We start from the raw sequence: 57,671 nt of genomic DNA on the forward strand, positions 1-57,671 counted from the left end.
ATGGTATCACCGTCCTTATTTACTATTCTAACAGTTATTATGCCCGGAAACGGTTGCAATTATTACAACTTTTTGAAAATTTTAAAGAAAAGCGCATTCATTAAAATCGGTGTGAGCAGAGCAAAGCTACACTTCATTTATCCCTGGAAAATTTTTATTCTTACTAGGACTTGTTAATTTGACTCACTAATGCGGCGCCCCGCCCCTTTTCCATAGAAAAAGACACTGGAGTAATCCAATGTCTTAGGTTACTTAAGCTTTTTTGTGTAATCCTTCATATCTTCAAGTTTCATTCCACCGATATATTTATTCTGGATAATCCCTTTACTATCAATAAAATAGGTGGTCGGAATGGAAAGTACTTGATAGGTTTCATTCACTTTATCATCGACATCTAGAGGGATTGGAAAAGTGATTTTATTTTCATCAACAAACCCTTGGACATCTAATTGTGGATCAATGTTCACCGCCAAAATAACGATATCCTTATCCATTTGTTTGGAAAATTGCTCCATAGCAGGCATTTCTGCTTTACAAGGCGGGCACCAAGTTGCCCAAAAGTTAAGCATTACTTTTTTTCCTTTTAAATTAGAAAGCTTTATTTTCTCGCCTGTTAATGTTTTGAGTTCAAAATCAGGTGCCTTTGCTCCAATAGCGAGACCATCTTGACTAGCTCTTGTTTGACTTGTAGTTTCGGGAGTTTCTGTTTTTTTATCCATTGCCTGAACAATCGCCACTGTAAGTAAGGTAACTAATACTACTGCAGCAATGACTTTTTTAATCATCCCCGAATCCTCCTTTACTCATACTTTGCTACATCGATTTTACACTATAATCCTAGGTGAAACAAAACTTGGATATGCCGAAACTGTGACAATTTAAAGAATTATTATTTTTAATGATGTTTTAACCCAATTGTTAGAAAATTTGTTAAAATAAAAACAAGACTGGAGGGGGATTCTTTTGAAGATTCTTGTTTTAGGTGGAAGCCGCTTTTTAGGGAGAACATTTGTGGAAGAGGCTTTGAAACGAAATCATGAAGTGACTATTTTTAATCGGGGAATTCAAAATCCGGGAATAAAGGACGTTGAAATCCTCACTGGAAATCGGTTTGGTAATTTGAAAGCGCTTCAAAACCGTGACTGGGATGCGGTTTTGGATACGAGTGGATTTATTCCCTACACGGTCCAGAATACAACCAACTTATTGAAGGATCAAGTAAAACATTATACATTTATCTCAAGTATTTCTGTGTACCAAGACTGGGTTCAAGAAAATTTGGATGAAAGCTACCCTGTCTTAGACATGTCAATCGAGGAAGCCAATAAACTCTCAATGGATTCGGACGGCCCTGTATATGAATATTACGGACATTTTAAAGCGCTATGTGAGCAGATTGCAGAAAAAAATATGCCTGGACGAGTGTTAAACGTGCGTGCAGGTCAGTTAATCGGCCCGAATGATTATACCGATCGTGTTCCCTATTGGATCCATAGAATCGCAAAAGGCGGTAAGGTGTTAGCCCCAGGAAACCCAAATCGTCGTGTCCAGATTATTGACAATAAAGACCTTGCGAATTGGATTCTTGATATGCAAGAAAAGGATTCCATAGGAACCTTCAATGCTACAGGTCCTAATTACCCGCTTACGATAAAAGAGTTTGTTGATTCATGTATCGATGTGACTGGATCCAATGCAGAAGTGGTTTGGGCAGATGAGAAATTCCTATTAGATAAACAAGTGGCACCGTGGACGGAAATGCCTCTCTGGGTTCCAGAGAATTATCCCCTATCCCAAGAAACGAAAGAACCTTGGAAAGGGGCTTTCTCAATCAATATTGATAAAGCAATCAATAGTGGATTGTCATTTAGACCGCTAAAGGAAAGCCTAACTGATATCCATGAATGGGAACAGACACGCCACCTGACTGATTACGATTGGAAATCCGGGATGAGGACAGAAAGAGAAAAGGAGCTGCTAACCTTATTAGGTAAAAAGTAATTAAAAAACAAAGCAAGAGAGCAGATAAACCGCTCTCTTGTGAATTTATCCAATAAGCTCTCTTTTTTGCTTAAGGAGTTCTTTAAATTCTTGGTCTAAAACACGATATTTTGGATCTTTTTGATCAATTATTGATAGTTCCCCCAATATCATGGCCATTTTGTTTTCAATTAACAGTAATGCTTCTTCATCGTTCACTTCTTTCTTTTCATCTTTATTAAAATACTCCTCGGGTTTCATTTCAAATCGTTGAATTTGCTGGTTTTCAAATACCAATAGCCGTTCACAAAGTTTATTAAGAAAATAATAGTCATGGGAAACCGTAATAATCGTACCGCTAAACTCCGAAAGCGTATTTTCAAGCTGCTCCCTGCTTGGCAAATCCAAATGGTTGGTAGGTTCGTCTAGGATAAGAACATCATATTCTTTCATTAACATGTCAACCAGCTTTACTCTTGTGCGTTCTCCCAAACTTAACGTTCCGATTGGTTTAGTGATTAATGCTTCCTTTAAGCCTAAGTTGGCTAAAAGGGTTCTCGCTTTAAGAACACTCTTTTGATCTGTGTACCCTAGTGCCTCAATGGAGGTTTTATCTGACGGTAAATCATCTACATCCTGACTTAAATAGGCAATTTTTATCGAGTCGCTCTTCCATAAGTCGCCCTCAGTATAGGATTCTTGTTCTAAAATCATTTGGATTAAAGTCGTTTTCCCACAGCCGTTTTCCCCTATGAGACCCACTCGCTCTCCGTGATTAATATAAAAGTTAGCGTTATAAAAAAGGGTCCTATCCTTATAAGATTTCTTTAGGTGCTTGGCTTCAATTATCCGTTTACCTCTCTTCCCTTGCGTGTCAAACTGAAACCTTATTTGGACTTCTTCTGCCGGTTTTTCAAGCTTATTTTTTTCAAGCTCATTTTGGAGCCGTTTCATTTTTGATTTCACTTGATTGTCTCGCTTTTTTGCCTTGGCACGGTGATATTCTTTTGGACCAAAATCCCGGCCTTGTTTTGTGGAATTCCGATGTCCCTTTTCTGACCAAGACTTTAATTGCTCCATCTGTAACTCAACCATCTCCATTTGGCGCTGCTGGACACTATATTGATGCTGCTGATTTTCCATCCGATGCTGTTTTTCTTTACGATAGTCACTATAGTTTCCATTGAAAAAGTGGAGCTTCCCATGTTCTAATTCGAACACACGTTTAACGGATTTATCTAAAAAATGCCGGTCATGTGAGATAATTAAGACAGGACCTGGGAATTTTTCTAGTTCGGTTACCAGCCACTCAATTCCTTTATAATCTAAATGATTGGTCGGTTCATCTAAAATTAATAAGTCAGGTTTTGTTGCCCAAACCATTGATAATGCGAGTTTTAACTTTTCTCCTCCACTTAAATGATTGAGACGATCTTCCTCCCAGTCAGAGACCTTATGAAGACCTAACTCACTGGCATGCTGGAATATACCTTTCGATGTACTTCCTGTTAATGACTGTTGAAAATCATTGATCTCATAATCAATCGATTGTGATAAGTAACCAATCGTTAAGTCGCTTGATTTTTCAATAACACCTTTATCGGGAGTGATTTTTCCAAACAGGATATTGGCCAGTGTTGTCTTTCCAGTGCCATTGTATCCGACAAGGCCTATTCGTTCCCCATTCTTTATCTCAAATTGGATATTGTCTAATACCTTCCTTAAATGAAAACTTTTTTCTAAGCCGATTACTTTTATGATTGTCCTTTGATTTGTATGCATAAAAAAACTCCCTTCATCTGAACCTGAAGAGAGATTTATGTCATCGTTTAGAGGTACAACAAAAAGACCTGTAAAGGTTTATTTGTGTTCGCATTTATACGATTAGGACATAAAAAGGACAGATTAATCCTATTCTTCAGGTTCAACATTTTTCGTTATTCGAATCATGTCTGAAAAAATAAGATTAAAACTTCATGCCTCTTTACCATTCCTTTTCGTTTAATAGTATTATTTTATGAGAGAATCATTTGATTTGTCAAATATTCCTCCGCTAAAAAACACCATGCCAATTGGCATGGTGTTTTTCACTATTAAGCTTTTAATTTTTCACGAAGAACCATTGGAAGAATTCCGCCGTGACGGTAGTAATCAATTTCAACTTCAGAGTCAAAACGAACAAGAACTTCAAATTCCTTCTTGTTGCCCGCTTCGTCTGTTGCCGTTACTTTTAGAAGGTCACGTGGTTTAACGTTCTCATCCACTTGAACATCGATGGTTTCTTTTCCGGTTAAACCAAGTGTTTCAGCACTTTCGCCCTCTTTAAATTGAAGTGGCAGCACACCCATTAACACAAGGTTTGAACGGTGAATACGTTCAAAGCTTTCAGCAAGAACTGTTTTAATGCCTAACAGGTTTGTTCCTTTCGCAGCCCAGTCACGTGAAGAACCCATTCCGTAATCTTTACCAGCAAGGACAATTAAGCCAGTGCCGTTTTCTTTATATTTCATGCAAGCATCGTAAATGGATGTAACTTCGCCAGTTGGCCAGTAAGTCGTTACTCCGCCTTCTGTACCTGGTGCGATTTGGTTACGAATACGAATGTTGGCAAATGTTCCACGCATCATTACTTCATGGTTACCACGACGAGATCCGTAAGAGTTAAAGTCGCGGATTGCCACACCTTTTTCTAGCAGATATTTACCAGCTGGAGTATTTTTTCCAATTGCTCCTGCAGGTGAAATATGGTCAGTTGTTACAGAATCACCGAATTTACCAACTACACGAAGTCCTGCTAATGGTTCAACTGTACCTGGTTCTGGTGATAAGCCTTCAAAGAAAGGCGGGTTTGCGATATAAGTTGAATCTTCATCAAAAGTATATAAAGGCTCATTACTTGTTTTAATTTCGTTCCAACGCTCGTTGTCACCGAAAACGTTCGCATATTCGCTGCGGAAAAGTTCAGGTGTAACCGTGCGTTTTACGACATCGTTAATTTCAGCAGTTGAAGGCCAGATATCTTGGAAGAAAACATCCTTTCCATCTTTATCTTTACCAATTGCTTCTTTAGCAAAGTCAATGTTTACAGTACCAGCAAGCGCGTAAGCGACAACTAATGGTGGTGACGCAAGGTAGTTTGCTTTTACAAGCGGGTGAATACGTCCTTCAAAGTTACGGTTACCTGAAAGGACAGATGTAACTAAAAGGTCGTTTTCAGCGATTGTTTTTTCAATTTCTTCTTTTAATGGGCCGGAGTTACCGATACATGTTGTACAGCCGTAACCAACAAGGTTGAAGCCGATTTGCTCAAGGTAAGGAAGTAACCCTGAATCTCGAAGATATCCGGTTACAACTTTAGATCCCGGTGCTAAAGAAGTTTTCACGAATTTTGGAACTTCCATTCCTAATTCAACGGCTCTCTTTGCAACAAGCCCGGCACCTACTAGTACGTAAGGGTTAGATGTATTTGTACAGCTTGTAATCGAAGCAATCGCAACTGCACCTGTTTTGATTGTTGTTTCGTCACCGTTGTTGAATTTCACTTCAGCTGACTTATCAAGTTCATCTGCTTGTAAGCCGAAGCCTTGGTTTCCTTGGGGAGCCGAAACAGCTTTCACGAATTCTTCTTTCATTTTTGAAAGTGGAATTAAATCTTGAGGACGCTTAGGACCTGATAGATTCGCTTCAATAACTGAAAGATCGATTTCAACTACATCAGTATAAACTGGCTCGATAGCTGGGTCGAAGAATAATCCGTTTGCTTTGCAGTACTGTTCAACTACATTGATATGCTCTTCCTCACGGCCTGTTAAGCGCATGTAAGCAAGTGATTCATCATCAATTGGGAAGAAACCACAAGTTGCACCGTATTCAGGTGCCATGTTTGCAATCGTTGCACGATCTGCAAGTGGTAGTACAGAAACCCCTGGTCCGAAGAACTCAACAAATTTCCCAACAACCCCATGGCTGCGAAGAACTTGAGTTACTTTTAATGCAAGGTCAGTTGCGGTTGCACCGTTTGGAAGCACACCTGTTAACTTAACACCGACAACTTCTGGTACTGGGAAGTATGAAGGCTGACCTAACATTCCTGCTTCAGCTTCAATTCCACCCACACCCCAGCCAAGAACACCAAGTCCATTGATCATAGTTGTATGTGAGTCTGTACCAACCAATGTATCAGGATATGCTTCTAATTCACCGTCAGCGTTTGGAGCAACGTGGACAACATCTGCTAAGTATTCAAGGTTTACTTGGTGTACGATACCAGTAGCAGGCGGTACAGCACGATAATTATTAAATGATTTTTGCGCCCAGCTTAGGAATTGGTAGCGCTCAGCATTACGTTCGAATTCATAATCCATGTTAATTTTTAAGGAATCAGCAGCACCATAGGCATCAACCTGTACAGAGTGGTCGATGACAAGATCCACTGTTTTTTCAGGATTGATTTTGTCAGGATCTCCGCCAAGGTCTGCCATTGCTTTTCTTAATGAAGCAAGGTCAACAACAGCTGGTACACCCGTAAAGTCTTGAAGGATTACACGAGCTGGCTTAAATGGTACGTCCACTTCTTGTAGCTCATTTGTGCCCCATTTTGCTAAGTTTTCAACATGCTCTTTTGAAATCGCGCGGCCATCTAATTGGCGTAGTACAGATTCAAGTAGGACTTTTACAGAGTAAGGCAAGTTTGAAACGTTCCCAATTCCCGCCTCTTCAAGTGCACTTAAGCGGTAATAGTTATAACTTTTACCGTTCACTTCAAAGGAAGTTCGTGCGTTAAATACATCGTTTTTTACCATGAAAAAAACCCCCTAAATTCGTCATAAATTAACGAAAAGTTGAAAAATTTGAATTTTCCCATCCTGTTTAACTTTTCTCACAATTCTAATCTTAATACAAGCGATTACATAAGTAAATAACAAGAAAGTTATTGTGATTGATAAGTTTTACTTATGCCTTTTCTGCATTTTTGTTCTGAAAATTCAAAAAACGCTAATTGTGCTTATGTAATTAAAGAAATGGGAAAACCATCTTTTTCATTGTTAATTATCTCAAAAAACCTTTTCTTTGTCATTTTTTTTGCTATGGAGGAAATAGTAAAAGTGTAGGAGGTGATTAGAATGGTGAAACGAAAATCTAATCATGTAATTCCAGGAATGAATGCAGCCAAAGGGCAAGGAAAAGGTGCAGGTTTTAATGAGGAAATGGCCAGTGAACCGGCATTAACCGCCAAAGAAAGAATGAACAACAAGAAACGTAAAAAGAATCAATAGAAAAAGCAGGCGGGCCTTCCCGCCTGCTTCTTCTATTCTGTCTGGTTTACTTCTGTCACCATGCCTTGTAAATCCTGTTGAAAACGCTCAAGTTGCGACCGTTGATGCTCCGAGGCCACTTCTAGTGCATTTTGAATCTGCTGATAAGCTTCATTGACTTCGTCTTTGAGATGTTTGAGTTGATGACCATAACCTGCACTATCACTTACAATTGTTTCATATAGTCCTTGTGCATTCTCATAGCCCTGCGTAGCTGCTTGAAACGCTTGTTGTTTATCTTTATTGTATGGGAATTTATCCATTGTTCTTCCTTCACTCCTTCATTTTGTTTACCGTTAAATTGCACAGAACAACAAAAAATATACGGTATAAAAGGACTTTATCACTGCATCCTAACATAATAGGAGGGATGAAATATGAACAAAAACGATGGCAAAGACATGCGAAAAAATGCACCAAAACAATCAGGGCAGCCTGAACCATTAAGCGGTTCTCATAAAGTTAAGAATCGCAATCATACCAGAGCCAAACATAATTCACACCATGATATGTAAAATCGCGTAAGTAACTGCCCATAAAAATGCCCTGCACTTGGTTGAAGTGCCGGGCATTTTGTCCGCTCTTATGATTCGCTAAATTTGATTAGAGCCTGAAGTAAGTACTCTTCCTCTTCGGCAGTCACCGTACGTAAATCAATGATAAATTCATCCTTTTGAATCCGTCCAACAATTGCCGGTTTCACTTCGGTTCGAAGCTTTCTTCCCAGCTGTTCTGCTGTCAGTTCACGATGTTTTAGGGTCACAACAGTAGTAGGAAGCTCTACATCCGGCATAGTCCCCCCACCCACTTGACTTGTTCCCTTTGTAATTTTTGTAACATATTTTCCGGTATTCTGTAATAAATTTGTAACAAAAGACTGCGATCGTACGTCTAATTCTTCAGAGGTAACTAATAAATCGCGGACGGTCGGAATGTTTACTAACCCATTTTCTCCGCGGGAATAATCAATTAACGTCCCCTCAAGTGCAGCCAATGTCATCTTATCAACCCGCACCACCCGTGCTAACTGGTGTTTTTTTAAACGATCAATGATTTCTTTTCTGCCGGCAATGATACCGGCCTGCGGGCCGCCTAGGAGCTTGTCACCACTAAAAGTTACAACATCTGCCCCTGTTTCCATGACCTCTTTTACGACCGGTTCTTCACCAATTCCGTGCTTCTTGAAGTTGTATAACGCACCACTTCCGAGATCTTCATAAAAGATGACACCATCCAACCGCTTAGTAAGATTAACAAGTTCATCAGTTTCAACAGATTTGGTAAATCCAATCACTTTAAAGTTGCTAGTATGGACCTTCATGATAATCGCCGTTTCTGAGCTAACGGCTTTTTCATAATCATAAAGATGTGTTTTATTCGTGGTGCCAATTTCTACAAGCTGTGCACCACTCTCTTCCATTATAGATGAGATTCGAAAAGATCCTCCGATTTCAACAAGCTGGCCTCTTGAAACAATCACTTCTTTGTCGACGGCTAGGGCTCTTAAGACCAAATATACAGCAGAAGCATTATTATTAACCACCATGGCAGCTTCTGCACCCGTGATATCCTTAATTAATTGTTCAACATGACTATGTCTTGAACCTCGCTCCCCTTCTGAAAGCTTGTACTCAAGATTTGAATAGTTCCTGGCTGTATCAATTACATGGTTGATTGCATTTTCACTTAATCTAGCTCTGCCTAGGTTGGTGTGTAAAATAGTACCTGTCGCATTAATGACTTTTTCTAATGTATAAGAATACTGTTTCTGTACTTTCGCATCAAGAATAGTAAATAACTCTTCAATAAAATGGTTGGTTCCTGGAATGGTGCCTGTCCATTGATCATTAAGGATTGCTTCCCTTATTTTATCAACGACTTCTTTAAGTTGCTTGGTAAGCTGCTCAAGATCTAGCTTACTATCCTGAAGGAGGGTCAAAAACCTCCGATGATTTTGAAGTTCATGGACTGGTGGAATTGAGCGTAGCCATTCTTTCAACATAAAAACTCCTTTAACAATTGTTTCATTTCCTATGTAATTCGCCTAATTTTAGTGCCCAATGAATGATTGGAGCTTACAAACAGGCGCTTCAACAATAGCAATTATATCACATCCGTTTCACGTTTTTTCTCCTAGTGAATAAAATGAAACGAGCAAGGGGGATTAGATATGTCAAAAAAGAAACAAATTAAAAATCAAACTTTTGATTTTGATTTAGTGGAGAAGTGGCTGGAAAACTATTTTCTGGATCCACTTACATCTTACTACGATGAAACACAATTTCCGATTGATCTCTATGAAACAGAAATGGAATGGATTATTGAGGCCAATTTAAGTGAATTTGAGGCTTCTGAAATAAAGGTATATATTGAAGGAAATAAATTAATCATTACCGCAATGGAATATCCCCCTTCCGTGAGAAAACAAAAACGGATCCGTTCCATTAATTTTCCATTCCAGGTCATTAATCAGGCAGTATACGCCAACTTTACCAATGGAATTCTAGAGGTATTTATCTCAAAAAGGGATAGAGGTTTAGGAAAAAATAGATACATTACTCTGCCTTAAGTATTCTTGTGGCTTAATTTTTTAAGCTACAGTTTACATAATAAAATTATAAAAAAACCCTCAAATCGTTTGGATTTGAGGGTTCTACTATTTATTTTTTGGATATGATTTCAATCATTTCATCGGTATCAGGGAAAATCCCTGTATCAAGCTTCGAATAAATCTTCTCACCATTCACTGTTACTTCAAATGCACCGCCAGAACTTGGAATCAGTTCTAACTTTTGAATATCTCTAAAAAAATGGTTAAATAGCTCTTCCGCGAAACTCGCGGCCTTTGGTGCGTAATTTCATTGCATACAAAATTCAACAATTACATGATAGTTCTTCATAAAAATTACCCTCCAAAAAAAGTGTTTCCTACATCATGATAGTGTTTATATTTTAACCTATTCCCTGTTTTACTGCAATTTTTTATATCCATTCGTGCGGATTTAATTTGAAAGAGTTATACTATAAAAATGGAGGTGGACATGTTGAGTGAACTAGAAAAAATTCGCCTGACTTCGATGTCAACAAAAGCCGGTTGAGGCTGCAAAATTGGTCCTGAGGACCTGGCGCAAGTCTTGCGTCAATTACCAAAACAAGAACCTGTTCCTGAATTATTAGTGGGCCTTGATACATCAGATGATGCCGGTGTTTACCAAATTACCGATTCCATCGCATTAATACAGACAGTCGACTACTTTACTCCAATCGTCGACGATCCATATATGTTTGGCCAAATCACAGCCGCAAACGCATTAAGTGATGTGTACGCGATGGGCGGGGAACCAAAAACCGTTATGAACATTGTCGGCTTCCCAATTAAAAAACTGGGTGCCGAAATGCTTGCCGATATACTTCGAGGAGCGGCAGATAAAGTTAAAGAAGCTGGCGCGATTACCGTTGGCGGCCATTCGATTGATGATCAGGAGCCTAAATTTGGACTTTCCGTAACAGGTATAGTGCATCCTGATAAAATATGGAAAAATGTCGGTGCCAAACCAGGTGATGTCCTCGTATTGACGAAGCCAATCGGTGTTGGAATCATTACAACCGGTATCAAAAGAAGTGCGGTCACACCTTTGCAGGAACAAATTGTAACAGAAACGATGGCGATGCTAAATAAAGGGGCGGCTGAAGCACTAAAAGATTTTCAACCACACGCTGTTACTGATGTGACAGGATTTGGATTACTTGGTCATGGCAGTGAAATGGCAAAAGGCAGTAATGTGAGTTTTGAAATCTCTCTATCAAAGGTGCCAGTTTTAGAGGGCGCACTTGAATTAGCAAAAAATGGTGTGGTTCCCGGAGGTTCTAAATCGAATCATAAATGGATAGCTGAAGATGTAGTTTATGAGGATATCCTTCCGGAAGAGCAGTTGGTTCTTTGTGATGCCATTACGTCCGGAGGTTTATTCGTTGCAATTAGTGAACAGGAAGCGGCTCAATATGTCGATAAACTGCATTCTAATGGACTAGGATATGCAGCGATTATTGGTCGAGTTACCGAGAAAAAAGACAAATATCTATATGTAACACGTTAACAGCGAAGCCTTAAGTGCTTCGTTGTTTTTTTACAAAAAATCCTGAGCTAACTTAGCCCAGGATTCATTTATTTTATATCTTCTGACGGAGTTTCTCCAACATGTCTTTCGTCATTTTATCCAAATCAAATGCGTATTTAAAACCCCATTCTTCTTTTGCTGCGGTAGCGTCAATGGAATTTGGCCAACTTTCCGCAATCTTTTGACGATCTGGATCAACAGCATAAGAGATTTCAAATCCAGGGACATACTTTGCAATGGAGGCAGCAATCTCTTCCGGTTCAAAGCTCATCGCAGTAACGTTAAAGGCATTGCGGTGGATTAATTTTGATGAATCGGCCTCCATTAAATCAACAATGGCATTAAGGGCATCTGGCATATACATCATATCCATATACGTACCTTTATCAATATAAGAAGTATATTTGCCAGTTTTAACCGCTTCATAGTAAATTTCAACCGCATAATCCGTGGTTCCTCCACCAGGGAGAGCAACATATGAGATTAAACCCGGGAACCTTAAGCCGCGTGTATCGACACCAAACTTTTGGAAATAGTAATCCGATAATAATTCCCCAGCCACTTTATTGACACCGTACATCGTAGTTGGGCGCATAATCGCATCTTGGGGGGTGTTGTCCTTTGGAGTAGAGGGCCCAAAAGCACCAATCGAACTTGGTGTAAAAAATTGTGCCTTTAACTCTCTTGCTGTTTCAAGCCCATTCATCAGCCCGCCCATATTTAAATTCCATGCAAATAAGGGCTTTGCTTCTGCAGTTGCCGATAAAAGGGCTGCTAGGTGCATAACGGTATCCACATTGTATTTCTTAGCTACTTCGACCATTTTGTTTAAATCCGTAACATCGACGGTCACAAAAGGCCCACTTTGGGCGGCTTCGCTGTCATTCTTTTTAATATCAGTAGCAATGACATTATCTGCACCGTAGATGTCTCTTAGCTTTAAAGTTAATTCTGATCCAATCTGCCCTAAGGCACCTGTAATTAATATCCTCTTCATGGTCTATCCGTCCTCTACACATATGTTAAAAATAGTGAATTACTTTATATTTACGTTATTCTAATCATTTGGAGTGATGATTAAATAACGCCCATTTCCTTGCCGACTTTTTCATAAGTAGCAATTGCTTGATCAAGCATTTCTTTTGTATGAGCAGCTGTTGGCATGTTACGAACACGACCGGTTCCTTGTGGAACGGTTGGGAACACAATGGCCTTGGCATAAACTCCTTCATCATTTAAACGTTTGCTAAATTGTTGGGTTAAGGCTTCGTCCCCAATGATACATGGAGTGATTGGAGTTTCGCTGTTACCAATATTAAAACCTAACTCTTTCAAGCCTTTTTTTAGATAATCTCCATTTTCCCAAAGCTTTTTGTTCAGTTCCGTGCTCTCCATTAGGATTTCAATCGATTTCTTACTCGCTGCCACATCGGCAGGAGTTAACGAGGTCGAAAATAAGAATGGGCGACTGCGGACCTTTAACCAATCAATCAGATTTTTCTTACCGGCCACATAACCGCCAACCACACCGATTGCCTTAGATAAGGTACCAATTTGGAAGTCAATTTTATCTGAAAGACCAAAATGCTTAACCGTCCCGGCTCCATCACCAAGCACGCCTGAACCATGAGCATCGTCAACATAGGTTATTAAATCAAACTCTTCCGCAATCTTGACAATTTCAGGTAGTAAGGCAATGTCTCCGTCCATTGAAAACACACCGTCGGTAATCACCATAATCTTATTGTAAAGACCTGATTCTTTTGCTGCTTTTGCCTTTGCTCGTAAATCTTCCATATCTGAATGATTAACACGGATAATTTTGGCTTTAGATAGACGGCAGCCGTCAATAATGGAAGCGTGGTTTAATTCATCTGAAAGAATCGCATCATTTTTATCCATGACAGCAGAAATCGCCGCCATGTTACAATTAAAGCCGGATTGGTATGCAATCGCCGCTTCTGTATGCTTAAATTCAGCTAACTTTTCTTCCAGTTCCACATGAAGTTTAAGTGTTCCATTAATCGTCCGAACTGCCCCTGCACCAACTCCGAATTTTTCAATCGCCTCAGTGGCAGCTTTCCTTAAGCGATCATCTGTTGCTAAACCTAAATAGTTGTTCGAAGAAAGATTCACAAGCTCCCTGCCGTTTATCGTAATTACGGGGCCATTTGGACTTTCGAGTGGGTCGATGACATTATATAGACCTTTTCCCTTTAGATCTTCAAGATTTTCATTTAAAAATTGTTCCAAAATAGTACTAGACATATTCCATTCCTCCTCTATTTGTTCGAACCTGTTTTGTCGTTTACGAAAAAACGATTGTCCGTTTCAGGCGGACATTAATAACCTTGTTTAATAGCGGTATCAAAGGATTACCAAAGTATACTTTATCATACTTTTTTAAAGTTGTTCATATCTAGTGGACAAAAAGTTAAAAATATTTTTTTATACTTTTAGAGTACCCAAATCAAAAAAAGGTTATTTCGTTCTGCTAATCAAAAGCTCTTTGATAGATTAGTTTAAAACTGGCATGGTTTTACGGTATAATAGTTTCTTAACTACTCTTTGGAAAGATTGCTCAATTGCTTGATAGAAAGGGTGTCACACTTGTCATTTATGTATTCTGTACTTTACACACTGAGTATTGGCGCGGTATTTATTTTTCTATTAATTCTCGCCTATGATTTTCTTTACGGTGAAAAATCCGAAAAGCAAACGAAGAAAATACACAAATATTTTCGAAAAGAGACCATTAAAAAAATTGACAGGATGGAACATCACCCTCGAAAATTTACGATGTACCTTGTAACAACGAATAATGGAGTGAAAAAAATTAAAATGAAACCTGGTTATAAAGTAATCAATATGGTTTCAAAGGAGAAACACAAGAAGTAACGAAGATGAATTTCAAAATATCGCCGCTTTTCCACTAAAAATAGGAACCAATTCAAGTGAATGGTTCCTTCTCTAATTTAATAATATTTCCTATGGCTCTCTTACTTTACCGACAAAGAATTCAATTTTCCTGCATATTGATTGATATTTTGTAATGCTTCTTTGTACTCCACTGCTAAACTTTCAATTATTTCACTTACAGATTCAATTTTATTGATTGCTCCAACCCCATGACCTGCGGACCATATATCCCGCCATGCTTTTGCATTGGTTTCCTTTTGCATACCATCAAAGTTAACCTGATCTTTTTTGACAAGTTTCTCTGGGTCCAATCCTGCCTTTTTAATACTAGGTACTAACATATTGCACAGGATCCCCGAGAAAGCATCCGTTAAGATAATATCCTCTTGTGTGGCTTCAACCAGCATTTCCCGATACTCATCCCTTGCCATACTTTCTGTCGCTACAATAAACCGAGTTCCCATATAAGCAAGGTCAGCACCTGCTGCTTGTGCAGCTAATATTCCCTTTCCTGTTGAAATGGAACCAGCGAGGACGATGATTCCATCCCAGAAGTTTCGCACCATATCTACGAAAGCAAAATTGTTGATTTGACCTGCGTGACCTCCTGCCCCGCTTGCGACCAATATCAGACCATCGACACCCGCTTCTGCTGCTTTTTTAGCAAATTTTAAATCACTAACATCAGAGAATACCAATCCACCGTATTCATGGACAATATCCACGACTCGTTTTGGACTGCCTAAGGAAGTAATTACCAATTGAGGCATATGCTTTTTGATCAATGAAAGTTCTTCTTCGAGGCGGCTGTAAGAACTATGTACAACCATATTCATCGCCCATGGAGCAATTTTTCGGTGAGGATCGAGCGCACGAGCCTCCTCCAACTCTTCATTTAACTGTCCCATCCATTGATCAAGCACTTCAATAGGTCTGGCGTTTGGAGCGGGAAACGAACCAATCACGCCATTTAAGCAACAATTTTTAACGAGGTCGGTGCCTGACACCAAAAACATCGGTGCCGATATAACTGGTAATTTCAGCTGGTTCCACCATGATTCAGGTATAGATTTTTTCACGATTACTCACCCTCTATTTTAGAATTTTCCGAATAAACTTTTCTCTTTTATAGTACCTGAAAATGAATGACTATTCAATCTTTGGGTGAGCCTTTTATTTATGCTATTTCAAACGCTTACAATACACGAACGATTTCATTTTAAATTTTGATATTATTCGCTTTTTTATAAAAAATGATTGATTTCATCTTTTTTTGCGCATATACTATGTATAAATTCATAAGGTTCACTCATATAATCGCGGGGATATGGCCCGCAAGTTTCTACCGGATTGCCGTTAACAATCTGACTATGAGTGGGTAATGGGAATGACGCTGTCTATTAAAGCGTACTAATTCCTTCTCTTTTTGGTCATTAAGCCCAAAGGTCATTACCTCACTCATTTTTTGATGTGAGGCAATCAATCTTTGGGCTTTTATTTTTTTATAAGGAGAAATACACATGAGATTACTTGAAGAGAAAATTAAAAATGACGGAAAGATTCTTTCTGATCAAGTGTTAAAGGTTGATTCATTTCTGAACCATCAAATTGATCCCCAATTAATGCTTGAAATTGGAAAAGAGTTTGCACGTATTTTTGAAGCTGAAGGAATTACAAAAATTGTTACGATCGAATCTTCAGGTATCGCACCTTCAGTCATGGCTGGATTACAAATGAATGTCCCTGTCATTTTTGCCCGGAAAAGAAAATCTTTGACACTAGTCGATGAGTTACTTTCCGCTACAGTCCATTCATTTACAAAAAATGAAACGAATGAAATTTCCATTTCCAAAAAATATGTAAATGAAAAGGATCGAGTGTTAATCATTGATGACTTTCTTGCTAACGGTGAGGCAGCACTTGGTTTAGTAGACATTGTTCAACAAAGTGGTGCAAAGGTTATCGGAATTGGCATTGTTATCGAGAAGTCCTTTCAACCCGGTGCACAAAGATTAATGGAACTTGGTTTGAGAGTCGAATCTTTAGCAAGGATTGCCTCGCTATCAAATGGCGAAGTGACATATATCAATTAAATGGCGGAGGAATTAATCTAATGAAACAACACCCTTTTAAAATTGCCTCATTAGGCATTCAGCATGTATTAGCTATGTATGCAGGAGCAGTCATCGTCCCATTAATCGTCGGCGGAGCACTTAAATTTTCAGGCGAACAATTAACTTACTTGGTTTCTATCGACATTTTAATGTGCGGAATTGCAACCATTTTACAAGTTTGGCAGAATCGCTTTTTCGGTATTGGCTTACCAATTGTTCTTGGCTGTACTTTTACTGCAGTGGGACCGATGATTGCCATTGGTGGACAGTTTGGTCTTTCCGCCATTTATGGTTCAATCCTTATTTCCGGTCTGGTCGTCATCGTTATTTCTCAATTCTTTGGCAAGTTAATTAAGTTCTTCCCTCCAGTTGTTACTGGCTCTGTTGTTACGATTATTGGGATTACACTCATTCCTGTCGCAATGAATAACATCGCGGGTGGTCTAGGCAGCCCTGATTATGGAAGTCTATCGAATATTAGCTTAGCTTTCGGAACCCTGCTTTTCATTATCTTGCTCTATCGTTTTACGAAAGGTTTTATTCGCTCCATCTCCATTTTACTTGGATTAATTGGCGGTACTGTGGCTGCTTCCCTGATGGGTAAAGTAAATTTCTCAGCAGTTGCGGATGCATCTTGGTTCCATATGGTAAAACCATTTTATTTCGGTACACCTACCTTTGAATGGACCCCTATTCTAACAATGACTCTAGTAGCAATTGTTAGTTTGGTAGAATCGACAGGAGTTTATTTCGCTCTAAGCGATATCACTGGTAAAAAATTATCTGAAAATGATTTAGCAAGAGGATATCGTGCAGAAGGTCTTGCAAGTATGATTGGTGCTTTGTTTAATGCTTTCCCATACACAACCTTCTCTCAAAACGTCGGACTTGTCCAACTTTCAGGTGTAAAAAGCAAAAACGTTATTTATACGATGGGCGGAATGCTAATATTTCTTGGTTTTATTCCAAAAATCGGTGCATTTACTACCGTTATTCCAACCCCTGTCCTTGGTGGCGCTATGGTAGCGATGTTCGGTATGGTCATTGCCTATGGAATTAAAATGCTGGGTAACGTCGATTTTGCATCCCAAGAAAATCTTCTAATCATTGCTTGTTCTGTTGGAATGGGAATGGGTGTAACGGCTGTACCTGATATGTTTGCTCACCTGCCTGAAGGTGTTAAAATCCTTACTAGCAGCGGCATTGTTACAGGGAGCCTTACTGCCATATTTTTAAACATTGTTTTCAATCTTACAAAGTCAACCAAGCGGATAAAGCAAGTAAATAATCAAATTGCCTCTTAACAAGTAAAAAAAAGAATAAGGTCAAAGGACGATACTTTTTCATGGTATCGTCTTTATTTTTTCTTATTCACCGCCTGAATTAATTCGATAATTTCAGTTATGTTTCTTTGTAATAAAGCACTGTTCCTGGAACTCGATCTTACTTCTGTACCTGAATTATCATTTCCGGACCCTGAGGTTGTCGTTGTTACTGATATCGGAGCAATCCAAACCGCTCCGCCAAAGTTTACAATCCCGCCAGAAATAGTTCCAATCGTAATTCCCTTTTGATTGTTTGCCAACCGATCCACACCTTCTATACTTTTTTAATATTATATGGACAAGGTTGCAAGCTTGATTAAGCATTTTAAGTAATAATTATTCCTGTGTTTTTGGAGATTTACAGGAATCCTTTTCCAGCTTGCAAATCCACTTATAAAATCCTAATAGGATAAGGAGCAAAACCGGATCAAGTATAACAGCATGCCAAAGATTCCACCAGCCATAATGAAAGAAACCCCACGGAGGTGGCAGCAAGGTGACGGCTTCGTAAATTAATAAAGCAATGGTAAAAAGAATCATAAACCCAATTTGTTTAATGACCTTTGATTTATGTGGAAACCAATTTAAAAAGATCATATTAGCAGCTGGAACTAAAAACACATGCGGCAATAATCCAGCCCAATCAATCTCTTTGTCAAAATACCAATATCCATGATATTTGAATTCAACATAGACATCAAACAAGGCTTGGAAAGCGATTGTGAAAGTCCAAATATGGACAATTAGATTAACAGTTAAAATCTTATTTTTCTTAAATGCAAGATAATTAAATGCAATAATGGCAATTAGTAATCCAATCATATCTTTTTCCTTTTTTTATATAAATTGCCCAAATTGATTGGTTAATTATACAAGGGTAAAAAAATCGTTTAATCCCATGCACAGATGAAAGGGATTTTTTTTATTTTCATTACCTAAAATTATTACCATCTAATTTATCGATTAATTTTCATTTATTTAATAGATAATTTGAATTTATTTTTACGTATACTTCACTTATAATATTTAAGGTTAAGCAATTCTAAGTTACTAAAAATATTCTATCAAGGGGTAATTATTAATGAAAAAATGGATTTCTGTCATCATACTTGCTATTCTTGTATTTTCATTAGCCGCATGCGGACAAAATGATAAAGATACGAGTGAAAGTAAGAAAGAAACGACAACAAAAGAAGTGTTTAAAATTGGGGCAATTCCTGACCAAAATGCCGCTGATTTAGATAAAGGTATGACTGCTGTTGCTAAATACCTTAGCGAAAAGACAGGTATGAAGGTTGAATTTGTACCATCTGTTGATTATGCTGCACTAGTCACTGGTTTTCAACGTGGTGAAATTCATATGGCCTGGTTTGGCGGCTTAACAAGTGTACAAGCTAGAAACCTTGTCCCTGAAGCTGAGTCCATTGTACAACGTCCTCGTGACGCTGAGTTTCATTCAGTGTTTATCACCCAATCATCAGAAAACATTACCAAGCTTGCGGATTTAAAAGGCAAATCATTTACTTTTGGCAGTGAAAGTTCTACATCCGGCCATTTAATGCCGCGTTATTATTTATCTGAGGCTGGTATTGATGCCAATAAAGACTTCGATGGCAAACCTAATTTCTCAGGCTCACATGATACGACTTACAAATTAATTGAATCTGGTGCCTTTAAAGCTGGTGCATTGAATGAAGCCGTCTGGGAAGCTGCTGTAAAAGAAGGAAAAGTGGATACGAAAAAAGTAAAAGTTTTCTATACAACTCCTGCTTATTATGACTATAACTGGACAATCAACAGCAATGTTGAAGACGTCTTTGGTAAAGGAACAAAGCAAAAGGTAAAAGACGCCCTCCTATCGATTACTGGCGAGCAAAAAGAAATTGCGAACCTATTCCAAACGGATCGTTTTGTTGAAACGAAGAATGACAATTATAAAAAGATTGAACAAGTAGCAAAGGAATTACAGATTATTAAGTAGTAGGTGTCGTAGACATGACTTCAAAAACAATGATTGATGCAAAAAATATATCGAAACACTTTGAGCGGAAGATAGCCTTATCTTCCCTTTCTTTTTCTATAAAGCAGGGTGAGATGGTTGCGTTAATTGGACCTAGTGGTGCCGGGAAAACAACGTTATTAAACTCAATTGCTGGATTGGTCCCAATCCATAGTGGCGAGCTATTAATTGATAGCAAACCGATAGCAACCTATAAAAAAGGGAAACTATTTGCCAAAAAGGTAGGTGTCATTCGTCAGCAATTTGATTTGATTGGTTCAATTGCGGTTATCCATAATGTCCTAGCCGGTCGATTAGCGGACTGGGGCCTTTTAAAATCTCTCTTCTCGCTGCTTGTTCCTCAAGAAAAAGAGTTAGCCCTAAATGCACTAAGTAGAGTGGGTCTTACGGATAAGTTGTACGAAATAACCTCCACTTTATCTGGAGGCGAACAGCAGCGTGTTGCGATGGCGAGATTAATGGTCCAAAAACCGGAAGTAATTTTGGCAGACGAACCAGTTGCCTCACTAGATCCTGCGAGAGCTGAGGATGTATTAGCCATGCTGATAAAGATCATTTCTGAAGAAAACCAAACATTGATTGCCAGCTTGCATTCGGTTGAATATGCTCGTAAATATTTTACAAGAATCATCGCTCTTAAAAATGGAGAAATCCTTTTTGATTTGCCAACCGAAAAAGTGACAGATGACAGGTTAGCCGAACTTTATCGCTTAAAGGAGCAAGGTTAAAATGTTGAAAGAAAAATCTGTATTGGTTCGGTATAATCGCCTAATTCTTTCCTTGCTATTAATTGCTGTTTTCGTATGGAGCTTGTTCTCGATTCAATGGAATTCAGACCTTTTCCATGCGGGCGGAATTCCAACGATGCTGCAAATATTGAAAGGGCTAATTCAGCCTGATTTGTCTGCAGAAGTATTAATTAAAGGGTTCGAATCTGCGTGGATTACGCTTGCTTATGCGGTTGCCGGGATGTTCCTCGCCCTTATTTATGCGTTGGTTGTTGGAACTCTTGCATCAGGCACATTAACTTCGAAGAGGATTTCCCGACTTACTTCAAAAATATTCTTTCGAGGTATTTTAGGGTTTACTCGTTCGATCCATGAGTTAATTTGGGCATGGCTTTTCGTTGCTGCAGTTGGCCTCTCCCCCTATGCAGCGATATTTGCGCTTGCGATTCCGTATGGAGGGATTCTTGGTCGTATTTTTGCTGATATGTTAAATGATGTACGCGAAGAACCGATCACTGCATTAAGAGCTGCAGGTGCCTCGCGCCTTCAAATTCTTTTTTACGGTTATCTTCCCCTGATTTGGGCGGATATGATCAGCTACACGATGTACCGTTTCGAATGTGCGATTCGCTCTTCAGCCATTATGAGCTTTATCGGACTTGGAGGTTTAGGGTATCAAATTCAATTATCTCTCGCAGATTTGAAATACGATCAAGTCTGGGCCTATGTGTTTTTTCTGATTGCTCTTGTCTTGCTTGTGGATATTTGGAGCAATTATGTAAGAAAAGGATTGACGGAGCGAAAGCGCCGGAATGGATTCAGTTCCGGATGGAGGTCTTCCCTATTCGCAATGCTACTAATCATTGGGTCCTGGGCATTTATAACCGTTGGTGAGAATGCTCAATTGTTTGAATTGTTATCGGATAAGAATATCGAATATGCAAAAAAGTTTTTTGGCAGCTTAATTGGCATAAACGATAAGCATCCTGCCTTCCTTAATAGTGGAAGTTGGGCAGCCGCACTGAAGCTCACACTAGAAACGCTGGAAATGAGTATTATGGCGATTGGATTTTCGACGGTCACCGCCTTCCTAACTGTTATTCCGGCAGCTAGAAATATTGCCGATGGAAGCTTAACTTCTTCAAAGCGATGGTATAACTGGATTCTTTACGGAATCGTCCGCATCACTTATATCTTCTCTCGTTCCGTTCCTGAGCTAGTTTGGGCGATGATGATCATTTTTATTTTTAAACCAGGTTTGCTGCCTGGGGCAATCGCGCTTGCACTCCATAACTTTGGGATTCTTGGCAAGCTTTGGGCAGAGGTGATTGAGGACATGGACCCTCGTCCGATCCGTAATTTAGCTACAGCAGGTGCATCCAAATTCCAGATCTTCTTCTATGGGATTCTGCCCTCTGTGTTACCTAGATTTCTTACCTATATCTTATATCGTTGGGAAGTCATTATGCGGACAACGATTGTTGTTGGGTTTGTCGGTGCAGGCGGCCTTGGGATGGAGTTTAAACTGGCGATGAGCTATTTTCAATATACCGAAATCACACTGTTACTTCATTGTTATATGATTCTCGTCGTCCTTGCTGACTTTGCTTCAGAAAGTACGAGAAAGGCTGTTAAATAGTTTATTATGCTAATGAAAGACAAAACTTGGTCTAGATTCAGAAGAACTGTCTTTCATAAAGCTTCATGATCACTTTTGTCCGCAATGGCTCTTATTGCGGACACTTTTTTTAACTTCCGAACTATGATTGTTATCAAGAGTATCCTATTCAGCTATTACTAGCATGTGCTAGCTACTCGCTATCACGTTTCTAAGTAAGTGATACAACCTAGGTTAGCTTGGTTTTTGCATACTATTTCCACCGAAGGAAATAATTGATGGAATAGGCTTGTTTTCAGACGTCAGTTTCCTTTATCTTATTAGTAGGAAGTAAGTTTAATCAATGACTTTAAAAGTCACCTAGGAGTGAAAATTCTTTGCAATCAAAGTCCGCTTTACCGATTTTATTTGTAGTTATGTTTTTGGTGATGGTTGGATTCGGAATTATCATCCCGGTTTTACCTTTTTATGCAGAAGAAATTGGGGCGAATCCCACAGAATTAGGTTTGTTAATGGCTGTTTATTCGCTCATGCAGCTCATTTTCGCACCGATGTGGGGTCATGTTTCCGACCGAATTGGGCGTAAACCAGTGATGATGATTGGGATTGCTGGCCTAGGTCTATCCTTTCTGATTCAAGCCATGTCAACTGAGCTTTGGATGCTATTTGCAGCAAGAATTATTGGTGGTATTCTTTCCTCCGCTAATATGCCAACCGCCATGGCTTATGTTGCAGACATCACCACGGAAGAAAATCGTGGCAAAGGAATGGGAATAATCGGTGCAGCAACGGGCTTAGGTTTTGTTTTTGGGCCTGCAATCGGTGGGATTTTCTCAAGGTTCAGTTTGAATATGCCCTTTTTTCTTGCATGTGGTTCCTCGTTCATAACCTTGATCCTTGTTTTTCTTTTGCTAAAAGAATCGAAACAGAATAAAGGAACAGTTAGCAAAGAAAAGCTCTCTTTTGGGAAGGCGTTTAGTGGTGCGGTTACTGTATTATATTTGGTGCAATTATTAATTTCCTTATCACTTTCTGGTTTGGAAGCAACCTTTGCCTACTTTGCCGCAAAAAAAGCTGGATTGGACGCCACACAACTTGGCTACATTTTTATGATCATGGGGTTTGGCAGTGCGCTTGTTCAGGGCGGCCTAGTTGGTAGAATGACTAAGAAATACGGAGAAAAAAGCGTTATTCAGGCGGGTATCATTGTTTCAGCACTTGGATTTGGTCTTATTCTATTGGTGAATAACTTTGCAACCGCAGCCCTTTTTTTAACAATTTTCGGTTTAGGAAATGGGGTGATTCGTCCAAGTGTCTCTTCTTTAATTACGAAAACCTCAAGCGCAGGTTATGGAAGTTCAACAGGTATGCTATCTTCCTTTGACTCGCTTGGCCGAATTATTGGTCCGCCACTTGGTGGGTGGCTGTTTTCACTTGCGATCGGGCTTCCTTATATTTCAGGTGCGATTATTTCAATGGCAGCATTTATTCTATTTCTACTATTTCGCCCGCACTTAGCTGAAGTAAAAACAACAACTATTCAAAACTAATCAATAGGAATATGTTTATCGGACATGCATAAAATGGGTTACGAGGATGTAAGTGAAAAAGGAGCCCATTTTATGAAATTAAAAACCTTTGTTAGTATTTGCTGCCTATTGGTCACTTTAGGTTTTGCCGCCTATCTTGATTCACCCTACTCATTTATTAATAAAAACTATGCCTATTCGACCGATCAACCAGTAATGGTGCAGCCTGTTGATGTGGAGCCTGATGTACCTGTTTTGGAGGAAAAGCTAATAAATACCGAAAAAGTGGATGGTTATATCATTGAAACTTATGAAGAATACGAGGTTTATAAAGACAAAGATGGAAATGTTGTTAAAAGTGAACCGACAGGCAAAATAGATACTCTTCAATATTGGAGTAACCAACAACAACCCTAAGGCCGTTGACATCAGCGGTCTTTTTTGATTTAAAGATAAATTTATATTCCAGATTTTTCGTTGGACGAATTAGCAGGATGAGAGTATAGTATTTTCCATGAGTCTTGAGTAATTGGAGGTATATGATGTTTGGTATATCCTTACCGCAATCTTTTTTACAGATGAATACCATTTTTATTTCGATTTTAATTGAAGCTCTGCCATTCGTTACATTAGGTGTCCTTATATCAGGGATTATTCAAATATTTGTTACCGAAGAAATGATTGCCAAAATCATGCCTAAAAATAAAATCTTAGCCGTTATCTTTGCTAGTTTCTTAGGTATTCTATTTCCTTCTTGTGAGTGTGGGATTGTTCCAATCGTTAGCAGGCTTGTTTCAAAAGGGGTCCCAATCTCAGCGGGAATTGCCTTTATGCTGACAGCTCCAATCATCAATCCTGTTGTCTTATTTGCAACGTTTATTGCTTTCGGCAGTGATTGGAAGATGCCGTTATATCGTGCAATTGGAGCCATTGTTGTCGCTATCCTAGTAGGTATTTTAATTGCTTTTCGATTTAAGGGGAGTCCTTTTAAGGAACATTTCCATCTTCACCATTCTGATGGAAAATCCACCCCATTTTTCAAAAAAATCTGGCAGACCTTGGAGCATGCGGTTGAAGAATTCTTCTCCATGGGTAAATATTTAATTATTGGATCATTAATTGCAGCAGCTGTTCAAACATATATTAAGACATCAACACTTGTTTCGATTGGTCAAGGACAAGCATCATCCTCTATCGTGATGATGACGCTCTCCTTTATTCTGTCTCTTTGCTCCGAAGCTGATGCTTTTATTGCTTCGTCTTTTAGGACAACCTTTTCAACCGGTTCGTTATTAGCGTTTCTTGTGTTTGGGCCAATGGTGGATATTAAAAATTTAATGATGATGCTTGCAACATTTAAAAAGCGGCTTGTTTTCATGATTGTTTCTTCCGTTTTTGCTGTTGTCTTTGTATACTCTTTGTTGTTTTAAGGAGTTGGAACTATGATAAGAAGCTTAATATTAATTGGTTTTACTTATTTACTCTTTCAGATGCATCTTACAGGTGATATTAATAAATATATTAACATGAAATATTCTTATCTTTCTGCCACCGCTGGTTATGCCTTGCTTGTATTAACGATTGTTCAAATCTTTATGCTAAGCAAAGGTGAACCAAAGGAAACTAGCTGTGACCATGATCATTGTGGACATAATCATGCTAAAGAGGATAAATGGTATAAAAAGGTTTTAATTTATCCGATTTTCGCTTTTCCCATCATTTCAGGATTATTTTTTCCAATTGCCACCCTTGATTCAAATATTGTAAAAGCAAAAGGTTTCCATTTTCCCATTTACGATGAAGGAAAAGGAGACTCCTTTATGCAACAGCAATTTTTGCGTCCTGATACGAGTGTGTATTATGGAAAAGAGGATTATGATGTGTTAATGAAGAAAGAAAAGAAAAAGTACGTAAACAAAGAAACGATTATATTGAATGATAAAAATTATTTAAAAGGGATGGAAACAATTTATAACTTCCCGGGAGATTTTCTTGGAAAGGAAATAGCGTTTAAGGGTTTTGTTTTCAATGATTCTGAAACCATAAATAAGAACCAAATTTTTGTGTTCCGATTTGGTGTGATCCATTGTATTGCTGATTCAGGTGTCTTTGGAATGCTGGTCGAAATGCCTGCCGGTAAGAAATTTAAAAACGATGAATGGATAAATGTAAAAGGAAAAATATCAACCATCTATTATCAGCCCTTTAAAACAAACATTCCTTACTTAAAGGTAGAAGATTGGACTACTACTTCTGCTCCAAAAGAGGAATATGTTTTTAGAGGATATTAACAAGAGCCGCCGAGATATCGGCGGCTCTTTCTTACAATAAAACAACTTACTCTAAAAAGATAATTTTAATGCCTCAAGATTTTTTTTCATAACATCAATATAATCTAATCCTTTTTCTTGTTCTTCTTTAGTTAATCCTTCTAATGGATTTAAAACTACAGTTTTAGCACCTATTTCATTTGCTAACGTTTGAGCAACTTTAGATGAAGTAAGTCCCTCAAAATAAATAACCTTTACATGTTTCTTCTTCGTTAATTCCGTTAGTTCTTTCAATTTACCTAGGGTTGGTTCCACATCTGGGGATAATCCAGCTATCGGAATTTGTGTTAACCCGTACTGTTTTGCTAAATATCCAAATGCGGCATGTTGTGTCACAAATTCTTTTTTCTCAGCCTTATTAAATGTTTCTTTGTATAGGTGATCTAAATCAGCAAGTTGGGTCTTAAAATCCTCTGCGTTTTTTTCATACTCATTTTTATGGTTTGGATCTAGCTTTTCGATAGAATTAGCAATTGTGTTGACCTCCTGCTGGGCTAACACGGGAGAAAGCCAGACATGTGGGTCTTTTGAAGATGCATGATCAGAATGATGTTCTTCCTCTGATTCTAATGCATTCATCAATTCAATCCCCTTTGAAGCTTCTACAACAGTTAAATCTGAATCATTAATACTTTTTAATACTTTTTCAGTCCAGCTTTCAAAGTATCGGCTATTGTAGATAAACATGTCTGCGTCTTGAATCTTAGCCATATCCTTTGCAGTTGGCTCCCAATCATGTGGTTCTGCACCATTCGGTATAAGTAACTCTACATTAGCTGAATTGCCAGCTACTTTTTGGGTAAAATAATACATTGGATAAAACGTGGTAACAATTTGTAGTTTTTTTGTTCCTTCATTAGCCTTTTCACCCTTCGTCTGTACAGCATTGGAACAGCCACTTACTACCATAAGAAAAATAATTATCGGACATAATAGTCTTTTCATCATCTATCTTCCTCTCCATAAAATCCCTAATTAGGAATAATTACGATTTAAAACAAATAATTATTCCGTATTATATTAGATTATTAAATTATTATATTATTAGATTATTAGATTATTAGATTAAACAAATCGTAATTGTTACGAATTGTATCTTATAACGATTTTTTAGTTATGTCAATATCAAGTTTAATGAAATAATCTCACATAAGTTTATATTAAATTGATAGGGATGAACTCCCAAACAGCCATATGTATTTGATGTTGGTGTGAAAATAGGGTAATCACACCAAACAAAAAGAGACCAGAGAGTCTCTTTTTTAAATTAATATCTATTTATTCCCTGGTGCTGGTTGGTCGACACCTCTTACTCGGTGCTTATGTCCATCGTTTTCAGTTGTATAAAAATCATAATGATGTACGTGCATGCCATTACCTACTGGAATAGCTGGACCGGAATAGGCCTTATAATGATGGGTATGCCCATTTTCGAAAACAACATATCCCTCTGTATAATGAATATGGTTCTGATACTGAGTCTGGATTGGCGGCGAAGTTACATCTAAACATTGATGAACATGCCCTGCCTCAACAGAAGTGTAATCAACCGAACCATGGTTATGATTAGGTACAAACCCTGGTACAAAATCATCCTTACTAATCTTACTCACGTTAATACCTGGTTACTAAAATCTATAAAAATCTACCCTTCGCCTCCGAACCAAGAAAAGAGAGACATACCGTGACGATTCTCACGTCATTCCATCAGGAAAGGAATTGAATCCTTGTCATGAACCTACTGTTCAAGACACCCCGCGGTGCTCTGTTAGAGCCGGCGATTTGCAACAGACCATTCCTTCCATTGGTCAGCCTGCCGCAAAGATTGGATTTTAGTACCAGGACTACACCTCCTTGAATTGTAATTCTTGGTTCTTTATTATTAATGTTTTATGGATCACGTTCCATAGCTGCCAACTATGGTTTTCTTTGAATGTTTCTATATTTCTTAACAACATCCCCATATACTTCCGCCTTTGCTTGCCGCTTTTTGACTTTTTCTCGGATTCTTCCATTGACCCAAGAATGGAAATCAGTTTTGGCTTTACTAGCGTACGTACCTGGGTTAGGATTTCTTGCGGTATTTTTTCATCAAAACCAAGACCTCTTCCCCCAATGACAAAAGCAGCCGCTTCATGAACGGATAAGCCATATTTTTGACTATATTTAAACCGTCCAATGACAGATGTGTAAGCCGGGTTAACCTTTTTTATTTTAAACCCGAATTTAATTCCTCTTGAGATGATGGCTTTTTGTATCTTTGTTTTTGCAAACGAATGGACAAGGCGATTGAATCGTTTATTTGTGTCATGATCTTGTATTAATGTGATATCTTCTAGGAACATAGCTCCCACGTTCCAAGTCAAAAGATACTGAATGATGTCTTTTGCGACTTCTCCTGAAATATTGGATCGGCGATTGCTTTTTACATATTCCATTTCATGACAATAAAAGGTTTTGGATTCTAATAAATTTCCCTGTTTTGTTAAAATGGACACCGCTATTCGATCAATGTTCACATCAATCCCCGTCACTAGATCCGACAGAATCATTTCATTCCCATTCCGTATTGAACCATGGACAACCTCATCGTAAGTGAAATGGACATAGACCTTATTCATTTTTCGTTTTAATTCAATGGAATAGGGGATATATTCCTCGAGACGTTTTTTCTTTGAGGTAACACCAACTTCATTAGGGAACACAATCTCGACAATTTCATTGAAAAGTTTGTCCGGAACGTGAAGTTTGAATCGTAGTCTTGGACTTTTTTTTCGCCCCTCAACTTGCAGTGGATTTGCCACTTCCAGATAAAATTGCTGCTCCTCGTCATCGAATACGATTCGGGTATTCAAATTCCCCTTTTTAGACTTGTCACCACGAGAATAAAGAGTATTCGAACGTAAATCCCTCCATTCATCGCTCGAAATGTTGCCTTTCAATCGCTCATAAAAATTCCTTTTTCCACCAAAGATGACGGTCGGAATCGTCTGATCATTCTGGTGTTTTAATAAAATAGATTCCTTTAATTGAAGCTTTTCTAAGCGGGCACTCAACCCTTTTAAACAGATCTCAAGTGGGACTTTTTTCGGTCTTTTCTTACCTGTCTGATAATCTTCTATTTTCCTGCTAGTTTTTTTAATTTTTCCTTGTACGCCTTCGATTCTTAAAGGTAAAAGTTCTTTTTGACTTGATATGATTGCTTGGGCTTGCATCACGGCATCTTCAGCATATCTTTTGTTCAAATGAAAGAGGGCACTTACCGATTTAATTAATCTACTTGACTGTTCACCCTCTACTAGTCGATTATAGGAATGCCGCCATGCAGCACAAAAAACAGCCATTAATCGATTTAGTTTTTCGAGCTCTACGGCATTCCCCTCATCAATAAGGCAAATTTTCGTTACCTTCATTCCATTCACCCCTCTTAAGAACAAACGTTCTATGATTATTATAGGGTTTTACTGGAAGGAAATCAAGAAATTAGTCGCTTAATCTTTGGTAGATTTTAATAATATTTTGTAGTATCTTATAGATAATTTTAAGCAGTTGTAACCTCCTTTGTTTTGAAATACTTTATTAACCATAATATTTTAATAAAACCAGATTATGTTAAGGTCAGAATTCAATTGATCAATTTTTTCCATAACCAAGTAATAAAGAGACTTTTAAGGTCTCTTTTTTGTGTTTAGAATTTAAATTTTTTGATATTTTTCTATTTATCTATTTTTTAGACTTCAGCGGAATTACGGAAAAACAGGTACAAACCTATAGCCTGTCTTAGTTGTGATACATATACATACAGTACAAAAACACAATAGGTATAGATGGAAGGGAGGGATAAATGCGGATGAAAAAGGAGGAGGTACGGTCGTATCATGATACTTCATGAATCACTAGCTTCCGAAAGGAGAAAAATGAATAATGGTTTGGTTAACAATAGTCTCTTTCTTGCTTACCTTAGGATTTATTCTTTGGAGACCCAGGGGTATTAATGAAGCAATTCCTGCAACGATTGGCGCAGCCATTGTCTTACTGAGTGGAAGTGTTACCTTTTCAGACCTTGGTATAATTGCGGAAACGATCAGCGGAGCTGCGATTACAATTATGGCAACGATTGTAATGGCAATCGTCTTAGAAAGCTTTGGGTTCTTTAACTGGGTAGCAGAAAAGCTTGCGGAAAAAGCAAAAGGTTCAGGTATCCGTTTATTCTGGTACGTCAATCTTTTATGTTTTCTCATGACACTATTTTTTAATAATGATGGAAGTATATTAATCACCACTCCGATATTAGTCATGTTGTTAAACAATATGGGCTTAAAAAACCATCAAAAAATCCCCTATTTACTGTCTGGAGCATTAATCGCTACAGCTTCAAGTGCTCCAATTGGGGTAAGCAATATTGTCAATCTAATCGCTCTAAAAATCGTTCATATGAGTTTGTATTTACACACGGCGATGATGTTTGTTCCTGCGACGTTAGGTTTGCTGCTTTTAACTTGGCTTCTGTTCCTGCGCTTCAAAAAGGTACTACCCAAAACTGTTCCTACGAAGGTAACCGGGCTGTCACTCCCTTCTTATCATCCACTTAAGCCGACTTCGATGAAACATACTTCAGAGAAGGACCGTTCAAGGTTTATGCGCAACGTCCTCCTATTTGTGTTTGCAGTCCGTGTCAGCCTCTTTGTCGCTTCGTTTCTGTCCATTCCAGTCTCGATAATGGCTGTTTTTGGATCTCTTGTCCTTTTAGGTTGGAGATGGGCTTACTTAAAAATCCCACCAACCGATATGATCAAAAAAACGCCGTGGTATATTATCATTTTCGCGTTTAGTATGTATGTAATTATCTACGGACTCAATGATATCGGTCTAACCGACTGGTTGATCCAATTTATGCGTCCAATGGTTTCTGGCAGCCTGCTCCATGCAAGTGTATTAATGGGCGTCCTGCTTTCAGTACTGTCAAACATTTTTAATAATCACCCGGCACTTATGGTCGGGACCCTCACGTTAACAAATATGAATTTAGATTTGTTATCCTTAAAAATCGCCTATCTAGCAAACGTCATAGGAAGTGACATGGGATCATTGCTACTGCCAATGGGAACACTGGCAACGTTAATGTGGATGCATATCGTAAGGAAAGGGAAAGTAATGATCAGTTGGTGGCAGTATATCAAAATAACCATGGTGGTAATCCCGCCAGCTACCCTATTTACCTTAGTTATCTTATATTATTGGGTTTCTTGGCTCTTTGCTGGAACACTGCGAGGATAATATTATGGAGCAAAGGAGAAAAACATGAATACTGACCTAATAGAATTAAGAGATAAAAATATTGAGGTTGAAATTTCCGGGGGGAATTTTCACAGAGGGATTCTAATTGATTTCGGATTAGATATCATCGTGTTATATGATGGCAGGAATAATACATTCCTCTATATCCCATTTGTCCACATTCAACAATTGAAAGAAGTCTTAATGAAGGAAGATACATTTTATGATCCTCCTACAGAGCAACCCATTAATTCCGATTCAATCTCCTATCGTAAAATTTTAATGAGTGCGAAAGGTTTGTTCGTCGAGATTTATGTGACTGGAAATAAATCCATTCATGGGTATTTAACCAGCATTATGAACGATTACTTTGTCTTTCACTCTCCGGCTTACAAAACTATGTATATATCGATGAACCACGTAAAATGGCTAATACCTTATCCGGAAAATACAACACCTTATTCCTTAATTAATCAAAATTCACCTAGCAAAACTGGAACCACTACATTATCTAGATCTTTTGAAGAACAGTTGAAAAAGTTGGAAAATCAATTAATTATCATGGATGGTGGATACCATGAGGAAAAAATCGGATTACTCCAAAAGATTCAAAATAACAAAATGACACTGATAACAGCTAAAGGGGAAAAGCTTTATCGAAACTTGGAGCATATAAAAACCATTCAATTCCCGTAATTCCAATTGTAAAACCCATTAACCATAAAAAATGAGGTGCTTTTATTGAGAAATAGAAATAAACAAAAAGAATAATCCACCCTGTTTTGGCCGACGAGGTTGGATTACTCATTTACCACCAGAATTTACTTTTTTTGACCGTGTCCATTGGCCGCGGTCTTCTTTTAGTTTACCACCTATTAATAGCATATGGATTTTGATTATTTTTGTTCAAAGGAAAAAAAATTTCGTGTAACGCTAATTATATACGATCCATTTTTAGATCTAGTACTAATCAGACATGTAAATCTATAAAATTAATAGTACAATACTTTACAAAAGGTTAACATCGACTCAACTATTTCTTAGTATTCACTGGATAAAATGTAACTATAGTAATTCCTATTCCATGGTTCTTTTTATAAGTAATTTTCTGATAGGGAGGTAGTTGCATGTCTAATTTTCTTAATTTTCTGTTCTTACTGTATATTACGGTTGCCTTTGCAACAATTTTTTATTACTCTTTCTTCAAATCAAAATCAAATAAACTTTAATCCTTTTCCTATACTAATAGGAACATTTCCTCAGCAAGCGATTTTCGAATCCCTTTATCTCTTTATTAAATTTCGCTGTAAAAAAGGGCCTTTCTGGTCTTGGACCCACAATGGACATGTCTCCTTTTAAAATATTGACCAATTGAGGAAGCTCGTCGATGCGAGTCTTTCGGATGAATGCACCCACATGAGTGATTCGAGGGTCATTTACCTCTGCCCACTTGGCCCCTTCTTTTTCAGCATCGATTGTCATCGATCGTAGCTTCACCATCTTGAATCGTTTTCCATTTTTGCCACTTCTCTCTTGCACGTAAAATGGAGAACCTGGTGTTTCCATAACAATGAGGATCGTAAATAAAAGAACAATCGGCACTGCAATGATTAACCCAACGGTTGCAAGGATTATGTCATACGACCTTTTTAAATAGAGATAATACTCGACGTTTTTTGATAATGTAAGATTGGATGATGGTACTCCCCGATAATCTTGGTAGAAATTGTAGCTTTTTTCAGTACTCACAAATTTATCACCCCAAAAGATTTAATAAAAAAGAGACTTGCTAGCCCTTACGTAAAGTATAGGTACATAACTTGAAGTTGCTGTTGAGCAAGGGTGAAGAGTTTGTAAACTATTTAGAGTATTCATTAAGTTCTTGAAGGTTTTGTAAAGATTTTTACAAAACCTAGGTAGATATATCGATAAAATGAAAAAAACTGACACAAAAAGGATTTAGACTATTCCTTTTGTGCCAGTTCGCTATTACAAAAAAACTCCCTCTTATCAAAATAAGAGGGAGTTGGTTATGCGATTGATTCTTGATTGGTAATTTTTAAAATTTCTAAGGACTTAATATGGTAACCGTCGATTTCAAGCACTTTAAATACATAATCGTCATATCTCACTTTATCGCCTTCGACGACATCCATTTTTTCTGATAATATCCAGCCGCCGATAGTATCCATATCTGAATCGTCAAGGTCTAGGCCGAATAAATCATTAATTTCATCAATTAAAACTTTACCCTCAACGATGGTTTTGTTTTCACTAATTTTATTAATTTCAGGTACTTCGTCCGCATCAAACTCGTCGCGGATCTCACCGACAATTTCCTCAAGGATATCCTCGACGGTGACTAAACCAGCCGTACCGCCGTATTCATCCATTAGGATGGCCATATGAACACGCTCTTTTTGCATTTTCAGAAGCAAATCATGGATTGGGATCGATTCAATTACCTGGATAACTGGGCGAACATACTCTTGTATAGATGTTTCAACATTCTTGCCTCTAATATATTCAGTAAAGACTTCTTTCATGTTTACCATACCAACGATGTTATCCTTTTCACCATCAATGACCGGATATCTTGTATAATTTTCTTTCGTCACGATTTGAAGACATTCGTTTAGAGATTGTGAAATATCAAAAGCAATAATCTCGGTGCGCGGCACCATAATTTCATTGGCATTCCGATCATCAAATTCAAAAATATTGTTCACGTATTTATATTCAGATTGATTAATTTCCCCGCTCTTATAACTCTCAGAAATGATTAATTGAAGTTCTTCCTCGGAATGCGCGACTTCATGTTCGGAAGCAGGTTTCAAACCGAAAATTCCAACGATAAATCGTGCCGAACCGTTTAAGGCTTTGATAAAGGGATACATTATTTTGTAAAAGAGAATCATCGGCCTTGCAAATAACAAAGTGACCTCTTCTGCCTTTTGGATAGCAAAGGTCTTTGGTGCTAATTCCCCTACAACTACATGAATAAATGTAACCGATGCAAACGCAACTATGAATGAAGTAATACTTGATACCGATTCAGGCATATTAAAGTAACTTAAAAGCGGATGAAGGATATGCTCTACTGTTGGTTCACCTAACCACCCAAGTCCTAATGCTGTAACCGTAATACCTAATTGACAGGCAGATAAATATTCATCAAGATTCGTTACAATCGTTTTTGCCGCGATCGCGTTCTTGTTCCCTTCGCTAACGAGTTGATCGATACGTGTACCGCGGACTTTAACAATAGCAAATTCATATGCTACAAAAAATGCTGTAAAGGCAATTAAAAGTGCTATTATTAGTAGATTACTAATGATCAATGGTCTCCTTACTTAATAGATATAAGTAAGGAATACACCTCCTGTTTTTTACGTGTTTATTTTAATCATTTGCTAGCTAAATAGTAATAATAATGTTTGAGCCAATGTGACCCCTTCTGATGATAATCTATTAACATACTTTTCTCTTTGTTGATCGTTTAATTTTTGCAGAATCGGTTCCATTACATGGATCTCTTCTTTTAGGTGCTGCATAATACTGGCAATTTGTTTAAAATGTTTTTCCACTTTTTGTTTATCAATCGTATTGTCTGACTTAATCAATTCAATCGAAGATTTTATTTCCTCGAGCGGCATATTCAAATTCTTATAATGTTCAATCATATTTAAAATTTGAAGACACTCATCACTATACAATCGATAATTAGAATCCGTCCGAATAGGGTTTAGCAAGCCTATTTGGGTGTAATAATCAATTGTTCGTTTGGAAATATTCTTTAATTTTGCTATTTCACCAATTCGATACAACTTCCCAAATTACTCACCCCTTTCCAGTCTAATGTTATTATAACTATACCATAATTTAAACCGTACAGTCAACGTGTTGGTTATTATGTGTGGTATTTGTCCTTTTAACAAAATAAATAGAATATAGAACCACTCCTACGGAAGGCTCTATACTCTATTCTGATTATCGAGTTAATATGACTGGACCGTTTTTAGTGACGATGAGCGTGTGTTCGTACTGAGCAACGAAGCTTTTTTCTGTTACAAAAGTCCAGCCGTCCTCTAGTTGAAACACTTCTTCATCATGTGTGGAAATAAATGGTTCAAATGCAATAACCATTCCTTCTTTTAGCAATCCATTGTCGGAGGTTTCATTATAATTATATATGTAGTCAGGGTGCTCGTGGATCGTTCGTCCAATACCGTGTCCTGTCAGATTCTTAATTACGGTTAAGCCTTGATTTCTTGCCGTTTGGTGTACAACCTTACCCATTCCACTAATTTTGGACCCGGGTTTAACTTTTTTTAGACCTGCTTCAAACGCCTCTTTCGCAACATCACAAATTTTTGTTAGGATTTCTTCACCTTTTCCGATTACAATTGAGATGCCCGTATCAGCAAAATAACCGTTTTTGGAACCAGAAACATCTATATTGACAAGATCTCCTTCTTGAATTACCCGACTACCAGGGATTCCATGAGCCACTTCTTCGTTAACACTAATACAAGTATATCCTGGAAAATCGTACTCACCTTTAGGTGCAGAAATGGCGCCTTCCTTCTCAAATAAATCCCCGGCGATATCATCGAGTTCTTTAGTGGTTACTCCGGGTACCGCTCGTTGTACTAACTCATCACGAATCCCTGCAACGATTCTGCCGATTTCTTTCAATCCATTAAAATCCTCTTCCGTCTTTGCAATCATTCTTTTTCCCACCTATATCATTTTTATCTTTATTAAATGTTCAACTATTAGATTGTACATTTATCCCCTGATAAAATCCAAGTATAATCCTTGGAAGTGGAGAAAAAAATAAAAAATACAGAGTTAATACAATGGCTGCTCTGTATTTTTTATTTATCATAATAATTTTACTTTTTTGATGAAGTTTATTTCATTTTGAAATTTTTCAAAAATTTCTTTGTAGGTGGAATTGATTAAAAGTGGAAAAAGGTTTCCTAGTGCTTCTTGGTAATCTTGACCTAACGCTTCGCGGAGAAAAACGTATTCATGAAAAAGCAGTGCTTTTTCAAAATCAATCCCTAATTCATGTAAGCCTTTATACAAGTCCTTTTTTGGGATCCGTAAGATTTTCTTGAAAGTTTTTATATTTTTTTCAATGAACTTCTCTTCTAAATAGCGCGTGACGTAATCTGTATACACCATTTGTCCAATTGTATTTGTTTCATTTTTTGAATAGTTGAAGCCAATGACTCGATCTTCTTTATTTTCACGAATAATAAATGTTTTGCTTCCTCGTAAATGGGTGATAAAATTTTTGACACTCTTATCAAAGATTTTATCAAATTGAATGATCTTTTGCAGTTTGACAGCAAAATCAGTATGTTCTTCACCCACCACAAATAATCTGTCAACAATCGGTAATAGTTTTAAAACACCTTCGGAAAGCTGACTTGAAGCATCATAAATAATAATATCGTACTCGTCTTTCATTAACTTTACTTTTCGTTTTTGTTCGGTTAGAGACAGTTTTGAAAATTCATGAACGAGCTCATTTGAAGTCTCTTCTTTTTCTAACTTCCCGTAAGAAATAAAAGCTGCGGCTGTATTTGTATTTAATTTAAGCCAATTGTATATGGATAAAGCCAGTTCAGTAACACCTGATTTTGCCTTTGGTGAATAAAAGCCAACTAAATACATGTCCCTCACATGCCTTTTATTTAAATCATATTCAAAAAGTAAATAAGTGTTAAAGACAAGCGACTATTAAACATATTAATAACGCAGTTAAAATAATCTTATGATAAAATTTATCTATAATCTTATTCGTGATTGATAATTATTTACAATAGGACTGGGGGACCCAAATGAATAACAACGAAATAAATACAAGTCTTAGTATTCAAAATTTACCATTAGTAGAAAAACTCAAATCGTTAAATGAAATATTTTGGTTGAATCCTAACTTGGAAGATTCTAAACTAGCTATTGAAAAATCTCCTTTAACTGCAGCGGACATTAAAGATGCAGAGGAAAGATTGAATCGCTTTGCTCCCTATATCTCCAAGGTTTTTCCGGAAACCAGAGCAGCCAGTGGGATGATTGAATCCCCATTAGTAAGAATACCCTCAATGCAGAAAAAATTGGCACTGGATAACGGACAACCTCTCTTAGGTGATTTATTACTCAAGTGTGATAGTCACCTTCCGATTTCAGGATCTATTAAGGCGCGCGGTGGTATTTATGAAATACTCAAACATGCAGAGCAATTGGCGCTCTCCCATCAAATGGTAACAATTCAGGATGATTATTCGATTTTAGCTAGTGAAAAATTCAGGGCATTCTTCTCCCAATATTCTATCGCAGTAGGTTCAACTGGGAATTTAGGATTAAGTATCGGTATTATCAGTGCAAAATTAGGCTTTAAAGTAACCGTCCATATGTCAGCGGACGCAAAACAATGGAAAAAAGACTTGCTTCGCAGCAAAAATGTTCAGGTAATTGAATATGATTCCGACTATAGCGAGGCTGTCACGCAGGGTCGTATCCAAGCAGAAGCAGTTCCTAGCTGTTATTTCGTTGACGATGAAAATTCCAAGGATTTATTTTTAGGATACGCTGTCGCCGCCTCACGGTTGAAGAATCAGTTACAACAATTAGCGGTCGTCGTCGATGAAAATCACCCTTTATTCGTTTACTTGCCATGTGGGGTTGGCGGAGGTCCAGGGGGTGTTGCTTTTGGATTGAAGCAAGTATTTAAAGATAACGTCCATTGTTTCTTTGCAGAACCGACACACTCTCCGTGTATGGTACTCGGATTAATGACAGGATACCATGATCAAATTTCTGTCCAAGATATTGGGATTGATAATGTCACAGCTGCGGATGGACTTGCTGTCGGCAGACCCTCGGGATTTGTCGGTAAAATAATTGAGCCTTTCCTTAGTGGGAGTTATACCATCAGTGACGAAGACTTATATAGATTGCTAAAGGACCTCGTCGATACGGAGGATATTCATTTAGAGCCCTCAGCACTCGCAGGGATGATTGGACCTGTTTTCTTATATAGAGACGGGATGGATTACTTACGGAAAAATAAGTTATTGGATAAAATGAGCAATGCTACACATGTCGCTTGGGCAACTGGCGGGAGCATGGTTCCTGAAGACATGATGGCACAATATTATCAAAAAGGATCAAATTAATAGAGAAATATCCCAAATGTTCTTTCTTATTTTTAAGGAAATTATCATTGTCTCTTCAATGAACTAAAAAATACCAGGCCTGTTCCGTTTATTCCAACGTATAAGGCTTGGTATTTTCATTTTATTAATCATTTTACAAAGACGAGTAATAGCCACAGGTACAAGCTAATTAAAGTGAATACCAATGTTGGTGGAATAACCACGAAGGTGATTTTCATATAATCGAGCCACGTTATTTTTATTTTATTCGTTTTTAAAATATGCATCCATAGTAGAGTTGCTAGGGTTCCAATTGGTAATATGAGCGACCCAATGTCACTGCCAATGATGTTTGATAGGTAAACAGTTTTCGTTAATAAGGAGCCTAGTCCCATTTCCGTCAAGGCCAATGTTGAGATCATTAAGGCAGGATGATTGTTAAAGATATTTGAAAGAAAGGCAGTAATCACACCCATGGTTAGACTAGCATGCAGCAAACTATCACTAACGATTGGTTTTAGATAGCTTAATAGCAGATTTGATAATCCTATATTGTGTAATCCGTAGATAATGACATACATGCTAAAGGCAAAGATTAGTATATGCCATGGTATCTTACCGACCACGTCCTTAGGGTTTATTTTTAAGTGGATCCATCTCCAAATCAACAAGATAACAGAACCACACACGGCAACCAACGAAACGGAGATGCCGATAAAGGAAGCCACGAAAAGACTAATCCGAACAATGAATACAAAGATAAGCATGTTGATCATGAGTTTCTTTTGTTGATTAAATAGGCTTTCAGAGCCTTGTTGCAGAGGATGGTATGGACGGTTTTTTTGTAGTGGTATGGAGTAGGAATGGAAGCGTATTTCTTTTGGAATATCTTTCTTGAAAACGAGGAATAGGAGATAGGATAAAAATAGTAATCCCAGAACCCCTGGAACAAACATCATTTCTGTTTGGAGATACAAATCCATTCCGATTATTTTCAAGGCGATTAGATTAACGATATTACTAACACCGATTGGAGCACTTGATGCAGTCGCTATTAACGCACCACTTAAGAGAAATGGTATCTTTTGCCTGTTTTTTAACTTTAAATTATTTAAAATTAAAATCAGTATGGGTGTTGTAATTAGGATACTTCCGTCGTTGTTAAAAAATAAAGTCATTAAAAAGCAGAGTAATAAGGTATTCCAAAATAAGCGAATTCCTGATCCTTTTGATATTTTTAACATTAAAGCAGCTGTCCAGCTAAAGAATCCAAAGCTTTCAAGTACGATAGCCATAACGATAGTAGCAATAATAGTAATTGCTGCTCCTGTTACCTTTGAGCCTATGTCAAGTAAATCTACCATCGAAACGCTTCCACTCATAAAAACGAGGATGGCCCCTATTGTTGCAGGGATTGCTTCATTCATATTTTTTGGACGGATAAAGATCAAGACCATTGTCAGTATAAAAGCAAATATAGTGATGATTACCGTCGATTGATGATACATATAAATTAATTTACTCCCTTCACTTAAGTTTCCTTCGAGATTTTTCAGTTTAGTAATCCTTGTCCTGTACTTTATAGTACGTGCTATAGATGGGGCTTGTTCTAAACGAATGTCTCGGAATGGGATAAATCAGCATGTATCTAGAAATATTATTAAAAATATGAATGGATTTTTACCTATTATTTTATAAATAGGCAAATGTCTTGCATCCTTTTTAATAGGTATATGTACCAATTGATTGACAAAAAAACCGATACTTTTAAAGTATCGGTCGTTTATGTTAATGCTTTTTACCTTTTGGCCCTTTAGGGCGAGGTTTTTTGCCACTTCCGTTGCTGCCTGAGCTTCCTGAACTTCCACTGCCTGAGCTTCCTGAACTTCCACTGCCTGAGCTTCCTGAACTTCCACTGCCTGAGCTTCCTGAACTTCCACTGCCTGAGCTTCCTGAACTTCCGCTGCCTGAGCTTCCTGAACTTCCACTGCCTGAGCTTCCTGAACTTCCACTGCCTGAGCTTCCTGAACTTCCGCTGCCTGAGCTACCCGAACTTCCGCTACCTGTGCTGCCTGAACTTCCGCTGCCTGAGCTTCCTGAACTTCCGCTACCTGTGCTGCCTGAACTTCCGCTACCTGAACTTCCGCTGCTTCCTTTTTTTCCTTTAGGGCCTTTAGGTCCTTTTGGGTGAGGTTTTTTGCCGCTGCCTGAGCTGCCAGAACTTCCACTGCCTGTGCTACCTGAACTTCCGCTGCCTGAGCTACCTGAACTTCCGCTGCCTGTGCTACCTGAACTTCCACTGCCTGTGCTACCTGAACTTCCGCTGCCTGTGCTGCCAGAACTTCCACTGCCTGTGCTACCTGAACTTCCACTGCCTGTGCTGCCTGAAGTTCCGCTGCCTGTGCTGCCTGAACTTCCACTGCATGTGCTACCTGAACTTCCGCTGCATGTGCTACCTGAACTTCCGCTGCCTGTGCTGCCTGAAGTTCCGCTACCTGAGCTGCCTGAACTTCCGCTGCTACCTTTTTTTCCTTTAGGTCCTTTAGGGCGAGGTTTTTTACCGCTTCCTGAGCTTCCTGAGCTTCCTGAGCTTCCGCTGCCTGAGCTGCCTGAGCTTCCTGAACTTCCTGAACTTCCTGAACTTCCTGAACATCCGCTGCCTGAGCTGCCTGAGCTTCCGCTTGTTCCACTACCTGTACTTCCACAGCCACTGCTGCCACTGCCGCTTGTTCTACTGCCAGTGCTTCCACTTCCACTTGTTCCACTGCCAGTACTTCCGCTGCCGCTTGTGCCACTGCCAGTACTTCCACTAGTTCCTGTACTACCTGAACTTGGATTTCCTTTTGGACCTTTTTTACCAACAGGATTATTATCTAGAAAGCTTACTACACCATTTTCTTTAGCTTGTGAAAGTAATTGTTCAATATCAAGCTTTAGTACCATTTTCCCACCACTTTCTTAACAAATTTTTCTTTTCTATTTCAATTTATGATGATTTTATCTATTTGACATAGACAATCATATATTTTTAGACTCATAATTTTAGATTTTCTACACACAACCACCAATAAGGATGCATATATCTAAAAAAAATGTTATTTAGGAGAATTCAAGTGTTAAAATATGAAATTTTAATTAATCCGAAGTGGTTAAGAAAATTGGATAACGACATTTGGAACGATGATTTGGTACCTGCTGTATTAAAGATAGGTAAAGAACGTTTTAGTATAAAAATTGCCTATCGTGGGAATGTCATTAGGGATAAGAAAAAAAAATCATATCGCATCGTTTTTCAAAAACCGTACAAGGTCAATGGTGCGCATGAGATTCACCTCAATGCCGAATTTTCAGATGTATCATTAAGTAGAAACAAATTATCGCTCGATTTTTTTAATCGTATTGGTGTCGTTTCTCCTCATTCCCAGCATGTTCTGTTGTATGTTAATGGATATAACAAAGGGATCTATTTAGAGATAGAATCTTTTGATCAATATCTGCTTGAAAAAAGAAATTTGCCGGATGGCGCGATTATTTATGCAACCAATAATCGAGCGAATTTCTCTTTATTAACCAAGAAAAAGGAAATTAAAAAACGTTTAGACCAAGGATACACATTAAAATATGGTAAAAAAGAAGATATGGTTGATGTACAAAAGTTAATAGCGATGATTAATGCCTTAAGTAACGAAGACTTTGAAAAAGAAATCCCAAAAGTATTGGATATTGAGAAATACTTAAGATGGGTATCTGCGGCAGTATGTGTTCAAAATTATGATGGCTTTATCCATAATTATGCCTTGTATAAAAATGGCCAAACTGGATTATATGAGATCTCTCCTTGGGATTATGATGGGACCTGGGGAAGAAACCTTCACGGCAGAAAGCTTGATTATGACTATGTTCCATTAACCGGATATAACACACTTTCAGCAAGACTTTTCCACTATCCACACTTTAGAAATCTATATCATGAAATCTTATCTAATATTTTGGAAAAAGACTTCACTTTAGAGATACAAAAACCGATGATTAATGACCTATTCAATTCGTTAAAACCGTACATTAGTCTAGATCCGTATATAAGCACTACAGCAGCAACCTTAGAGCAAGAAAAAAAGGTTTATTTTAATTTTATTAAGAAGAGAAACGCTTTTCTTAAGGAAGAATTAACATCTTTTATAAAGGAAAACAGTATATGAATCTCAATCATATACTTTTTTTTGCCTATTTTTACCCAAAACAGGAAAAAAAGGCTACTTCTTTAGTACAACATCATCCCGTGATACATATAGATGCAGTGTAAATGTTTATTTAATTTAAAGGAGGATAATTCTTTTATGGAAAAAGAGATGATGAATTTATTTGTAGGTAAAACAATCAAGGTTGACCGCGGAGGTCCCGAATCAAGGAGTGGGAAATTATTAGCTGTTCTTGATGACTTCTTTGTCCTTTTAACTGAAACTGATGGCGTCGTTTACTATAAAACAAATCACATTAGAAGCGTTACAGAAAGTTCTAAGGATGATATGAAGTTCGGCTTAAAGGTCCCAGAAAAATTTGATTTTAAAACAGCTAATAACTTTGAAAAGCTATTGGAAGGTATCAGATTTCAATGGGTGAGAATTAATCGTGGAGGTCCTGAATCATTCGAGGGTGTTTTAAGCGAAGCAAATAAACATTTTGCTTCCCTAATTGTGAAAGAAGAAGTTGTTCGGGTATCCATGAAGCATATTCGAAACATCAGCTATGGACTAAGGGTTGAAACATCGAACGATGGCGGTTCTGGGAACTCAAAAGATAATGATGATGATAATAAGAACGATAATAATAAGAACGATGATAAAGACGATAACGAATAAAAAATATGTCGCTTCTCCAATAGAGGAGCGACCATTTATCACTTAAGGAGGATTAAATATGGGTGGAGAGAAATTTTCAGCTGCATTGGATTTATTAAAAGGCTTTGAAGTAAATCTATTTGTAGGTGAAGATATTTTTAAAGGAAAACTAATCGGTGTTGAAGCAGACCATGTAGTGTTAGAAACTGAAAATAATTACATTTTTTATTATAACATCGATAAAATTCAAGCCATTACAAAAAATACAAAAAAGTTTCAGCCTGAGAAAACAACGGCAAAGTTTCAAAAAACACAAAGCTTAGTAGACCTACTCCAGTCTTTTCAACATACGTGGGTAACGATTTTGAGTATTAACAAACAACGATTTACTGGTGTTTTAAGCGAAATCGATGAAGACTTTGCTACTCTAATTAATGGTGAAGAGCGAATTTTAATTAAATTAGCACATGTATCCAACATCCTCAAAGGGTTTATTAAAGAAGAAGCTTCAGATAAGTCATCATCCAAGGGCAACGATAAAAATGAAGCGAAAGACAAATCAGATAGTTTCTCAGATAAAGATGATTCCAAAAAAGAGGAGAAATCAAAGTCAGAATCAAAAGAGGATAGCAAAAACTCAGATAAAAAACAAAAATCTGAGAAAAACGAGAAAAATGATAAAAAAGATAAAAATGAGAAAAAACAAGATGCGATAGTTATGGAAGAATCGAACAATACAATGGTTTGGTCACAGCCAATTAAGATTGAGGCTACAATGGTTCAAACCAAGGATGAGATTCTTTCGACTTCTGTGAAGACTAAAAAATCATCACATGCTGAAGAAAAGGATTCGTCAAAAACTTCTTCTGAAATGAAAAAGTCCAAAGAGCAGAGCACTCGAGATAAAAAGTCTGAAGAAACTAAATCGAGTAAGTCAAAAGAAAGTGATCAATCAAAAGAAATGAAACCTGTAAAAGAATCAGTATCCTTTCAAAATAATGATAATACGCCAGCACCACCATTAAAATTACAAAATAGTGAAGTAAAAACAACGAAAACACAAGATACTTCCATTCCTGTTAAAACTTTTTCTATACAAAATCAGGCAACGAAGAAACCAGAAAATAAAGCTGAGAATAAAGCTGAGAATAAAACCAATGATATGAACACGAATAGCAACAGTCAAAATGTATGGAAACAAAAAGAGCAGGATAAAAGAGTTTTTCGTTTTGCAGGTGAACCAGCAAATGAAGACAACCAAAAAGCTTTCCCATTTGCAGGATGGCCAAACAGAAACAATCGAGCAACAAGATTTTAATTTTATGAATTCTTGATGGAATAGTCTAAATTCATTTAGGTTTGTTCCTTCATTTTACCCCATTTTTTAACCCCCAAAATACCATACAAATATGAGCTGGGCAGTTCTAACCAAGTATATATGAATTAAGCAATTCCTCTTTTCAGCCCTCCTCTATTTGTTAATGGGTATACCTAGGAAAGGATGTGAGTAAATGAAGTTGAAAGATAATATCGGAAAATATATTAAACTGGAGATCTCGGGAAAGAAATTCATTAGTGGGTTATTGATTGATGTAGGCACCGATTTATGGGTTGTTTTTAATGGATATGATTACCTATACATCCCCGCAATCCATTGCCAAAATTGGCGCTATTTAAAACAAGACGAAATTAATGAGTTCGATGAAATTACTCTTCAAGACGAACCAGCGCCAATCTATAATAATAACGAAGAAATCTCGTTGAGAAAAACTTTGACTGCAGCGAAAGGAATCTTTACAGAAATATATGTTACTAGTAACCTTGCCCTTCATGGCTACATCATTAGTATTATGAATAATTATTTTGTTTTCTACTCCCCAATCTACAAAACCATGTTTATCTCCCTTAACCATTTAAAATGGTTAATTCCTTACACAAATAATCAACGTCCCTACGGCCTAAGCAACGCAAATCTTCCAGTAAACCCAAGCAATATAACCTTTGCAAGATCTTTCGAGGTACAAATCGAAAAGTTAACAGGTGAATTGATTGTCTTTAATATCGGTGAAAATGAGCATGTCATTGGGAAGATTCAAGGAATAAATAATAATTTTGTTGAATTAATTGGCGCAAAAGAAGATCCAGTCTTTATTAATCTTCAACACATAAAAACAATCCATATGACGTAATCGGATTATTTTTTCTATGCATTATAAGTAAACAAGCTTTTGAAAAAAAAACAGAGTGTCTAAAGACACTCCATTCTGTTGAAAAAGTCTTTTGTCAATAGACAAAATAGTAAAAAAATTATAAAATCTCCTCGAAGCTATATAAAAAAGAGGAGGTTTTTTTATGCTATTCTCGCATTCTCCTCATCAAGTTGAACAGAATCGAAAATTTTATTTCCAAATGTATGATAGTACACATCAATTAGTTAAGCTGGATCAAACGATGAATTGGTATGATCTTTATGAAAAACTAAAACCCTATTTTCCAAAGCGAAATGGTCGACCTACGGTCGATCCAATTGTATTGGTAAAAATCCTTATGATTCAAGGTTTGGAAGGATTTCGTTCGATCCGCTTTACATGTAAGCAAGTTCAATCAAACGCGACATATCGGTGGTTTTTAGGAATATCCCCATTTAAAAAAGTACCAGATCATTCTACCATCTCAAGATTTCTCTGGGAAAGACTAGGTGGACCAACTTTCTGGAGAAAGCTGTTCAATTTTCATTTAAGAATGATTAATCAAGAAGGATTCCTCTCACACGAAACTTGGGTTGCAGATGAAACAGAATTAAAAGCTAATGCTAATAAACGAATAAGAGAAGTACATATCATTGAAAAGTTGAGCAAAGAAGAGAAGGAAAATCTACTGTTAATTAATCAGTTCCGAAACAGGTATGGCAAGAAACCATTAAAAGAGAAAGAAGACCAGAAAAAGCTTAAACGTGAAAATAGGAGCCCTGTTGACCCAGATGCTCGATTATCAGTAAAACACGAAAAACGTGGACAGTTTGCGTACTTTGAACACCGGGTGGTTGATTCCCTTCACAATTTTATTATTGCAACTGAAGTCACAGCTGCAAATGTGCCAGGGCATAAAATTCTTCCATCCCAGTTGGATTCCTTACGGAATCTTTTTGGTCGTTACTCTGCTGAGATTGCTTTAGATTCTGGTTACTATAATGCACGATTGGCGAAAGAATTATTTAATCGAGAGATTTTTGCTTATATTGCGTATCGCAGACAACCCAATAAAGAGCATCCAGAATGTCGTAGAATCCAGTTTCATAAAGTAAGGGAAGACTTCTACAGTTGCCCCTGTGGTGTTCCGTTTTCCTATCGAACCACAACACGCGACGGTTACCACGAATTCAAGCCACCAAAAGGTGGGTGCAAGGGATGTTCTTTTGTAAAAAAGGCTGGAGAAGACCGAACACTTCGGGTATCGATTCACCAAGCCATTTACGACCAAATACGTAAACAACGTCTATCGTACCGTGGAAAAATCTTACGTTTGGTTCGACCTGCTACGGTAGAATTAAGTTTCGCGCATAGTAAAGAACTCCACGGTATGCGCTATGCGCGTTACCGTGGAGTCCTAAAAGTAGAGACGCAAGTTTTGATGACAGCCATCATTCAAAACTTGAAAAAGTGGACCAAACTCCGCTCGTTACAGAAAATTGGTCTACACCTCACTAATGAAATTATAGAAGATTCAGAATAACTTTTCAAACAATGAATTCCATGTGAAATTTCACAGGAATTTCATTGACCAATTTGTTTTTCAACACTAAGGAGTGTCTAAAGACACTCTTTTTATTAGTGATTAAATTGTAACTATTTTTCTTTAACATAAACAGTTTCTGTTTTTCGGGAAAATGATATGAATTCAAACGCAATTCCGTAAAGGAAAGTAACCAAGAACATGGAACCAATCATATCAAAAATAACATGTTGCTTAACAAAAAGGGTTGAAATAATGATCAAGGTCCCGATACCATGGATACATATATTGTTTATTAGATGTTTATTTTTAACATGAAGGGAAGCAAGCATGATAACAAATGTTGTCAGGACATGGATGCTTGGAAAACAATTAAACGGACGATCATTATTGTATATCCACAAAACCAGATGATTAAAGACGTTATTATCAGTGATCGTAGGTCTTGGAACGGTTGTTTGAAAGAAGAAATAAATGACAAAACATATTAGTTCGGCTATAACAATTAAAATCAACGTTTTAAGGTACACTTTTGTGTCTTTAAAACAAAAGTAAACTAAATAACAAAAGATATAGGCATACCAAAGAATATAGGGAATGATAAATACCGACAAAAACGGAATCGCTTGGTCTAACGCCGTACTAATATCGATAGCTCTATGTGAATGGGAATTTAATAATTCATAAATTTTGGCTAAAAGAGGAATCACAAGTAAAAATAATAAGTAGGGAGCTTTTTTTATTAAACTTTTCAATAAGACCCCTCCCTTTAATAAATTAGTAACTTTTAAGATTGCTAAAATAAAATATCGAACACATTTCATATTACCATAAAACTGGGGTAAATAAACGTTATTTTTTGATGTCATTTTTAGAATATTATTATGGTAAAATTAGGACAATACAAAATTATAAGTAAAGCTGGTGTAACCTTGGATCGGATCATTTTATTTGATGGTGTGTGTAATCTGTGTAACACTAGTGTGAAATTTATTATTAAAAGAGACTCTGAAGGTCAATTTAAGTTTGCATCTCTCCAAAGCGAGACAGGTCAGACTCTTTTAAGAATGCATGGATTGAATAAAGATTTAAACAGTTTCGTCCTTTTAGAAGATGACAAAGTCTATCTCAAATCAAGTGCAGCTCTCCGTGTTTGCAGGAAACTTGGCAGCGCGTGGCCCGCATTATCGCTCTTCCGTTTCCTCCCTCCTTTTATCAGAGATCTCCTTTACGATTTTGTTGCCAAGAACCGATATAAATGGTTTGGAAAAGAAGAAAGCTGTTTGGTCCCTTCTCCAGAATGGAAACAAAGATTTCTCGACTAACGATGCTGCCTGACACTCTAAATCTAACTAATATTTTATTCCCTTAAGCATAGATATTATTAATACTATTTTTTTACTGCAGGAGGGTCTAAATGGAGATTGTGGTAAGACAAGGTGATTCATTATGGCATTACAGCCAAATGTTTCAGATTAGATTAGAGCTGATTACTGACTCCAACCCAAAGGTCGACCCAAATAATCTTTCTGTTGGCCAACAGATACGGGTTCCAGGTTTTGTTGCTAAGGAATATCAGATACTCCCCGGAGACTCATTATGGCGCATAGCTCAAAACTTGAATCTCCCTCTTGAAGCAATGGAATTGGTTAATCCTGAAATAAATGCCTCAAACCTCACCCCTGGACTAACGATAAAAATCCCAACCCGGATTCACTGGAGATTAGTGGAAAGTTCTCAAAGATATGATTACAGCAATCTGGTAAAGGATCTTAACCGATTAAAAGAGCTATATCCGTTTTTACAAGTAACCCCCACCGGAAAGACCGTTCTCGGTAAAGAAATTCCCGAAATAATAATCGGTTCCGGTGAAAAAAGGGTTCATTATAATGGTTCCTTTCATGCCAATGAATGGATTACTTCCCTGGTGATTATGACTTTTTTAAATGATTACCTATTATCGTTGACAAATCATCAGCCCTTGCGCGGACAACATGCTTTTCCCCTTTATCAAAATACTATATTATCAATCGTCCCAATGGTGAATCCAGATGGAGTTGACCTTGTTTTAAACGGTCCACCTGAAAACGAACCATGGCAAAAACGAGTGGTTGAAATGAATAAAGGAAGTACAGACTTTACGGAATGGAAAGCGAATATTAGAGGTGTCGATCTTAACGACCAATTTCCGGCAAGATGGGAATTAGAAAAGGCGCGCAATCCTAACAAGCCTGGGCCAAGAGATTACGTAGGAGAAAAACCTTTAACAGAACCGGAAGCAAATGCTATGGCGGAACTGACACGAAAAAAAGATTTTGCACGAGTCCTTGCCTTTCATACACAGGGAGAGGTCATTTACTGGGGTTTTGAAAATCTTGAGCCGGCGGAGTCGGAAGTCATTGTGAAAGAATTTAGCAGAGTGAGTGGTTACGAGCCTGTTAAAACCATCGAGAGCTATGCCGGTTACAAAGACTGGTTTATACAAGATTGGCAACGGCCAGGTTTTACAATTGAACTCGGCTTCGGCATAAATCCACTTCCGTTATCTATGTTTGATGATATCTATAAAAAATCACTGGGAATTTTCTTGGCAGGACTTTACATGTAAGTAAGGAGACTGGAAAATTCCTGCCTCCTTTCTTTTGGATCTATTAAGATTTCGTATGATTTAGATCCCAAATTACGCCAAAAGCATCTTTAACCTTTGCATATTTTGCTCCCCAAAAAGTATCCTGGAGCTCCATGAAAACTGTTCCGTTTTGACTAAGCGTTTCATAAACTTTTTGGATTTCCTCTTCACTTTCGAATTCCAAAGTTAATGATATATTATTGCCTATGACTACTGAATTGCCCGGAAACGAATCCGAAACCATTAGAAATAAATCACCACTTTTAAATTGTGCATGAATAATTAGATCATGAGCCTCTGGAGGTGTAGGATAGTCTGCTTCACCATAGGTTTGGAGGTTAGACATCTCCCCGCTAAACACATCCTTGTAAAAATTCAACGCCTCTTTTGCCTTTCCATCAAACATTAAGTATGGTGTTGCTTGACCTTTCATATTTAACTCTCCTTTCAGTGAAAACCTCAGTATTATTTACGACACTTCCAACAATAAGACCTGCTTCATCAAAAATTTATTTTTTCTTTCCCAATTATGACCGTTGATAGGATGTCTTATGAAACTTTTCAATATATTTAAACAGTTTCTCACCTTGTTCAGGTACATTGGTGTCAGGCACCATTTTTAAATACATCGCTCGATAGGATTCAGGGACCCAGATGTAATCGTGAATGTATTCTGTCATTGTAAATCCGCACTTTTCCCAAAACTGATTTCTTGCTAGTGTTTCAGGCGTATTTGCTGATTCTACTTCTATTACCAGACTTTTTACATTTATTTTGTTCATCGACCATTCTCGTATGTATTCGATCATTTTCATTCCAATCCCACGGTGCTGGTATTTAGAATCAACAGCTAAATAATCTATGATCAAAGCATCGATTCCTTCCAGCTTTCCTGTTATTGCCATAGCTGCAACCTTACTCTCCTCAAATGCTAAATGTAAGTAACAAAGTTGTTTTCTGAACATATTATGGATGATTTTCTCTGGCTTTGCCCCTTTCCCATCGAATGCTTGATGGTAAATCGGGCTTATTTGGTTCCAAACCTCTTGACTCCACTTTTCTAACGTTTGAAATTCCAAGGCTTTTTGCCTCCTATGTCTTAGCTTTATTACCAAATTGCCCACTTATTCTAATTCTTATAAAAAAAGAACCTCTGAAGTAATTTCAAAGGTTCAAATGAGAACTTGGTGGTCTATGCCAAGTCCTTTATTAGGAGGTCTAAACTCAGAAGAATTTAAACATCTCTATATTAACATTTTCTAAATATTCTTTCAATCATTATTACGTTAAAGTGGAAAAGAGGTACGAATGACACAGAAAAAATCAAAGTATTTCCTTGTGAAAAATAGATTGGTTAATTGATATCCGTAATTTTCCCCTCTTTTTTCAAAAAGATAAATTTCATTGTTGACATACATGTATATACAAGTTAGAATGAAAACGCAGTCACAACTTGTATATACAAGATATTAAGTTTAATGAAAACGTACTCATATCTTGTATATGGGGTAGCGTCAGGAAAATGCGGATTTACAACGTTAAGGAAATTCCAAAATAAAAAGCCAAGTTTCTCAATAAAATTAAGAAATTTGGCTTTTTTGTTGCTCTGGAAAAGCGCCCGTTTGTTGAAGATCAATGGCTGTTGAAACTGGCTCGTATTTATTTAACTCTAGAATCTGTTAGTTGAAGAAAAAAATAAGGTTTACTTAATTTTCTTCTTCTCCATACGAAATAATATGGACTTCAAACCTAATATTTAAGGGGTAGTACCAGCGTGGCTGACACCACCCGCAAAGTAAGTGTAATTAGATGGAAAATTCATTGATTACTTCGTTATATTCTTGTTGGGCATCCGTAATGGCTAGGTTTGAGTAGAATATAATTTCGATCTTAAAATAGACAGCAACATCCCCAAATAAAATTAAAAAGGGTTAACCATTACAATTAGGAGTGGTTAACCCTTACGCTATTCTGGTTATTTTTTGATTAAATCTACATATAGAACTTGATTATTTGTTAAATTAACCGTTAAATAAATGGTATTTACTATTTGTCCAAAAAGAGACAATGATAGTGAGTTTTTTAGTTCTTCTTCCAAAAACCAACCGCTAGGTCGTAAAGTAAATTTTCCTTCGCGGTCCAAATATGTTTTTTCTATAAATTCCAGAATTTCTTTTGTTTCACTCGTTGCTTTCACTTTAAAATTTAATTGATCATCCAGGAGTTGATAGTGGATTTGATTCCCATATCCAAAGTCATTATCGCTAATAATATCATTTTCTGTTTTAAAATATACATCTTTAACTAATTCATTTAATGTTTTACATTTTATCATGTCAATAAAAATCTCTTTGGAGCTATTCTTGAGATCTTCTATTTGTATGGATTGAATCTGATTTTGTGATATTACTTCTCGAATAACTTTAAAGTGTTTGACAACATCACATAAGATCTTATCTGTATACCCAATAGTTGAAGGTATTGAGGTTTGTATAGTTTTAAAACGTTTTTCTAATATATATGGAGCAATTAAAAATTGTGAAACAGGTGAAATAGGGAAAATGCCCTCATTTTCTTGGTTTTTTATTGTTCTTATTTCGATATCGTGAAGTTCGGCATTTTGAAAATCAATCACCGCTTCTTTACATACTGTTTTTAACCAATTCATGTCATCACCTACTATTATTTAACATAGAATTCTTGTGAGAACACAGTATAAAGGTAATAAGAGTCGTACCTACCGTAAACTGTCCCCTCAATTGCTGTGTGGTAATAATCTCCACCACCTACAAATTCTTCAACTTGGCCGTATACAACACTACGTGCAGGATTAACACCAAAATTGATATCATCACTTCCAGCATTTAAACCGATTGAATCATAGAAACTAACAGTTGTACTTATACCATTAATAGTATCATTATACGCTCTGAAAGTTACATCACAAATTCCATATCCGCCTCCCCCATCCTTACAAGTCGAGGTAACGGTCACATAACGAGTAGAGGCTGTGTTAGCAGTCCCGTCCGGCTTTTTTGGGTATAGCTTAACAGTATTAACCTTTACTGCATTATCATTTTGTTGAGCGAAAGCGTTTGAAACAGGTGTGAAAGCGAACAATAAAAATGAAAAAAGCAAAAACATTAACAACTTCTGTTTTTTGCAAGCAAAAAGTGCAGATAAATGCAGCGAAATTTACATAGGCTTGCAGCTTATATTTTTACATTAAATACCATTTTGTGTTTTCACTGAAGAAAGTGCATTTTTTAGCCTGTAACTTTCCCCTGTAAACGCAATTACATGGGCATGGTGCACCAATCGGTCCACAAGGGCAGAAGTTAAGCGGTTATCCCCAAAGACCCGATTCCATTGACCAAATTCTAGGTTAGAGGTTACAATGACACTCTTGTGCTCGTAACAGTCTGCGATAATATGAAACAATAATTCAGAGCCTTGTTTTTGAAAAGGTACGTATCCCAATTCGTCCAATATAAGTAAGTCGCATTTCTCAATTTGGCGTTTTAATCTGTGTAAAGTGCCTGCTTTCATCGCTTCTTCTAATTGTCCCACTAAATCAGCTACCGGAAAGAAACGGACTTCATATCCCATTTCACAAGCCTTTACACCTAAGGCCGTCCCTAAACATGTTTTACCTGTACCCGGTGTTCCCATAAGTAGTAGGTTCTGCTTTTCCTTGATAAAACGAAGGTCACAAATTTCCTCTTTCGAGGTTGTGGCTGGTAAGTGTAGCTGCTCAGTCCATTCATAGTCCTTAAGCCATTTAAGTTCTCTAAATTTAGCCTTTTTTAATAGTTTAGCTATCTTTGTAGTCTGCCTAGAATTGACTTCAATCAATAGAACATCACTTAAAAACTGTTCTTTATTTTCAAAAGGGATATCCTCAAACCCTTCAATAATGTGGGCAAGGTGAAGTGATTTACAAATAGCTTTTAAATCTGCCATTAGGAAGCACCTCCTTCCAGGGAAGGACAAAGCCTTTTATCATAAATATTCAAATCCGTTTCATAGTTAAGCAAAATCTCAGGAGTATGTATTTCATTTAATTTTTCTGGATAAGATGCTTCCCGGGCTTCAAGGATAAACCCTAGTTCATGAGGGGCCCTTTCAAACCGTTCTTTCCTTTCCAAAGCCATATGAATATCATTTAACGTATGCTTTTCTAGTAATTTCTTTATGCCTTTAACCCGAGATCGAGTTTCTTCCGAACGTATCGTCAGATACGTTTGAACCCTCTCTGGTAAATACTTAAAGAACCGTGAATACCTAACAGACCGTGGCTTCTTCTCCCAATCTATTAAAATATCATTCCAGGGAATCGCTCTTGTGGTATTCATATAAGGGCGGGCTTCTTGATAAACCATTTCCCCATCATTCATAAAACAGGTAAATTGATCCCACTCCATTTTGATGACTAATGTCTGTTTCATTTTCGCCTTGTGGATAACGAACTTTTCTCCATCAACTTCAATTTCGCCATACTTATTGACCTTTGTGGATTTCACTGAAAAAATGGATAGGTCGGTTAAAGGCAAGGCCTTCAAATGCTTTTTATCCTCCATCCACAGCTCTTCAATCAATACACCTTTTTCATAATGGGGACGTTTCCGGTCCTTTTCCATTTCCTCTTTCATCCAGTCCGCTAATTGTGGAAAACTCTCCATTATGGGTGCCGTTGTAAACAGATTATTTCTTGTATAGCCGACCTTCTTTTCCACATTTCCTTTCTAATGTAAAGCTTTACATAAGAAAGGTAATGGAAAGCGCAGGATAATGTAAAGTAAAGTTATGAAAGGACGATAAGAACAAGATTATTTCGTATTTTTACTTTACATTATCAAACCTCTATATTTGATACAGTCAACCAAGCCTACATCATTTAGGAGGTACAAAAATGGAAATTAAAACAAAGAAACTTGAAACGTTGACCACAGAGGTAGCCGCCTATTTTCACAAACTTTCCTATTCTGATTCAAGAATTAGTCAATATCGTTCTGCCTGGCAACGGTTGGCTACTTTTATGGAGAATGAGGAACTACATCTATATTCTGCGGCTGTTGGAGAATCATTTATTTACCACCTTATATGTGACAGATCATTTGAAGAACTTAACCGTTGGGAAAAAGACATTATTCAATGCGTCAACGTACTAACTGAATTTCAAAAGACTGGTTTTGTGAAGTTCAGACGAATTCAGAAATTCAGGGAGTTAAAAGGCCCTGTTGGTGATTCGATGAATGATTATATTGCATATCGAAAATCCTTTGGTATCGCAAAAGGTACGATAGATGAATACAAACTACACCTTAGCCGTTTTCTACACTACCTGAATGAAATTAAAGACTTTAGCCTTGGTTCATTAAACCATCGTCATATCAATGATTTTGTATATAATCTAGGCTTTTATACACCATATACTAGGCATAGAATGCTTTCTATACTAAAGGGGTATTTTTCGTATCTTTACGATAACAATCAGTTGGAAATCGATTATTCCCAAACAATTCCGAAAGAAAAATTTGTTAAGCAACCAAAGCTTCCTAGCGTTTATTCCAAGGATGAAGTAGAATCATTAATTTCTGCAATTGACAGAAGCAATCCCAAAGGAAAACGGGATTATGCAATGGTTCTTTTAGCAGCAAGATTAGGGCTCAGAGCTTCCGACATCTGCAATATCAAGTTTGAGAACTTATTATGGGAGCAAAGTCTTATCGTTTTGACACAACATAAGACCGGAAAAAGAATAGAATTACCTCTTATGTCAGAGCTCGGAGAAGCTTTGATAGATTATCTCAAATATGGACGACCTGTTTCTGAATTACCATTTATTTTTCTACGCATGGTATCACCATACGATCGACTTAATCGATCTACTCTACACAGTATTGTCTGTTTTTATCTCCGCAGGGCAGGTATAAAATATGAGGGTAACCGCAAACACGGCCCACATGCACTACGGCATAGTCTGGCCGGTATCCTACTTGAGAAAAAGACACCTATTCCTGTCATATCAGAAGTGCTTGGCCATAAAAATACTGAAAGCACAAAATTCTATCTTAAGATTGATCTCCAGTCATTAAGCCAATGTTCTCTTGAAGTTCCACCTCTTTCTACACCTTTTTATGAAGGGGGTATGTGAAAAATGGGTAGATATAATGGCATTTATTCTACACTTATCGATCAATATATCAGCTTCAAAAGGAATCTAGGATATAAGTTTATTGACGCAATGTACACTTATTCTTTATTTGATAGGTTTACAATCGATAACAATGAAATAAAAATTGGTATTACTAAGGATTTAGCCGAAAAATGGGCGGTAAAACGCCCCAATGAATCAGATTCTACTAGGTACAAAAGAATTTTTTACCTTGCCCAATTTTCATCATTTTTGAATGAAATGGGCTATCCTTCTTATGTACCCAAATTACCAAAGACTAATAAAAGTACTTTCACACCTTATATCTTTTCTGAAAAAGAAATCGAAGCTATTTTTCAGTCTAGTGACCAGCTTAAAACGAATGGGAATATGGATTCATGCATCAATATCATACCCGCGCTTTTTAGAGTTCTTTATAGTACTGGTATTCGTATTAGTGAAGCTATAAGTTTGAAAAATGATGATGTCAACCTTGATGGTAAATATTTTGTCATTAAAGAAAGTAAAAACGGACAAGAACGGATGATACCTTTATCTAATTCGCTAGTTCATATATTAGAACAATACAGAAATTCACTGCCTGAAACTCACGTTTCAAAAGATTATTTCTTTGTAAAACGTAATGGTCGAAAATGTTCTTCGAAAGTAGTGTATGAATGGTTTCGCAAGGTAATATGGAACGCTGGTATTATGCATGGCGGGCGAGGACACGGACCAGGACTCCACAGTTTTCGCCATACGTTCAGTGTACATTCATTAGCAGCAATGGCAAGATCAGGATTGGATTTGTATTACTGTTTGCCCATTCTCTCAACGTATCTTGGTCACCAGTCACTAGAGGCTACAGATAAATATGTAAGGCTAACATCAGACATGTACCCTAGTATATTTTCAGATGTCAATAGCATATGTGCTTATGTATTTCCGGAGGTGAATAACCAATGAAACCTACTGATTTCTCGAAGTATTTGACAGATTTTCTAACCCGATATATGCCTGGTGAAATTGGTGCTAGCAGCAACACTATTGCATCATATAAAGATACATTTATCTTGTTTCTTATATTCTCAAAGGACAGGAAAGCCATACCGGCAAACAAATTAACACTTAATCTAATTACCCAAGGATTAATCGTGGAATTTTTGGAATGGATTGAAACTGAAAGGAAATGCAGTGCAGCTACCAGAAACGTACGATTAGCAGCATTGAATTCATTTTTCCGATACTTACAGTACCAGAATCCAGAAAACTTGTTGGAATGGCAAAGGATTCTATCAATCCCAGTTAAGAAGACGGAAAAACCAACCATCAAATATTTGACCTTAGATGGGATTAAGCTTCTTCTACAAGAACCTGATCAATCCAAACCTAGTGGGAGAAGGGATCTTGCACTATTATCACTAATGTATGATAGTGGTGCTAGGGTGCAGGAAATCATAGATTTATCTCCATCGATGATTAGGCTCGAAGAGCCTTGTACCATTAAGTTAATCGGGAAGGGTAATAAGGCAAGAATCGTTCCTCTTATGGAATCGCAGATAGAATTGTTGAAAAGATATATGATTGAACAGAAGCTCATGGACCCCTCTGCAAACATGTACCCATTATTTAGCAACAATAAGAAGGAAAAACTCACCAGAGCAGGCGTAAATTATATACTTGGAAAATACGCAAAGCAGGCAAGAATAAAAAACCCTGCCCTTATACCAGAAAAACTCAGCTGTCACTGTCTACGGCATTCCAAGGCGATGCATCTTCTGCAGTCCGGTGTTAATTTGGTATATATACGTGATATTCTTGGTCATACTTCGGTTCAAGTAACTGAAATTTATGCTAGAACGGACTCCAA

At 37.3% G+C, this 57,671-nt stretch carries 57 protein-coding genes and 1 riboswitch (2 of these 58 cut by a window edge); of the genes, 28 read left to right on the top strand and 29 right to left on the bottom strand.

All coding sequences use genetic code 11. The features are described 5' to 3' along the window. Position 1 carries a 1-nt sliver of an FbpB family small basic protein gene (locus RCG22_RS03015; RefSeq protein ID WP_088087694.1) on the bottom strand. The gene continues 131 nt to the left of window position 1, outside the view, so only 1 of the gene's 132 nt is visible here; its start codon straddles the left edge of the window (only 1 of its three bases is visible, at position 1); its stop codon lies beyond the left edge, outside the window. A 247-nt stretch (positions 2-248) separates the two neighbouring features. Further along, the gene (locus RCG22_RS03020) at positions 249-785 is read right to left on the bottom strand and encodes a redoxin domain-containing protein (RefSeq protein ID WP_308105661.1); all 537 of its coding nucleotides are present in this window, start codon (positions 783-785) and stop codon (positions 249-251) included. Between the two features lie 178 nt (positions 786-963). On the opposite strand from RCG22_RS03020, the gene RCG22_RS03025 reads away from it, so the two are divergent. Continuing rightward, complete coding sequence (locus RCG22_RS03025; RefSeq protein WP_308105662.1) at positions 964-2,001, top strand: NAD-dependent epimerase/dehydratase family protein; 1,038 nt, start codon at positions 964-966, stop codon at positions 1,999-2,001. Positions 2,002-2,046: 45 nt separating this feature from the next. Here the strand turns inward: RCG22_RS03025 and abc-f are convergent, their stop codons facing one another. Together abc-f and acnA are read right to left on the bottom strand one after the other, a co-directional pair. Further along, positions 2,047-3,762, bottom strand: coding sequence for a ribosomal protection-like ABC-F family protein (gene abc-f, locus RCG22_RS03030; protein ID WP_308105663.1), 1,716 nt, complete (start codon positions 3,760-3,762; stop codon positions 2,047-2,049). A 311-nt stretch (positions 3,763-4,073) separates the two neighbouring features. After that, on the bottom strand, positions 4,074-6,782 hold the full coding sequence (acnA, locus tag RCG22_RS03035) for an aconitate hydratase AcnA (RefSeq protein ID WP_308105664.1): 2,709 nt from the start codon (positions 6,780-6,782) through the stop codon (positions 4,074-4,076). Positions 6,783-7,103: 321 nt separating this feature from the next. Between acnA and sspO the strand changes: the two genes are divergently transcribed. Beyond that, complete coding sequence (gene sspO, locus RCG22_RS03040; RefSeq protein WP_308105665.1) at positions 7,104-7,256, top strand: small acid-soluble spore protein SspO; 153 nt, start codon at positions 7,104-7,106, stop codon at positions 7,254-7,256. A 32-nt stretch (positions 7,257-7,288) separates the two neighbouring features. On the opposite strand, the gene RCG22_RS03045 is transcribed toward sspO, so the two are convergent. Next, the gene (locus RCG22_RS03045) at positions 7,289-7,558 is read right to left on the bottom strand and encodes a hypothetical protein (protein ID WP_308105666.1); all 270 of its coding nucleotides are present in this window, start codon (positions 7,556-7,558) and stop codon (positions 7,289-7,291) included. 114 nt (positions 7,559-7,672) lie between these two features. On the opposite strand from RCG22_RS03045, the gene RCG22_RS03050 reads away from it, so the two are divergent. After that, on the top strand, positions 7,673-7,810 hold the full coding sequence (locus RCG22_RS03050; RefSeq protein ID WP_024026873.1) for a small acid-soluble spore protein P: 138 nt from the start codon (positions 7,673-7,675) through the stop codon (positions 7,808-7,810). A 68-nt stretch (positions 7,811-7,878) separates the two neighbouring features. Here the strand turns inward: RCG22_RS03050 and selA are convergent, their stop codons facing one another. Beyond that, positions 7,879-9,294 carry an L-seryl-tRNA(Sec) selenium transferase gene (gene selA, locus RCG22_RS03055; protein WP_308105667.1) on the bottom strand — a complete coding sequence of 472 codons (1,416 nt, stop codon included), beginning with the start codon at positions 9,292-9,294 and terminating at the stop codon, positions 7,879-7,881. A 171-nt stretch (positions 9,295-9,465) separates the two neighbouring features. Here selA and RCG22_RS03060 point away from each other — a divergent pair, with 171 nt between their 5' ends. Then, on the top strand, positions 9,466-9,864 hold the full coding sequence (locus RCG22_RS03060) for an Hsp20/alpha crystallin family protein (RefSeq protein WP_098260613.1): 399 nt from the start codon (positions 9,466-9,468) through the stop codon (positions 9,862-9,864). 91 nt (positions 9,865-9,955) lie between these two features. On the opposite strand, the gene RCG22_RS25395 is transcribed toward RCG22_RS03060, so the two are convergent. Then, complete coding sequence (locus tag RCG22_RS25395; RefSeq protein WP_374049422.1) at positions 9,956-10,195, bottom strand: Rdx family protein; 240 nt, start codon at positions 10,193-10,195, stop codon at positions 9,956-9,958. Positions 10,196-10,336: 141 nt separating this feature from the next. Between RCG22_RS25395 and selD the strand changes: the two genes are divergently transcribed. Next, positions 10,337-11,392, top strand: a complete 1,056-nt coding sequence (gene selD / locus RCG22_RS03065) for a selenide, water dikinase SelD (protein ID WP_374049423.1) — start codon at positions 10,337-10,339, stop codon at positions 11,390-11,392. Positions 11,393-11,465: 73 nt separating this feature from the next. Here the strand turns inward: selD and RCG22_RS03070 are convergent, their stop codons facing one another. Further along, positions 11,466-12,410: an L-threonine 3-dehydrogenase gene (locus RCG22_RS03070; RefSeq protein WP_308105668.1), complete on the bottom strand. Its 945-nt coding sequence runs from the start codon at positions 12,408-12,410 to the stop codon at positions 11,466-11,468. Positions 12,411-12,490: 80 nt separating this feature from the next. Continuing rightward, positions 12,491-13,681: a glycine C-acetyltransferase gene (locus tag RCG22_RS03075; RefSeq protein ID WP_308105669.1), complete on the bottom strand. Its 1,191-nt coding sequence runs from the start codon at positions 13,679-13,681 to the stop codon at positions 12,491-12,493. A gap of 342 nt (positions 13,682-14,023) precedes the next feature. On the opposite strand from RCG22_RS03075, the gene RCG22_RS03080 reads away from it, so the two are divergent. Then, complete coding sequence (locus RCG22_RS03080; protein ID WP_308105670.1) at positions 14,024-14,311, top strand: hypothetical protein; 288 nt, start codon at positions 14,024-14,026, stop codon at positions 14,309-14,311. Between the two features lie 101 nt (positions 14,312-14,412). Here the strand turns inward: RCG22_RS03080 and RCG22_RS03085 are convergent, their stop codons facing one another. After that, the gene (locus tag RCG22_RS03085) at positions 14,413-15,411 is read right to left on the bottom strand and encodes an NAD(P)H-dependent flavin oxidoreductase (RefSeq protein ID WP_308105671.1); all 999 of its coding nucleotides are present in this window, start codon (positions 15,409-15,411) and stop codon (positions 14,413-14,415) included. Positions 15,412-15,621: 210 nt separating this feature from the next. Further along, a riboswitch (purine riboswitch) is annotated at positions 15,622-15,723 on the top strand. Between the two features lie 129 nt (positions 15,724-15,852). On the opposite strand from RCG22_RS03085, the gene RCG22_RS03090 reads away from it, so the two are divergent. Both RCG22_RS03090 and RCG22_RS03095 read left to right on the top strand, forming a co-directional pair. Further along, positions 15,853-16,425, top strand: coding sequence for a xanthine phosphoribosyltransferase (locus RCG22_RS03090; protein WP_308105672.1), 573 nt, complete (start codon positions 15,853-15,855; stop codon positions 16,423-16,425). Between the two features lie 20 nt (positions 16,426-16,445). Next, the gene (locus RCG22_RS03095) at positions 16,446-17,750 is read left to right on the top strand and encodes a nucleobase:cation symporter-2 family protein (RefSeq protein ID WP_308105673.1); all 1,305 of its coding nucleotides are present in this window, start codon (positions 16,446-16,448) and stop codon (positions 17,748-17,750) included. 53 nt (positions 17,751-17,803) lie between these two features. Here the strand turns inward: RCG22_RS03095 and RCG22_RS03100 are convergent, their stop codons facing one another. Both RCG22_RS03100 and RCG22_RS03105 read right to left on the bottom strand, forming a co-directional pair. Beyond that, positions 17,804-18,031, bottom strand: a complete 228-nt coding sequence (locus RCG22_RS03100) for a hypothetical protein (protein ID WP_308105674.1) — start codon at positions 18,029-18,031, stop codon at positions 17,804-17,806. 76 nt (positions 18,032-18,107) lie between these two features. Continuing rightward, positions 18,108-18,593 carry a hypothetical protein gene (locus RCG22_RS03105; RefSeq protein ID WP_308105675.1) on the bottom strand — a complete coding sequence of 162 codons (486 nt, stop codon included), beginning with the start codon at positions 18,591-18,593 and terminating at the stop codon, positions 18,108-18,110. A 259-nt stretch (positions 18,594-18,852) separates the two neighbouring features. Here RCG22_RS03105 and RCG22_RS03110 point away from each other — a divergent pair, with 259 nt between their 5' ends. The 7 genes from RCG22_RS03110 (at position 18,853) to RCG22_RS03140 (ending at position 25,957) form a co-directional block, all read left to right on the top strand. Next, the gene (locus tag RCG22_RS03110) at positions 18,853-19,752 is read left to right on the top strand and encodes a putative selenate ABC transporter substrate-binding protein (RefSeq protein ID WP_308105676.1); all 900 of its coding nucleotides are present in this window, start codon (positions 18,853-18,855) and stop codon (positions 19,750-19,752) included. A 14-nt stretch (positions 19,753-19,766) separates the two neighbouring features. After that, on the top strand, positions 19,767-20,519 hold the full coding sequence (locus tag RCG22_RS03115; protein WP_308105677.1) for a phosphonate ABC transporter ATP-binding protein: 753 nt from the start codon (positions 19,767-19,769) through the stop codon (positions 20,517-20,519). Between the two features lies 1 nt (position 20,520). Next, entirely contained in the window at positions 20,521-22,158 is a 1,638-nt protein-coding gene (locus tag RCG22_RS03120) for a PhnE/PtxC family ABC transporter permease (protein WP_308105678.1), read from the top strand. 356 nt (positions 22,159-22,514) lie between these two features. After that, the gene (locus tag RCG22_RS03125; protein ID WP_308105679.1) at positions 22,515-23,687 is read left to right on the top strand and encodes an MFS transporter; all 1,173 of its coding nucleotides are present in this window, start codon (positions 22,515-22,517) and stop codon (positions 23,685-23,687) included. A gap of 72 nt (positions 23,688-23,759) precedes the next feature. Then, positions 23,760-24,083: a hypothetical protein gene (locus RCG22_RS03130; RefSeq protein WP_308105680.1), complete on the top strand. Its 324-nt coding sequence runs from the start codon at positions 23,760-23,762 to the stop codon at positions 24,081-24,083. A 125-nt stretch (positions 24,084-24,208) separates the two neighbouring features. Then, positions 24,209-25,096: a permease gene (locus RCG22_RS03135; protein ID WP_308107076.1), complete on the top strand. Its 888-nt coding sequence runs from the start codon at positions 24,209-24,211 to the stop codon at positions 25,094-25,096. Between the two features lie 12 nt (positions 25,097-25,108). Next, entirely contained in the window at positions 25,109-25,957 is an 849-nt protein-coding gene (locus RCG22_RS03140) for a TIGR03943 family putative permease subunit (RefSeq protein ID WP_308105681.1), read from the top strand. A gap of 51 nt (positions 25,958-26,008) precedes the next feature. Here the strand turns inward: RCG22_RS03140 and RCG22_RS03145 are convergent, their stop codons facing one another. The 3 genes from RCG22_RS03145 to RCG22_RS03155 form a co-directional block, all read right to left on the bottom strand. Continuing rightward, on the bottom strand, positions 26,009-26,941 hold the full coding sequence (locus tag RCG22_RS03145; RefSeq protein WP_374049462.1) for a metal ABC transporter substrate-binding protein: 933 nt from the start codon (positions 26,939-26,941) through the stop codon (positions 26,009-26,011). A 329-nt stretch (positions 26,942-27,270) separates the two neighbouring features. Further along, on the bottom strand, positions 27,271-27,609 hold the full coding sequence (locus RCG22_RS03150) for a YmaF family protein (protein ID WP_308105683.1): 339 nt from the start codon (positions 27,607-27,609) through the stop codon (positions 27,271-27,273). Between the two features lie 231 nt (positions 27,610-27,840). Further along, on the bottom strand, positions 27,841-29,409 hold the full coding sequence (locus tag RCG22_RS03155) for an IS200/IS605 family accessory protein TnpB-related protein (protein WP_308105684.1): 1,569 nt from the start codon (positions 29,407-29,409) through the stop codon (positions 27,841-27,843). 511 nt (positions 29,410-29,920) lie between these two features. Between RCG22_RS03155 and RCG22_RS03160 the strand changes: the two genes are divergently transcribed. Both RCG22_RS03160 and RCG22_RS03165 read left to right on the top strand, forming a co-directional pair. Beyond that, positions 29,921-31,273 carry an arsenic transporter gene (locus tag RCG22_RS03160; RefSeq protein WP_308105685.1) on the top strand — a complete coding sequence of 451 codons (1,353 nt, stop codon included), beginning with the start codon at positions 29,921-29,923 and terminating at the stop codon, positions 31,271-31,273. A 24-nt stretch (positions 31,274-31,297) separates the two neighbouring features. Next, the gene (locus tag RCG22_RS03165) at positions 31,298-31,969 is read left to right on the top strand and encodes a DUF2642 domain-containing protein (RefSeq protein WP_308105686.1); all 672 of its coding nucleotides are present in this window, start codon (positions 31,298-31,300) and stop codon (positions 31,967-31,969) included. Between the two features lie 546 nt (positions 31,970-32,515). On the opposite strand, the gene RCG22_RS03170 is transcribed toward RCG22_RS03165, so the two are convergent. The 5 genes from RCG22_RS03170 to RCG22_RS03190 form a co-directional block, all read right to left on the bottom strand. Next, complete coding sequence (locus tag RCG22_RS03170) at positions 32,516-33,022, bottom strand: sugar transferase (protein ID WP_308105687.1); 507 nt, start codon at positions 33,020-33,022, stop codon at positions 32,516-32,518. A 281-nt stretch (positions 33,023-33,303) separates the two neighbouring features. Continuing rightward, on the bottom strand, positions 33,304-34,614 hold the full coding sequence (locus RCG22_RS03175) for a hemolysin family protein (RefSeq protein WP_308105688.1): 1,311 nt from the start codon (positions 34,612-34,614) through the stop codon (positions 33,304-33,306). Positions 34,615-34,686: 72 nt separating this feature from the next. Continuing rightward, positions 34,687-35,100 carry a MerR family transcriptional regulator gene (locus RCG22_RS03180; RefSeq protein WP_308105689.1) on the bottom strand — a complete coding sequence of 138 codons (414 nt, stop codon included), beginning with the start codon at positions 35,098-35,100 and terminating at the stop codon, positions 34,687-34,689. Between the two features lie 163 nt (positions 35,101-35,263). After that, complete coding sequence (gene map / locus RCG22_RS03185) at positions 35,264-36,004, bottom strand: type I methionyl aminopeptidase (protein ID WP_098260636.1); 741 nt, start codon at positions 36,002-36,004, stop codon at positions 35,264-35,266. A gap of 156 nt (positions 36,005-36,160) precedes the next feature. Continuing rightward, positions 36,161-36,970, bottom strand: coding sequence for a hypothetical protein (locus RCG22_RS03190; RefSeq protein WP_308105690.1), 810 nt, complete (start codon positions 36,968-36,970; stop codon positions 36,161-36,163). A 158-nt stretch (positions 36,971-37,128) separates the two neighbouring features. On the opposite strand from RCG22_RS03190, the gene dsdA reads away from it, so the two are divergent. Beyond that, complete coding sequence (gene dsdA / locus RCG22_RS03195; RefSeq protein ID WP_308105691.1) at positions 37,129-38,466, top strand: D-serine ammonia-lyase; 1,338 nt, start codon at positions 37,129-37,131, stop codon at positions 38,464-38,466. Positions 38,467-38,594: 128 nt separating this feature from the next. On the opposite strand, the gene RCG22_RS03200 is transcribed toward dsdA, so the two are convergent. Both RCG22_RS03200 and RCG22_RS03205 read right to left on the bottom strand, forming a co-directional pair. Continuing rightward, positions 38,595-39,953, bottom strand: a complete 1,359-nt coding sequence (locus tag RCG22_RS03200) for an arsenic transporter (RefSeq protein WP_308105692.1) — start codon at positions 39,951-39,953, stop codon at positions 38,595-38,597. 129 nt (positions 39,954-40,082) lie between these two features. Continuing rightward, positions 40,083-41,306, bottom strand: a complete 1,224-nt coding sequence (locus RCG22_RS03205) for a coiled-coil domain-containing protein (RefSeq protein WP_308105693.1) — start codon at positions 41,304-41,306, stop codon at positions 40,083-40,085. A 252-nt stretch (positions 41,307-41,558) separates the two neighbouring features. Here RCG22_RS03205 and RCG22_RS03210 point away from each other — a divergent pair, with 252 nt between their 5' ends. The 5 genes from RCG22_RS03210 (at position 41,559) to RCG22_RS03230 (ending at position 47,015) form a co-directional block, all read left to right on the top strand. Beyond that, positions 41,559-42,644 (top strand): CotH kinase family protein, encoded by a 1,086-nt coding sequence (locus tag RCG22_RS03210; RefSeq protein ID WP_308105694.1) that lies wholly within the window; start codon positions 41,559-41,561, stop codon positions 42,642-42,644. 138 nt (positions 42,645-42,782) lie between these two features. Continuing rightward, entirely contained in the window at positions 42,783-43,304 is a 522-nt protein-coding gene (locus RCG22_RS03215; RefSeq protein WP_308105695.1) for a hypothetical protein, read from the top strand. Between the two features lie 58 nt (positions 43,305-43,362). Further along, a complete protein-coding gene (locus tag RCG22_RS03220; protein ID WP_308105696.1) occupies positions 43,363-44,601 on the top strand; it encodes a hypothetical protein in 1,239 nt (412 codons plus the stop codon). Between the two features lie 193 nt (positions 44,602-44,794). Beyond that, the gene (locus tag RCG22_RS03225; RefSeq protein WP_066254658.1) at positions 44,795-45,472 is read left to right on the top strand and encodes a DUF2642 domain-containing protein; all 678 of its coding nucleotides are present in this window, start codon (positions 44,795-44,797) and stop codon (positions 45,470-45,472) included. Between the two features lie 163 nt (positions 45,473-45,635). Then, a complete protein-coding gene (locus RCG22_RS03230) occupies positions 45,636-47,015 on the top strand; it encodes an IS1182 family transposase (protein ID WP_308105697.1) in 1,380 nt (459 codons plus the stop codon). Positions 47,016-47,128: 113 nt separating this feature from the next. Here the strand turns inward: RCG22_RS03230 and RCG22_RS03235 are convergent, their stop codons facing one another. Continuing rightward, positions 47,129-47,770 (bottom strand): phosphatase PAP2 family protein, encoded by a 642-nt coding sequence (locus RCG22_RS03235; protein ID WP_308105698.1) that lies wholly within the window; start codon positions 47,768-47,770, stop codon positions 47,129-47,131. Between the two features lie 129 nt (positions 47,771-47,899). Between RCG22_RS03235 and RCG22_RS03240 the strand changes: the two genes are divergently transcribed. Further along, positions 47,900-48,340: a thiol-disulfide oxidoreductase DCC family protein gene (locus tag RCG22_RS03240; protein WP_308105699.1), complete on the top strand. Its 441-nt coding sequence runs from the start codon at positions 47,900-47,902 to the stop codon at positions 48,338-48,340. A gap of 92 nt (positions 48,341-48,432) precedes the next feature. Further along, positions 48,433-49,623 (top strand): M14 family metallopeptidase, encoded by a 1,191-nt coding sequence (locus tag RCG22_RS03245; protein WP_308105700.1) that lies wholly within the window; start codon positions 48,433-48,435, stop codon positions 49,621-49,623. 43 nt (positions 49,624-49,666) lie between these two features. Here RCG22_RS03245 and RCG22_RS03250 read toward each other — a convergent pair whose 3' ends face one another. The 6 genes from RCG22_RS03250 to RCG22_RS03275 form a co-directional block, all read right to left on the bottom strand. Then, positions 49,667-50,077 carry a VOC family protein gene (locus RCG22_RS03250; RefSeq protein ID WP_308105701.1) on the bottom strand — a complete coding sequence of 137 codons (411 nt, stop codon included), beginning with the start codon at positions 50,075-50,077 and terminating at the stop codon, positions 49,667-49,669. Between the two features lie 94 nt (positions 50,078-50,171). Further along, the gene (locus RCG22_RS03255) at positions 50,172-50,723 is read right to left on the bottom strand and encodes a GNAT family N-acetyltransferase (RefSeq protein ID WP_308105702.1); all 552 of its coding nucleotides are present in this window, start codon (positions 50,721-50,723) and stop codon (positions 50,172-50,174) included. A gap of 896 nt (positions 50,724-51,619) precedes the next feature. Beyond that, on the bottom strand, positions 51,620-52,312 hold the full coding sequence (locus RCG22_RS03260) for a hypothetical protein (protein WP_308105703.1): 693 nt from the start codon (positions 52,310-52,312) through the stop codon (positions 51,620-51,622). Between the two features lie 14 nt (positions 52,313-52,326). Next, a complete protein-coding gene (locus tag RCG22_RS03265; RefSeq protein WP_308105704.1) occupies positions 52,327-52,794 on the bottom strand; it encodes a hypothetical protein in 468 nt (155 codons plus the stop codon). 75 nt (positions 52,795-52,869) lie between these two features. Further along, complete coding sequence (gene istB, locus RCG22_RS03270; RefSeq protein WP_308105705.1) at positions 52,870-53,607, bottom strand: IS21-like element helper ATPase IstB; 738 nt, start codon at positions 53,605-53,607, stop codon at positions 52,870-52,872. After that, positions 53,607-54,380 (bottom strand): hypothetical protein, encoded by a 774-nt coding sequence (locus RCG22_RS03275; protein WP_308105706.1) that lies wholly within the window; start codon positions 54,378-54,380, stop codon positions 53,607-53,609. Before RCG22_RS03275 ends, istB begins: the two co-directional genes overlap by 1 nt. Before the next feature lie 176 nt (positions 54,381-54,556). Between RCG22_RS03275 and RCG22_RS03280 the strand changes: the two genes are divergently transcribed. The 3 genes in view from RCG22_RS03280 to RCG22_RS03290 are tightly spaced (at most 3 nt apart) and all read left to right on the top strand, a layout consistent with a single transcriptional unit that may run on beyond the window. Next, positions 54,557-55,801: a site-specific integrase gene (locus RCG22_RS03280; RefSeq protein ID WP_308105707.1), complete on the top strand. Its 1,245-nt coding sequence runs from the start codon at positions 54,557-54,559 to the stop codon at positions 55,799-55,801. 3 nt (positions 55,802-55,804) lie between these two features. Beyond that, positions 55,805-56,767: a tyrosine-type recombinase/integrase gene (locus RCG22_RS03285; RefSeq protein WP_308105708.1), complete on the top strand. Its 963-nt coding sequence runs from the start codon at positions 55,805-55,807 to the stop codon at positions 56,765-56,767. Continuing rightward, a protein-coding gene (locus tag RCG22_RS03290; RefSeq protein WP_308105709.1) for a site-specific integrase crosses the window boundary here: on the top strand, positions 56,764-57,671 show its 5' portion. 106 nt of this gene lie beyond the right edge of the window; only the first 908 of its 1,014 coding nucleotides appear in the window; its start codon is at positions 56,764-56,766; the stop codon falls past the right edge of the window. The genes RCG22_RS03285 and RCG22_RS03290 overlap by 4 nt, the downstream gene beginning before the upstream one ends.

Origin of the sequence: Neobacillus nitrireducens, from assembly GCF_030915405.1 — a bacterium.
Classification (GTDB): domain Bacteria; phylum Bacillota; class Bacilli; order Bacillales; family Cytobacillaceae; genus Neobacillus.

Excerpts from the sequence above, each read along its gene's own strand:
- RCG22_RS03280 (WP_308105707.1), top strand. The coding sequence starts at position 54,557 with ATGGAAATTAAAACAAAGAAACTTGAAACGTTGACCACAGAGGTAGCC.
- RCG22_RS03020 (WP_308105661.1), bottom strand. The coding sequence starts at position 785 with ATGATTAAAAAAGTCATTGCTGCAGTAGTATTAGTTACCTTACTTACA.
- RCG22_RS03240 (WP_308105699.1), top strand. The coding sequence starts at position 47,900 with ATGGTAAAATTAGGACAATACAAAATTATAAGTAAAGCTGGTGTAACC.
- RCG22_RS03260 (WP_308105703.1), bottom strand. The coding sequence starts at position 52,312 with ATGAATTGGTTAAAAACAGTATGTAAAGAAGCGGTGATTGATTTTCAA.
- RCG22_RS03160 (WP_308105685.1), top strand. The coding sequence starts at position 29,921 with ATGGTTTGGTTAACAATAGTCTCTTTCTTGCTTACCTTAGGATTTATT.
- RCG22_RS03050 (WP_024026873.1), top strand. The coding sequence starts at position 7,673 with ATGAACAAAAACGATGGCAAAGACATGCGAAAAAATGCACCAAAACAA.
- RCG22_RS03130 (WP_308105680.1), top strand. The coding sequence starts at position 23,760 with ATGAAATTAAAAACCTTTGTTAGTATTTGCTGCCTATTGGTCACTTTA.
- RCG22_RS03165 (WP_308105686.1), top strand. The coding sequence starts at position 31,298 with ATGAATACTGACCTAATAGAATTAAGAGATAAAAATATTGAGGTTGAA.
- RCG22_RS03200 (WP_308105692.1), bottom strand. The coding sequence starts at position 39,953 with ATGTATCATCAATCGACGGTAATCATCACTATATTTGCTTTTATACTG.
- RCG22_RS03115 (WP_308105677.1), top strand. The coding sequence starts at position 19,767 with ATGACTTCAAAAACAATGATTGATGCAAAAAATATATCGAAACACTTT.
- RCG22_RS03230 (WP_308105697.1), top strand. The coding sequence starts at position 45,636 with ATGCTATTCTCGCATTCTCCTCATCAAGTTGAACAGAATCGAAAATTT.
- RCG22_RS03120 (WP_308105678.1), top strand. The coding sequence starts at position 20,521 with ATGTTGAAAGAAAAATCTGTATTGGTTCGGTATAATCGCCTAATTCTT.
- RCG22_RS03155 (WP_308105684.1), bottom strand. The coding sequence starts at position 29,409 with ATGAAGGTAACGAAAATTTGCCTTATTGATGAGGGGAATGCCGTAGAG.
- RCG22_RS03060 (WP_098260613.1), top strand. The coding sequence starts at position 9,466 with ATGTCAAAAAAGAAACAAATTAAAAATCAAACTTTTGATTTTGATTTA.
- RCG22_RS03095 (WP_308105673.1), top strand. The coding sequence starts at position 16,446 with ATGAAACAACACCCTTTTAAAATTGCCTCATTAGGCATTCAGCATGTA.
- abc-f (WP_308105663.1), bottom strand. The coding sequence starts at position 3,762 with ATGCATACAAATCAAAGGACAATCATAAAAGTAATCGGCTTAGAAAAA.
- RCG22_RS03245 (WP_308105700.1), top strand. The coding sequence starts at position 48,433 with ATGGAGATTGTGGTAAGACAAGGTGATTCATTATGGCATTACAGCCAA.
- RCG22_RS03070 (WP_308105668.1), bottom strand. The coding sequence starts at position 12,410 with ATGAAGAGGATATTAATTACAGGTGCCTTAGGGCAGATTGGATCAGAA.
- RCG22_RS03215 (WP_308105695.1), top strand. The coding sequence starts at position 42,783 with ATGGAAAAAGAGATGATGAATTTATTTGTAGGTAAAACAATCAAGGTT.
- RCG22_RS03110 (WP_308105676.1), top strand. The coding sequence starts at position 18,853 with ATGAAAAAATGGATTTCTGTCATCATACTTGCTATTCTTGTATTTTCA.
- RCG22_RS03225 (WP_066254658.1), top strand. The coding sequence starts at position 44,795 with ATGAAGTTGAAAGATAATATCGGAAAATATATTAAACTGGAGATCTCG.
- RCG22_RS03220 (WP_308105696.1), top strand. The coding sequence starts at position 43,363 with ATGGGTGGAGAGAAATTTTCAGCTGCATTGGATTTATTAAAAGGCTTT.
- acnA (WP_308105664.1), bottom strand. The coding sequence starts at position 6,782 with ATGGTAAAAAACGATGTATTTAACGCACGAACTTCCTTTGAAGTGAAC.
- istB (WP_308105705.1), bottom strand. The coding sequence starts at position 53,607 with ATGGCAGATTTAAAAGCTATTTGTAAATCACTTCACCTTGCCCACATT.
- RCG22_RS03090 (WP_308105672.1), top strand. The coding sequence starts at position 15,853 with ATGAGATTACTTGAAGAGAAAATTAAAAATGACGGAAAGATTCTTTCT.
- map (WP_098260636.1), bottom strand. The coding sequence starts at position 36,004 with ATGATTGCAAAGACGGAAGAGGATTTTAATGGATTGAAAGAAATCGGC.
- RCG22_RS03145 (WP_374049462.1), bottom strand. The coding sequence starts at position 26,941 with ATGAAAAGACTATTATGTCCGATAATTATTTTTCTTATGGTAGTAAGT.
- RCG22_RS03140 (WP_308105681.1), top strand. The coding sequence starts at position 25,109 with ATGATAAGAAGCTTAATATTAATTGGTTTTACTTATTTACTCTTTCAG.
- RCG22_RS03135 (WP_308107076.1), top strand. The coding sequence starts at position 24,209 with ATGTTTGGTATATCCTTACCGCAATCTTTTTTACAGATGAATACCATT.
- RCG22_RS03250 (WP_308105701.1), bottom strand. The coding sequence starts at position 50,077 with ATGAAAGGTCAAGCAACACCATACTTAATGTTTGATGGAAAGGCAAAA.
- RCG22_RS03075 (WP_308105669.1), bottom strand. The coding sequence starts at position 13,681 with ATGTCTAGTACTATTTTGGAACAATTTTTAAATGAAAATCTTGAAGAT.
- dsdA (WP_308105691.1), top strand. The coding sequence starts at position 37,129 with ATGAATAACAACGAAATAAATACAAGTCTTAGTATTCAAAATTTACCA.
- RCG22_RS03045 (WP_308105666.1), bottom strand. The coding sequence starts at position 7,558 with ATGGATAAATTCCCATACAATAAAGATAAACAACAAGCGTTTCAAGCA.
- RCG22_RS03285 (WP_308105708.1), top strand. The coding sequence starts at position 55,805 with ATGGGTAGATATAATGGCATTTATTCTACACTTATCGATCAATATATC.
- RCG22_RS03105 (WP_308105675.1), bottom strand. The coding sequence starts at position 18,593 with ATGATTGGATTACTAATTGCCATTATTGCATTTAATTATCTTGCATTT.
- sspO (WP_308105665.1), top strand. The coding sequence starts at position 7,104 with ATGGTGAAACGAAAATCTAATCATGTAATTCCAGGAATGAATGCAGCC.